The following is a 57671-nucleotide window of genomic DNA, read 5'->3' as shown; positions in this document are numbered from 1 at the left end:
TGTAATTCTGATTGCGATTTCTCCACTTATCAAAAAATTTATGCAGGAAGTAAAGTAGGCGACATTTATCAATTCAAATTTTGCTTAAATTTGTAAAAAATAAAAGAATATGAAAAAAATACTTTTAATAGCTCTCTTTTTTGTTGGAGCATATGCTACACAGGCACAGGAATTAAAGTGGTATACAGACGTAAGAGAAGCCATCACGGTTAGTAATAAAGAAAACAAACCAATGCTGATGTTTTTTACAGGAAGCGATTGGTGCGGATGGTGTATCAGATTGCAGAATGAAGTTCTGAAAACACCTGAATTTACAAAATGGGCAAGTCAGAATGTGATTTTGGTAGAATTGGATTATCCGAGAAGAACTCAGCAAACCGCTGAAATAAAAACTCAGAATAACGAATTGCAACAGGCTTTCGGTATACAGGGATTTCCAACAATCTATTTCACGAGTGCTGAATCTAAGGACGGAAAAGTAAATTTTAAAGGACTTGGTCAGACAGGTTATGTTGCAGGCGGACCATCAGCGTGGTTAGCGGTAGCAGAAGGAATTGTTCATCCGAAAAAATCCTAGAAAAAATATATTAGACATACATTTTTCAAAAAACTCCTTACAGAAATGTAAGGAGTTTTTTTGTTTAGTAGGAAAAGTTATTCATTTGTATTTTGTGAAATTATTATTTTGATATTTATTTATAGCTAAAAAAACATATAGTGTATTTTTTATATTAATAAAACTTGTAAAATTAAAATATTATGTTAATTTCGTCATTACTAATCTAACCAAAAACCTATTTATATGACTAAAAAAATACTTATCCTACTGTTTTTTTTAGGTTCATTTTTTATGCATTCCCAAAATTTAGTCTGGAGAACTAATATGACTGATGCAATTGCTATAAGTAATGAACAAAGAAAACCAATGCTGATTTTGTTTACCGCCTCAGGTGTACCGGAAAATCTGCAGAACGAAATTTTTAAAACTCCCGATTTTGCTGTTTGGTCAAGAGATAATGTGATTCTTGTAAAATTGGATCTTTCAGATATCAATGCTTCTGACGGAGACAAGGAGCAAAACTTAAAATTAAAAAATGCATTTGGCGTTGAAAATTTGCCGGAGGTGTGTTATGCAAGTGCCTCTATAAGAAAAAATAAAACAACTTTTAGCGCTTTGGGAAAAATGACTTATAAGCCCGGAGGAGCACAATCGTGGATCTCTGAGTCTAATGCTATTTTGCATCCAAGTGAATAAAATTTAAGGTAAGTTTCTATTTTAATTTGCAAAATCCCTTTTTGTGTGTTTCACAAAAAGGGATTTTTTTTGAAAAAACGGCAAAATTCAGTTTAGAATTTTAACATTTTAAGAGTAGTTTTTTTTCATTATCTTAAATTTTTATCGCTTTAAAAATATATTTCATTTTAATGAAAAGCTAAAGTGTAATTTGTACACATATTCCTTGTCTGATAAAGATATTGTGTTAATTTAGTTTCATTAACTTAACCAAACCCAATCTACTATGAATAGAAAACTACTTATCCTACTGTTTTTTTTAATTTCATTTTTGGCAAAATCACAAAGTTTAGTCTGGACTACTGACATGACCGATGCGATTGCTATGAGTAACGAAAAAAGAAAACCAATGCTGATTTTTTTCACCTCACCCGGAGCAGCTGAAAATCTCCAGAATGAAGTGTTTAAAAGCCCTGAATTTGAGAAATGGTCACGCAATAATGTGATTTTAGTAAAACTGGATGTTTCTGATGCTTCATCAAACGAAATTAAGGAACAAAACTCCAAATTGAGAACTGCTTTTAATATTGTTGATTTGCCACAAGTATGTTTTGCCAGTGCTACTATCAGAAAAGGCAAAACGATGTTTGATACTCTGGGCAAACTATCTTATATTCCTGGTGGTGCAAAAGCATGGATTACTGAATCTGATGCGATTATAAATCCACAATAAAGCATTTAATCTAATTTAATTTGTAAAATCCCTTTTCGGCCGTCGCATGAAAGGGGATTCTTTTTTTACGGCAACTAGATTTCCAGTATTTCTGAATTGAGTATGAACTTGATGCGTCACAAATTATCTGTTTTGGATGAAGATCTGCTATAACACGATCCAGATTTAATTTTGGCGATTGAGTAAGTATCAAAATATCAGGCCGTGCATTTTTTGGATAAACACTTGAACTATCAATCAAAAGAATTTTTCGGTCATTAAAAAACAATGTATTTTCCAGTTTGTTTATAGATTTTAAGACTCCAAAATTACCGGTCAAATAAACGGTTATGATGTTGTTGCTTGATTCTTTCTTTAATGAATTGTCATTTGTGAAAAGCTGAATATTTTTTCCTTTTCGTTCACTTATAATTGTTTTTTTCTTTTGATTAAAAACAATCAGTTCTTGCTGGTTTTCAGTTTGATTTTTAGTGATAATAAAAGACAGCTGTACTATTACTATGCTGATCAAAAGAAATGCTAATTTTAAAAAAGAAGGTTTTTTTAGCCAAAAAACAGCGGCAATCGTTACCAGATAAAAAGACAGTAAATAGAAAAAATTAAACCCAATATTTCGTATCACAAAAGATTCAAAAGAAGCAACATAATGAATGATTAGATCCAGCAGGTAAATGCTTTTTTCGAAAATTTTAATTATAAATATAGGGCAGCTTCCAAATACGGAAATTATCATAACAATTATTCCGGCAATCATAATAAAAGATAAAACGGGAAGAATCAGAATATTAGTCACAAAAAACAATCCCGGAAATTGATGAAAATAATACAGACAAATAGGAAATGTACCTATTTGGGCGGCAAAAGAAACACTAAGGGCTTCCCAGATATAAAGGGCGATTTTATTTTTGGGTTTCCAGACTTCCTTAAATAATGGCTGTATCCATAATATAGAAAATAATGCAATGTAACTGAGCTGAAACCCAACATCAAATAAAAAATAAGGTTCGAAAAGTAATATCAATAAAACAGAGACTAATAAATTATGATAAATATTGCTGCCTCTTCGCAGATGGTTTCCAATTGCCAAAAAAGAAAACATAACAACAGATCGTAAAACAGGAGGAGAGAGACCGGAAACGATTCCGAAAAGAGCTAAAGAAAGTAAAATAGCAATCAGTTTTATAAAAGAACCTTTGCGGTTATTTGAAATTGGTTTTAAAACGAAAAGGATAAACAACATTATAAAACCAACATGTAATCCTGAAACCGATAAAACATGAGTTGCGCCCGAATATTGATAATCCTGAATAATATCTGAAGAGATTTCCTGCTGCTGCCCTAAAATTAAAGCCATTGCAACATTCATCTCGGTTTTGTTAAAATGTGCTGCCTCAAGATTATGTATTATTCTTGAATTTAATCTTGCTGCATAAAACCAAATATCTTTCCGGATTTTTTGGCTCACTTTTATTTCAGATTTTGAGATATAAATCTGAGCATATATTTGCTTATTGGCGAGATACCTGCCGTAATCAAACTGATTGGGATTTTTTGGCGTATTTACATTTTGTAAAGTTGTTCTTGCCAGTATTGTATTTCCAATTATAAGTGAATTTTTTGTACTGTCCTTTTCGATGTTTACAATAATTCTACCAGTATACTTTTTATCTTCAATATTATTTAAGACTGCTATATATCTATCATTGTAATCGTTACCCTTTAGTTTTTCCCGTAATGTAAACGACATTAAATGCTCTTTTTCAAAAGCCTCATTAAAATGTGTATAATTTGATTGCTGAAGTGAATCTGTATTAAGTAATAAACTCATAATACCCATTTCCAGAGAAATTAAATTAACGCAGATTCCAAAAAATATATTTAATTTTTTATTTTTTTGCGAAAGAAAATAAATGCCTGCCAGTGCAATTAAGGAAAGTAAAAGTGTAAACAGTGCAACCGAAATGGCTGGTCGCCAATAATAAGAAATTAATATACCAATTATAAAGCTAACTGTAATTCTGGCCAAAGGAAAATCTAATACTTTCATGGCTTAAAAGTATTATAAATTTGTAAGAAAAATAATATTTATACAATAAAATTATTCAATTACTCTGTTGATCTGTACAAATGAATTTTGATAATAAGGCTCTTTGGTAGAAGAAATAATAACTCCTTTTGCTGTAGAAGAATGTACAAATTTTATTTCTGCAGAATTGGCTTCGGTGATAAGTCCCACGTGGTTGATCTGTTTGCTTTTATTCGTCTTAAAAAAGATTAAATCACCTTTTTGGGCATCATTAAATTTAATTATTTTGCCGACTTTGGATTGCTCAAATGATGATCGGGGCAATGTAATATTCTCAGATTGAAAAGAACTAAATACCAACCCCGAACAATCGTATCCGCTTTTGTTTGTTCCGCCTGCTTTGTAGCGCACACCAATTTTATCTGTTGCCGTTTCAATTAAGTTTTTCACAACATATTTGTTTTCCCGTTTTGATTCACTTTTGCTTACCGCAGATGAACCGGATTTACAGGAAATAAAAATGGTGGATAAAATAAGTAAAACGACTATTTTTTTCAAAACGAAATTTTTAATGTTTTAAATCGGCAACAATAAGCTTTGCCGTTTTTTTACTGGCTCCAACTCCTCCAAGCTTTTTTTCTAAGATGTCATAATTTTGAAGAAGCTTTTCGCGATAAGCAGGTTCAAGCAGTTTTTGCAATTCTTCTTTGATACGTTTTGTGTTACAGTCACTCTGAATCAATTCGGTAACAACTTCCTGATCCATAATAAGATTGACAAGCGAAATATATTTTAATGTAATAATACGTTTTGCGATCTGGTAGGAAATATTGCTTCCTTTGTAACAAACGACTTCGGGAACCTTAAATAATGCAGTTTCTAAGGTTGCCGTTCCTGATGTTACCAATGCTGCTGTAGACGAGCGAAGTAAATCGTAAGTTTTATTAGAGATAAATTTGATGTTTTTGTTGGTGATAAACTGTTGGTAAAATTCATATTCCTGACTCGGTGCGCCTGCAATAACAAATTCATATTCCTGAAAATCATCAACCACACTAAGCATAACACTCAGCATTTTAGTAATTTCCTGTTGACGGCTTCCTGGTAAAACAGCAATGATAGGCTTTTCGCTTAAATTGTTTTCTATTCTAAAAATGGTTTCATCAAAAGGAGGCTGATTGTGAATAGCATCTATAAGAGGGTGTCCAACAAATTCTACAGGAAAGTGATGTTTATCTTCATAAAAACTTTTTTCAAAAGGAAGAATCACAAACATTTTGTCCACATCATTTTTAATAGCCTTGATCCTGTTTTCTTTCCACGCCCAGATTTGTGGCGAAATATAATAATGTGTCTTATAATTAAGTGCTTTAGCCCATTTGGCAATTCGCATATTAAATCCCGGATAATCTATAAAAACAATCACATCGGGTTTGAATTCTAAAATATCTTTTTTGCAAAAAGTAATATTGCTTAAAATTGTTTTTAAATTAAATATCACTTCAATAAAACCCATAAAAGCCAATTCACGATAGTGTTTTACTAAAGTTCCGCCTGCTTTTTGCATTAAATCACCGCCCCAAAATCTAATTTCTGCCTGAGGATCTTCCTCGTATAATGCTTTCATTAAGTTCGAACCATGTAAGTCTCCAGAGGCTTCACCAGCTATTATATAATATTTCATATTAGTTTTATTTGAGAATGTGTTCCGGTTTTAACCACAACTATTTTTGCAATTGCAAAGATAAGATTTAAATAAATATAGTAGAAATTGCCAAAACAATCACTGCAAGAATAACTCCTCTGGCCATGAATTCTTTATTTCTTTGTAATAAAATAGCAAAAACAGCAAGGTCCAGCATAGTTCCTATTGTTATTATTTTGCCTAAATAGCCATATTCTCTTATGGCTTTAATTCCGGTAGAAAAATCAAATTGAGTAAAAAATGTAATAAACAAATAGCTTCCCAGAAGAGAAGTAAAAATGCCGACAATAAATCCGACGAGTAAATCTTTATAATTATTATTCATTTAGTTTCCAGGTGTTAAGTTGTTGTATAGAATGGTGCGCGGTTAAATCAAATTGTACGGGAACTACCGAAATATAGCCATTTTCAAGAGCCCATTCGTCGGTATCTTCTCCCTTGTCCTGATTAATAAATTCTCCTGAAAGCCAATAGTAATCTTTTCCGAAAGGTGTTTTTCGCTTATCAAATTTTTCGACCCACATTGCTTTCGCCTGACGGCAAACTTTTATTCCTTTAATTTCTTTTTCCTTTAATTTTGGAAAATTGACATTTAGAACCACACCTTTGGGCAGACCATTAGAAATGGTTTCCAGAGTAATTTTTTTGATAAAAGACTTTATCGGTTCAAAATCTGCATTCCAGTCATAATCCAATAAAGAAAAACCAATTGCAGGAATTCCTTCAATCCCGGCTTCTACGGCAGCACTCATTGTGCCTGAGTAAATTACATTTATTGAAGAATTTGACCCGTGGTTAACTCCTGAAACGCATAAATCAGGTTTTCTCTTTAAGATTTCATTAACGGCAAGTTTTACACAATCAACAGGAGTTCCTGAACAGCTGTACTCAGTTATGGCGTCGTTTTCTTTAGAAATTTTATCGAGATATAATGTATTGTTAATTGTAATCGCGTGTCCGGTAGCGCTTTGTGGTTTGTCTGGCGCTACGACAATTACCTCCCCGATAGTCCTCATGACGCTTATTAAAGCCCGGATTCCCGGAGCAAGAATACCATCATCATTGGTAACTAAGATCAGTGGTTTTTCTTTTTTCATAATATGAAATATTTTGGCATTTTGAGAAATAGAGCAAATGTAATGACAGATTTTCGTAGAATAGTCACAAATAAAATAAAATTTGTCAACTAAATAAAACTTGTCTTTTGTAAGTCAAACATTTTTATATCTTTAACAAAAAATTATACCGAACTTGGCTTTATTGCTATAGTTTTGCAGTAACTTAGATTAAAAATTGATGAATGCTATTATTAAATTTATGAAACGAAATTATAAAATACTTATAGCCGTATTATGCTTGTCGCTTACCTTATTTGCTTTTAAAATAAATGCAGATAAGACAATTGATCCGGACCCAAACAGAGATAAAACACTTTTAGAATTACTTGCTTTTGTTATTGAAAAAGGACATTACAGTCCTGCAGAAATAAATGATGAGTTTTCTAAAGGAATTTTCAAAGATTATATTGATGCACTGGATCCGTCAAAAAGATTTTTTATACAATCTGATATTGATGAATTCAGACAATATGAATTGATGCTCGATGATCAGTTTCTGAATAAGGACCTTACGTTTTTCAATCTTACTTATACACGATTGATGAAACGTATGGAAGAAAGCAAAAAACGATATAAAACTATTTTAGCCCAGCCTTTCAACTATAATGTTGATGAGACTTTTAATGCCGATTATGAGCATGCGCCGTATGCAAAAAATGCTGCTGAAATTAATGAAAGATGGAGAAAACAAATCAAACTTTCAACACTTTCTTCTCTTGTTACCAAACAAAAATTAGAAGAAGACAAAAAGAAAACAGATCCTGCATATAAAGCAAAATCTTTTGAAACTTTAGAAAAAGAAACCCGTGAGAGTTCACTAAAATCATTGGACGATAATTTTAGCCTTATTAAGGATTTAAATAAGGAAGATTGGTTTTCAGTATATGTGAATTCAATTATGACACGCTTTGACCCTCATACAAGTTATTTTGCACCTGAGGAAAAAGACCGTTTTGATGTTAATATCAGTGGGAAATTAGAAGGTATTGGAGCAAGGTTAACCAAGAAAAATGATTTCACTCAAATTGATGAGTTGATTTCCGGGGGTCCTGCATGGAAAGGAAAACAGCTTGAGGCAGGTGATCTAATACTAAAAGTTGGACAAGGAAACGACGAGCCTGTAGATGTAGTAGGAATGCGTCTTGATGATGTTGTGAAAAAAATCAAAGGGCATAAAGGAACAGAAGTTAAACTTACAGTTAAAAAAGTTGACGGAAGCATCAAAGTGATTTCGATTATAAGAGACGTTGTTGAAATTGAAGAAACATATGCGAAATCTAGTATTGTTGAAAAAAATGGTTTAAAATATGGTGTAATCTATTTGCCTAAATTTTATATCGATTTTGAAAATAAAGACGGGCGCGATGCCGGAAAAGATATTGCTCTTGAGGTTGAAAGACTTAAAAAAGAAGATATAAGCGGAATTGTACTGGATGTTCGTGATGACGGAGGAGGATCTTTGTCTACTGTAGTTGATATTGCAGGGTTATTTATCCAGGAAGGGCCAATTGTTCAGGTAAAATCTGCCGGAAAAAAGAAAGAAGTTTTATACGATAAAGATAAAAAAATCGAGTGGGATGGTCCATTGGTAATTATGGTAAACAGTTTCTCTGCTTCTGCATCAGAAATTTTAGCTGCTGCAATTCAGGATTACAAACGAGGAATTATCATTGGCAGTAAGCAAACTTACGGAAAAGGAACTGTACAAAATGTACTTGATCTAAACCAATTTGTTCGTAATACAACTTATGGAGATTTGGGAGCATTGAAAATCACAGGTCAGAAATTTTACAGAATCAACGGAGGTTCGACTCAGCTCGAAGGTGTTCATAGTGATGTAGTAATGCCAGATCGTTATGCTTACCTAAAAATGGGTGAACGCGATATTGATAATGCAATGCCTTGGGATAAAATTGATCCGGCTGATTACAGCACGTGGACAGAAAATAAAAAATTCAATCAGGCTATTGCAAACAGTACAACCAGAATTGCACAAAATGCTCAATTTAAATTAATTGAAGAAAATGCAAAATGGATTGATGTTAAGAACAAAGAGAATACTTATAGTTTAAATATTGCAAGCTTCAAAGCAACTCAGGAACAAGTTGAAAACGAGGGTAAAAAATATAAGCCAATTTCAGAATACAAAAACAATTTGGTGTTTAAATCTTTACCATACGAAGAACTTGAAATCAAAAGTGATGCAACTTTAAAAGAAAAAAGAGAAGCATGGCACCAGGCATTATCTAAAGATGTATATGTTGAAGAGGCATTAAATGTGCTTGACGATTTACAGTCAAAAAACAATGTGGTTAAAGGCGGCCCTTCAAAAATGAAAAAAGAGAAATTAGTGAAGTCTTAAATTCTCAGAAATTAATTTGTTACAAAACGCTCCGAAAGTTTATATTTACGGAGCGTTTTTTTATTGTTTTAATAATATGGATATGAATAAATTTGTAGTGATAGGGTGTATAGGTTTGGTGTTTTTTTCGTGTAAAAACGAAGTGGATAGTAAAAATGAATTTACAGAAGACAAGCAGGAAATTATCTCTAATCAAAGCAGTACCGACTCAATTTATACAGTTGCTTATCTGCCTACATCTACTACAAAACAAATTGTAAAACATAAATATTATACCCTTTCTTATAATGAAAAATTTGAACAGGCGGAATGGGTTGCATATGAATTGAAGAAAGAATATCTAAAAAACGGAAATTATAAACGTCCATATTTTATCGAAGACCCGAAAGTAACAACAGGTTCTGCAGACTGGAGAAACTATAAAAAATCAGGATATGACAAAGGACATCTTTGTCCGGCGGGTGATATGGAATTTGATGTTAATGCTTACAATGATACTTTTTACACCTCAAATATTTCTCCCCAAAAGCATGATTTTAATAGCGGAATATGGAATAGGATTGAGCAAAAAACACGTTATTGGGCCGGTAAGTACAATGATATTTATGTTGTAACTGGTGGTGTACTCAAGGATTCAGACAAAAAAATAGGAACAGAAGAAGTTTCTGTCCCTACCTATTTTTATAAAATAATTTTAGCGAAGTCAGGAAATAAAAATAAAGCAATTGCTTTTTTGGTTCCGAATCAAAATAGTGATAATTCGATTTATGATTTTGTAGTTCCTATAGCAACTATCGAAAAAATGACAGGAATTGACTTTTTTCCTAATCTGAAAAATTTAGAAACTAGTAAGGACTTTTAGATCAGCAATAGTTGTTATTGGATTTTCAGCCTTAAAAACAAAACTTCCGGCAACCAAAACATCAGCTCCTGCTTCTACCAGCTGTTTTGCATTTTTGTTGGTTACGCCACCGTCAATTTCAATAAGTGTTGATGCATTTTTGCGAGTAATCAAATCTTTTAGCTTCTTTACTTTAGCATATGTATTTTCGATAAAAGACTGCCCTCCAAAACCGGGATTTACACTCATTATGCAAACCAGGTCAATGTAGTTAATGACGTCTTCTAAAAGATCAATATTAGTATGCGGATTGATTGCTACTCCAGCTTTCATTCCTTCGGCCTTAATGGCCTGCAAGGTTCTGTGCAAATGTGTACAGGCTTCGTAATGTACAGTTAGATTATTAGCACCCAGATCTGCAAAAGTTTTAATATATCGGTCCGGATCAATAATCATTAAGTGTACATCGATTGTTTTTTTGGCATGTTTTGCAATCGCTTCCAGAACAGGCATTCCAAAAGAAATATTAGGAACAAAAACCCCGTCCATGATGTCAATATGAAACCAGTCAGCCTTACTGTTATTAATCATTTCTATATCACGCTGTAGATTTGCAAAATCGGCTGCAAGAACTGAAGGGGCAACAAGTGTATTTTTCATTGTGTAGTTGTGTGTTGTTTTTTTACAAAGTTAAAAAAGTAAAAATAAAAAACTCCGGTAATCAGCCGGAGTTTCAATCATCAATCAAAAAACGAACAGTCAATCAAACTGTTGTTTGCTTTAAAATAGTTTCAAGTTTAGAGTTTCAAGTTACTAAAATAACTTGAAACTCTAAACTTGAAACAAATATTTGTTTATCCTAAATAAGTTTTAAGAATTTTACTTCTGGAAGTGTGTTTCAATCTGCGGATTGCTTTTTCTTTAATCTGACGAACACGCTCACGAGTCAGGTCGAAAGTTTCTCCAATTTCTTCAAGAGTCATTGGGTGCTGATCACCAAGACCAAAATACAAACGAACAACATCTGCCTCTCTTGGAGTTAATGTTTCTAAAGAACGTTCAATTTCAGTACGTAGTGATTCGTGAATTAATTCTCTGTCCGGGTTTGGAGATTCTCCAGAACGTAAAACGTCATAAAGGTTAGAATCTTCACCCTCAACAAGAGGAGCATCCATAGATAAGTGACGGCCAGAGTTTTTCATAGACTCTTTTACATCATTTACAGTCATATCAAGTTCTTTTGCAATTTCCTCAGCAGAAGGCGGACGCTCGTTAGATTGCTCTAATAAAGCATACATTTTGTTGATTTTATTGATAGAACCAATTTTGTTTAATGGTAAACGTACAATACGTGATTGTTCTGCCAAAGCCTGAAGGATCGATTGACGAATCCACCAAACGGCATAAGAGATAAATTTAAATCCACGGGTTTCATCAAAACGTTGAGCTGCTTTAATTAGACCCAGGTTTCCTTCATTAATTAAATCAGGAAGAGTTAAACCTTGATTTTGATATTGTTTAGCCACAGATACTACGAAACGCAGGTTGGCTTTTGTTAATTTTTCTAAAGCTCTTTGATCACCGGCTTTTATTCTTTGTGCTAATTCTACCTCTTCATCAGCGGTAATTAGGTCAACTTTTCCAATTTCTTGTAGATATTTGTCTAACGATGCAGTCTCACGATTGGTTACCTGCTTGGTAATTTTAAGTTGTCTCATGTTGTTGTCTCCCTATTTTTTAAAGTGTACAAATGGTTATACGTAAAGAGTATCAAAAAAGTTACAATCTTTTTCAAAAAAAATGAAAAGAATAATTGGTATCGCTTTTTTTGTAAATTGCGTTAAATATATTTTGATGAAAATACTTCTACTTTCAATTATTTCCTTCCTTTCGTTTACGACTTATTCATTTGGGCAAAAAGCTTTCGATCCTACTCCTGAAGACATCCAGCTGGCAAAATCTCTTAGAGAAAAATATGCAAAAAATGATGTTGCTATATTAGAAAGCAAAGAACTAATCACTTTTGATTTAAATAAAAGTGATGCTAAAGTCATTGTAAATAATTCTGTTAATGAGGTTTTGATGAATATTAATCACAGAGCTGATATTAGTAAATATGAATTTTATGATAGCGAATCTAAAATCGAAACGTTTACTTTGAAATACAGGAACAAAAAAAACGCTGATTTTCCTGTAAAAGACGAGTTTTATAAAGATAAAGATTTGTTTTATAATGATGCCCGTGTCAAATATATCAACGTAGATTTTCCTGTTCAGGGATATACTTATAGTTATGAACTCAAAAAGAAATATAATGATATAAAATATTTTACCTCTTTATATTTTAATGACGAATTTCCGGTTATAAAAAAAGAAATTACTGTCGTTGTACCAGATTGGTTAAACTTAGAATTAAAGGAATTTAATTTTGAAGGGAATGCTGTTTTGAAAACAAAAACAAGAGATGAAAAAAATGGTATTACGACCTATACTTATGTGATGGAAAATGTTGATGCATTTTATAAAGAAAAGAAAACTCCGGGAAGAACCTACGTTTATCCACACATTTTAATTATTGCAAAATCTTTTAAAAATAAGGATAAGGACACGCTGCTTTTTAATTCGACAGCAGATTTATATAACTGGTATAAATCGCTAACAGATTTGATGAAGGATGATACGAGCGTTCTTAAAAATAAGGTAACTGAGCTGACCTCAAAAGCAAAAACAGATGAAGAAAAAATTAAAAATATTTACTACTGGGTTCAGGACAATATAAGGTATATAGCTTTTGAGGATGGAATTGCCGGTTTTAAACCTGACGAATCAAATAACGTTTTTGAAAAAAGATACGGCGATTGCAAAGGAATGGCGAACCTAAGCAAACAAATGCTGAAATTGGCAGGTTTTGACGCAAGACTTACCTGGATTGGCACAAAACATATTAGGTATGATTACACAACGCCGTCATTAGCTGTTGACAATCATATGATATGCACATTATTTCATAATGGTAAAACCTATTATATTGATGGTACAGAAAAATATAATTCCTTAGGAGAAGATGCTGAAAGAATTCAGAATAAAGAGGTTATGATTGAAGATGGGGATAAATTTATTATTAAAAAAGTTCCTGTTGCGCCAAGTGCTTTAAACAAGGAAGTATATAATGCCAATCTTATTATTGATAATGACAAATTAACCGGTGCCTGCTCTAAGCTGTACACAGGAGAAAGCAGAACAGAGTTCCTTAATATTATAAATTCGTTTGAAAGCGATAAAAAAGGCGAGACATTAGAGAAATACCTTTCCAGACATGATAAAAATATTTCGGCAAGTAATATTAAGACTTCTGATTTGACTAACAGAGACCAAAAACTTTCTGTAAATTATGAGATTAATGTTTTGAATAAAGTTTCAAGATTTGACAATGAAATTTATATAGATTTAGAATATATGGATGAATTTAAAAATTTTGAATTCAAGGACAGAAAAACTGATTATGAATTAGATTATAAAACGGACTACGAATCTAATGTAGTTTTGGCTATTCCAGAAGGTTATAAGCTGAGTAAACTTCCGGAAAATCTGACTGTAAAAGAAGAAGATTTCAATATTTTGATTTCTTTTAAGCATGTAGGAAAACAAATTTTTTATAAAAAACAATTTATATTTAAGAATGCCATTGTAAAAGCAGCAGAAATGGATAAGTGGAATGCCTTTAATAAAAATCTTAACACAATTTATAACCAACAAATAATTCTTTCAAAAATATAATTATATGAATAAAATTTTACTCTTTTTTTTTATCACAATTTATTTTTCTTCCTATTCGCAGGACAAAGCTGAAGTTAAGGATTTTTTCTGGGGAAAATCAGATTCTTACAAAACAGTAATTAAAACACCAGATAAATGGAAAAACGAATCGGCTGTTGTTATCTATAAATATGAATATTACAATTATCATAATTCTGGTGCCAAAGTAATATATACTTCTGCATTCAGAAGAAGAATCAAGCTTCAGGATCAGGCAGCTATCAAAGAGTTTTCGGAATTTTCATTTAATGATAAATTTTACTCTTCAAAAGGGTATATGTATAAGGAAGGAACCACATTTTTAGGAATTAAAATTGTTAAGCCAAATGGAGATGAAATTGAAATTGATGTAGATAAAAATGCTAAACAGGCTGATAAAGAAAAAAAGCTGGCCATAAATAGTTTGGAGATTGGTGATGTCTTAGATTATTATTACTATTCTTATGAACCTTTTGCGATTACTTATCTGAGTTTTGAACCAGTTGAGACCACATTAGGCGAGGGATATCCTGTAATGAATAAAAAAATAAAATTTTCTGCAGAAGACGATTTTTATGTGAATTTCAATACATACAATGGAGCTCCGGACTTAAAAGAGGTAGCTTCAGAAAAAAAGCATATAAAACAATACGAACTAGAAGCAAGTGACATTGAGAAAAATGAATTTCCAAGATGGTTTTATCCATTTGCAGAAATGCCTTGTTACAAATTCCAGGTTTATTTTGCCAGAAATGGTGGTTTTACAAACTATAATTATGCCGATGTATTTATTCCGAAAGGTGGTACTTTTCTAAGAAAGGCAGTAGACAAGGATGATATATTTGATTATTATAAGGAAAAATTTCGCCCAGTTTTTGATTTAGATGAAACCTTGAAATTTCTGAAAGGAAAAACTTTTGAAAATGATGAAGAAAAGGTAAAAGCAGTTTATGAATTTGCCAGACATCGATACTACACACAATATATTGAATCGGCTGTAATTAAAGAGGCAGATATATTTTATCCCTATTCATTATTTAAAAATCCCGTTTATATAGGAGACCAGACCCAATTTATTAACTATTTCATGGCGTTTATGAAAGAGTCTAAAATTGATTACAACATAATACTTGCTACCAGTAGATTTAATGGTTCTATTGATGACTTATTAATCCAGAAAAATGTGCAGGCACTGATAAGGGTAAACACTGAAAAACCGTTTTACATAGAGTATTTCAACCCTTTTACAACGCCTGGGAAAATAGATTACAATCTGGAAAACACAAAGGCCTATTCTGTAGATGTAATTAATTACAAACAAATTGCTAATGTAAAAGAAGTGAGTCTGCCAACCTCTACAGCAAAAGATAATGCGACAAAAGTGGTGACAAATGTCTCTTTGGCATCTGATTTTTCGAGCCTTAATATAAAAAGAAATTCGTCATTTTTTGGGCATTTTAAAAATGATGAGCAATTCAGAAAAATGAAATTTTATGATTATCTGGATGAAGATTATCAAAAATATGGAACAGAAAGAATTCTGGATAAAGTAGGAAATAAAAACAAACGTGCACAGTATACCAAAGAATTTGAGGCATTAAAAAACAAATCAAAAGAATTAAAGAAAGAAAACGACAAAAAAGCGATTTCAGAAGAATTTGGATTTGAGATTGAAAACCCAACTTTGAATATTACAAACACTGGGAGATACGGTAGTGAAACTCCTTTTACGTATGATGAAGAGTTTGTTATAAAAAATAATTTCATTAAAAAAGCAGGTGAGAACTATATCATTGAAATTGGAAAAGTGTTAACCAATCAAGTTGAAATAGATAAAAAAGAGACAGATAGAAAAAATAATATTTATATGTCTTTTCCAAGATCATTTGAAAACGAAATTATTTTTGAGATCCCGGCAGGTTATAAAGTTTCCGGAATAGAAAAACTGAATAAAAATGTTCAAAATTCTACTGGAGAGTTTACAAGTAATGCTATTGTGAAAGATAATAAATTGATAATTAAAGTAAAAAAACAATACAATAATTATTATGAGCCTAATGCTAACTGGAGCAAGATGATTTTGTTTCTGGAAGCTGCTTACCAATTTTCGCAAGAAAAGGTTTTACTTAAAAAAGGATAGTTTTTTCTAAACAGACACGATATAAACTAGTCTTAAAAAAGAGTTCCCATTAGATAAAATAAAAGCTCCCGTTTCAGCAGAAACGGGAGCTTTTATTTTTATAAAAAAGATTAATTTACAGAAGAATCTTTTACTTCAATAATTTCTTTTAATGTAACCGGAGTTCCGTTTTTGGTAAAGCCCTCAAGTTTTATTTCAAAACTTCCCGAAAGATCTGATGTATAAAAAGAGTTATTTGACTCGTCATTTAATTTTACATCAGGATTCCAAAATAATTGATTTCTAAAATCCGGAATTCTGGCATTATCCGCAATATTATTATAATCAATCTTGTTATAAAGTTTTTTCGGCTGCGGTCTTAAAATAGTTGGTTTTGCAATTGAAGTTCCACTTTGTGAGCTTTTGAAATCCTTGTCAAATGTTGTAAAACTTATTAAGCCATTAAAAGATTTTGAGCCAACGTAATATCTTCCGACAATAACATCAACTTTATAAACACCTTTCATATTGTATTTAGCCAGTTCGTTTTGGTTTTCTAAATACAAACCATCAACCAACACCAATGCCGGATCTGGCAGTTGAGGAAAAACGCTCGGATCATTGACATGTAAATAAAGTTTGTCTTCTTTTTGTTTTTGATACACCTCGACAACTACTTCTGTGATTGTTTCCTTTAATGTCTTGAATCGTGTAAAATCATCTAAAACATATTCTTTTGCAACTGGAAAATAAAAAGTTTCAAGTGTTTGACTTTTTACAATATTATCTACTTTTTTATGATAATAGGCATTTTCTACCTGACTGGAAATAGATCTGTCTAAAAGACTTTCTTTTATTGAATATGACAGATTTGAGTTTTGCTCAAAAGATAAGTTTGAATACGCTATTTCCGGTGCATTGTTTACAATTAGATTGTAATTATTTGCTTTTTCGTCAATAATCTGGACAACAACTTCCTGAGAATAGTATGTTTTATTTATACTAAAAATAAAATTGCCATTCGCATCTGTTTCTACTACTTTAAAAGCAAATGACTTACCAGGTATTGATAATGCGATTGATATGTCTCCGACCTTATCTGAATTGTTTTTTGCTGAAATTTTTCCGGAAATAATCTCTCCTCTTAGTTCTGGCAAAACTATTTTTTTATTTTGATCTTGTAAATCCAGAATTAACGGATAATTTGTTTTTGCAGCAAAATCCAGGGCTGAAACCTGACTTTTAGAAGGGATGTTGTCTAATTTTCTAACTGACAATGAGTAATTTCCGTTTTGAAAAACTGAATTTGATGATTCAATTATTAAATCCACCAATTCACGATTTGCAAAAGATTTTTTATTGATTTTAAATTTGATGTTCTCATTCAGAATGCTGTTTTCATTTGATGCGACAGCAGTTAAAATGTTTTCAGAAGTAGTTTTTTCTATAGCTTTATACGGATTGATAATATTAATATCTATTTGAAACAATTCAGAAACGGGCTTATTTAACATCCAGTTGGTATAACCGATAAGTTTGTAATTTCCTGTTTTTAAAGTTGTCGGAATAAAATAATCACCTTGTCCGGTTGCGTTTTCAAGAGCAATTTTAGTCTTAAAAACAGATGTTTTATTATTATCTACAAGTTCAACATAAGCAACTTTGCTTATTGTACTAGGTGTTTTATCAGTCGATTTTAAGCACAGCACTTTATATAACAAAGTTTCTCCGGAAACAAATGTTGTTGCATTTGCATGAACAAAAATTGTTTCATCTAAAGTGATGGTTTGTTGTGCGCTGGTGAATTGTGTACTTACTAGTACAAACAATGCAATAAGGTGTTTTATTCTGTCCAAAATGAAGGTATTACGTTAGAAGAAAATGATGTGCAGTCTCCGCATTCGACATCTACTAGTTTATAGCTTTTGCCAGAACCACTAATATATGTCATTAAATTTTTGTTTATATTATAAATCATAGTGTCTCCCTCACAGCCATCACCAATGAAACAAAAATTAAACGGAATGTCTTCGCAAGTGTTGAAATATGGTGCAGGTTTTCCCGGAAAAAAATCATTATAATTAAAAAATATTCTTTGCTCTGATACAGATGCTACCTCAAAAAAACCGAGAACTTTTGTGCCGGGATCACTGATGCATTTAATGTTTCCGGAAAGGAAACCTGGTTGTTTAGGAGATAGAACTCCAGAAGAATTAGATAAATCTTTTAAGGTTTTATGAAAAGTATAAGCCTCTAAGTTCTCAATATATTGTTTGACCAATATGCTGTATCTGTGTCCGATAATGTAATTATTCTCTTCAATAAATCGAATAGGAAAACTTACACGATCTTCAGTTTTGTCATTTGTATTTTCCAAAAGAATTTCTGTTGAATTTTTAGTCGAATAACATGTTCTTGTATTTACATTATTCGTTATAAGTTGTACAGATTCTGGGCCAGTTGCAACAATCTTAACTGCTGACCATTTTGGGGCTATAATTTTATATGTTTCTTCATATTCATAACGATAGTATTTTGATGTCTGGCCAGCATCATAGCTGTTTACATTAATTTGAATACCAGTTTCGTTCTTTTTATTCGTTGTAAGTGAAGGTGTTACACTTTGAATTGGGTTAATGCTGGTTAAGATTTGTGGAATTGATCGATATATTTTTCCATCTTTCGTAGTGATTTCCAAGGTATACTTTCTTTCCGGTACAGCCTGAAATGCAGTTGCTGATTTGTATGTACCTGCATTTTCTGTAAATGGATATTCATTATTATTATCATCTTTTACGACAACTTTCGCTCCTGTTTCAAGCTTAATACCTTCATCTTCAAATTTTGATGTTTTTGAGATTTTTATTTCCTGATTTTTAAGCTCATTTGTTAAAGTTGCTTCAATCACAATAATTTCTTCATAGGTATTACTTAATAAGGGATATGTTTCTGTACAGCCATTTAATAAAACGGACAGTATAGAGAAAAGGATTATATTTTTTATTTTATAAAATTTCATTGCTTTAAAACCTGTTTTTTTTCTAATTTTTAAATGCTTCTTATACTTTATTTTAATCTACCCAAAAAGGTGGTTTTATATTGGATGCAATTTTTGTACAATCTCCACAAGGTGCATTAACCCAATAAATATGAGAGGTGCCTGAACTGTGAAAAGTAATTAGTCCAAATACAAAATCGTCAAGTAAGGGCAACTGATGTGTACATGGTACAGGAACCTCACCTTCACCCCCGTAACAAAATTGATCGCAATCTACAATATAAGGTGGAGGCAATTCATTTGGAAATAAATCATTATGATTAAAATAAATTCTTTCTGATGATACCGAAGCAACATCAAAATAGCCTACTATTTTATTACTTGGATTGTTTACAGACCTTAAGTTACCCAATAAAAGTCCTGGCTGATTTGGTGCTAAAATATTTCCAGAACCTGCCATTTTTTTTAAAGTAGTATTATAACTATACGACGGAAGGCTTATGATGTATTGTTTTACTAAAATACTATATCGGGTTGTTGTAATGTAGTCTTGTTTGTCTATAAAACGAACCATAAAATCAACCCGATCTTCAGTTAAGTTGTTGGTATCAGTTAACAGCAGTTCGGTATTTTTTTTGCTTGCATAGCAAACTATTTTGTCGGTTGAATTTTGGCTAAAAACAAAACGGCCATTCTCATCTAAAGTCACCTTGATTGATGACCATTTCGGAGCTACAACCTTATAAGTTTCCTCATATTCATATTTATAGTATTTTGATTTAGCACTAGCATCAAAACTATTTACTCTAATGGCGATACCTTTTGCTTTATCTTTTGTTTCAACTGCAGTTGTTAAACTTTGTATTGGACTCACAGCTGTTAAGTATTCGGGTGAAGATTCAAAAGATTTACCATCTTTTGTATTAATATGCAGCTGATATTTTCTTTCAGGTACAGCTTGAAATTCGGTTATAGAAACGTATCTGTCAGAGTCTTCTTTGAATTTATACTGATTCCCTGTATCATCTGTTATAAACACTTCAGCCCCGCTTTCAGGCAAATAATTTTCATCCTCAAATCTGGCTGTTTTGGTAATTTTTATTTCCTGATATTTAAGTTCGTTTGTAATTGTTGCTTCGACAACTATTGCTTCTTCATAGGTATTAGTCAACAAAGGATATGTCTCTGTACAGCTAATAAATAATAGGCTTGACAGAGTACAAATAATGATAATATTTAATTTATAAATTTTCATTAAAATTTAAAATTATAAGTAATACTTGGCACAGGAATAGAGAAAATAGATGTTTTGTATCCTTTTACTTTTCCATTTTGATCTGTCACAAAATAAATGGAGTACGGATTATTTCTTCCCAACACATTATAGACAGAAATATTCCAGAAACTATGAGCCAGTTTTTTTATTTTATGATTTCCTTCAATATTAATTCCAATATCTAAACGAATATAATCCGGTATTCTATAGGCATTTCGGTCACTATATAAAGTATATTCAGCATCACCATAATGGAATGTTCCAATAGGATAAGTAATTGGTCTTCCTGTTTGGTATAAAAAGTTGGTTGATAAACTGTAACGTCTTGTAAATTTATAATTTAAAATGGCACTTAGGTCATGTGGCTTATCAAAATTTGCCGGAAAATATTTTCCGCCATTTACGATTTCAGAACTAAACTGACTATCCAGTTTAATTTGAGAACGAGAATAGGTATAACCTATCCAGCCGTTTAATCTTCCTTCGGTTTTCTTTATTAATAATTCAATACCATATGCTTTTCCTTCTCCTTGTAATAATTCAGTTTCAACATTTTTATTTAATGAAACCTGGGCACCAACTTTGTAATCAAGAATGTTTTTAGATTTTTTATAATATCCTTCAAGACTAACTTCATATTCTCCGTCTTTTAAGTTTTTAAAAAGGCCCAAAGAAACTTGCTGCGCACTTTGAGGAGCTACATTAGAATCAGATAATTTCCATGTATCAGTTGGAGATTGCGTAACATTGCTCGATAAAAGATGAACATATTGTCTTGTGAAATCATAACCTGCTTTTACTGAAAAATCCTCTGTAATAAAATAACGGGCTGCTAAACGGGGCTCAAGTCCTCCATATGTTTTTACGACCTCATTATTTTTATAATTTTCAGTTCCAATCACTGTTTCATCGGTTAGAGGCAGACCATCCTGATAAATTCTTACTTCCGAGGGGCCCAAAGAAGCATAATAAGAATATCGTAAACCTAAATCAAGCAGAAGCTTGTCACTGAATTTGAAACTATCGGCAAAATAAACAGCGGATTCAAGTGCTTTTTCTTTTGCAATATCAGTCGCAATTAATGTTGCCTCCGGGTTTGTAGGGTGTTGATAACCAGGAGAAATGTTGTATAATTTACTCGCAACACCATAAGATAAATTATGCTTTGGAGTGAGCTGATAATTGAATTTTAACTGTAATTGTGATTCATTTACTTTATATCCAAATTCGAAAGAGTTTACATCATTTGAATCATAATCAATATTAAATTTATATTCACTATTAGTAAAAATTAAGGCTGCCTTGCTTTTTTTATTAAAAGTATGGTCCCATTTTACAGAAGCAAGCCTGTTACTGTATTTATAAATAGAATCTGAACTAAGACTAAAACGATCATGACTATAATATGCTGTAGCTTCTATAGTATTGTTGCCGTTTATGTTGTAATTGTATTTTAAAATTCCGTCATAAAAACCAGCCTGGCTATTTTTAAGATTTTCATCATCCAATGATTTTAAGATCCAATCAGAATAAGTAGCACGGCCTCCAAAGATAATACTTGATTTATTTTTTATAATTGGAGTACTAATCATAAGATTTGAGGTTATTGGTCCTATAGCACCTTCACCTGAAAATTTTTCAGGATTACCATTTTTTGTTGTAATGTCAAATACAGAAGACAATCGGCCTCCAAAATCGGCGGGGATACTCCCTTTGTAAATATCTGCTTTTTTAGCAGTGTAAGGATTAATAGCAGAGAAAAAGCCTAAAAAATGCTGCGGATTGTATAAAACCGCATTGTCTAATAAAATAAGATTCTGGTCATCTTTTCCACCTCTTACGTTAAAACCTGCAGATCCTTCTCCGGTAGTTTTGATTCCCGGAAATGTTGTTGCAACTTTTAGGATGTCTCTTTCACCTAAAATTAAAGGAACATTTTTGATGCCTTCTATATCAATTGAGACTAGTCCCGAAACAGCAGTTTCGGTTTGTCTTTTTCCTTTTTTATTAATTACAACTTCATCTAACTGATTTGATTTGTCATTAAGATTAATGTCAAAATTACCATCGTCATAAACCATCAAAGTTTTTGTAACATCTTTATGGCTCAAAGATTTTATTTCGATAACATTAATTCCTCTTGGAAGCTGTAAAGTATAATTACCATCAGGATCACTTGAAGTGCTAATGTTTTTATTTCTGACTTTAATATAAATATTGGCTTCAGGTTTTCCTGTTTCTTCATTTTTCACAGAACCCGAAACAGTAAAGTTTTTTTTGGTCAAATCCTTATTTTCTTTTCCAATAAAAACAATAGAGGCTTTTTTTGTAACACTATAGGTATTTAAGGAATCATATTGCTGATAAAAAACCGGGTTATCTGGATTTGCTCCGTTGTTATTATCAATTTCTGCCGGAGCATCCGGAAAATAATTTGCCGGTAAATCATTATGAATAGTACTATTAAGAGTTAGTATTATTTTCTTATTTAGTACTATAAAATTTAAATCGGTCTTGCTTAGAATTTTATCCAGTAAATCATCGATTTTTATATCTGTATAAGAACCGGTGATTAATATTTTGTTTGAATTAAGCCAAATTGGATCAAAATAAAATTTATATGAAGTTGATGCTTCTATAGATTTTATTGCATTTTCTAAAGTTTGATCTGTGAATGTAATCGATACTTTCTCATCTGAATTTTGAGCAAAAGATAATTGAAAGAATAAGATAACTAAGGCGAGTAAAATTTTTTTCATTGTCTTATTTCGTTTGTATTGAAAGAGAATTATTAATGTATTTCATCAAATTTTTCATAAACTGATTCAAATCCGTCTTTCTAAGTTCTCTATTCATCAAATAAAACCCATTGATTTGTTTTTTTTGTTCAGGAAATATTTTAATTATCTCATTTTTACTATTGATCTGATATACTTTGTTTTTTAAACTAAGGAAATAAGAAGTGTTTTCCTTAAAAGTATAAGATAGTATACCTTCAGAAATAACTTTTTGCTGACCTTTATGATGTTTGATATAAAATATAAAATCCGGAGCAATTTTACTTTCCTCATAATATCCAGTAGTAAATTCTGGAACGCCATTATCTTTTTTGTCAATTTTTATAAAATTCCTGTCTTTAATAGAAAAAGATTCTACCTTATTTTGGATAAGATTTATACCAATATTTTCAGATTCAAACGGGTTTAAGACCAAAATATCTCTATAAATGTCATATTTCAGTTTTACATTATAATAAGTTTGACCTTCATAAGTTAGGTTTCCAGATTCGTATTGGTCAATTAAATAAATGTTATTATCACCAACAGTTGCATACGGATTATTATGAGGCGTGCCATTAATAATGTCAAGATTTTCTTTACCAACTGTTTTATCAAACCAGTTATAAGTAGAGACTTCATTATTGATGGATTGACTGTGAATATTTGAAATGCTTAATAATAATCCAAATAAAATAAGGAAAGAAGTTTTATTTTGATAATTTTTCAAAGGATTGTGTGATTTAAGGATTTGTTTTGGCGATTTCAAATATATTAAAAAAATGTTATAGATAATACATAAAACCGTTAAAATGTAATAAAAACACTATTCCTTTTAAGTGAGATACATGATTTCTATTGTGATTTAGGATTTTTGATGAATAAATCTTAATATCTTCGTCCGATTCTACATATAATTAAAAGAAGCATTAATTGCAAAAAACGAAAAACCCCAATTCAAATTTATGAATTGGGGTTTTCTATGAATAAACCTTTAGTAAACTAAGATCTGATTACTCTTTTTTCTCCTCACGTGGAGGTCTTGGAATAAGTGCTTTTCTTGACACTTTTTCTTTTTTAGTTTTAGGATCAACACCTAAGTATTTCACTTCAAAAACATCACCCATGTTAACTACATCAGTAACATTTTCAGTACGCTCCCAGGCAAGTTCAGAAACGTGTAATAAAACCTCATTTCCTGGCGCAGCAGTATATTCTACTACAGCTCCAAAATCCAACATTTTAATTACTTTAACTTCATAAGCTTCTCCCATTTGTGGTTTGAAAGTGATTGACTTAATTTTTGCCAATACTGCTTCAATTCCGGCAGGATCTGTACCTAAAATTTCAATAACACCTTGCTCGTCAACCTCATTGATAACAATAGTAGTTCCTGTAGCTTTTTGTAATTCCTGAATTACTTTTCCACCAGGTCCGATTAATGCTCCAATAAAGTTTCCAGGAATAGTTCTGGTAATGATTTTTGGCGCATGTGCTTTTACGTCACTTCTTGGTGCAGCAATTGTTTCGGTTAATTTACCTAAAATGTGTAAACGTCCGTCACGTGCCTGAGCTAAAGCCTGCTCCATGATATCATAACGTAAACCATCAATTTTAATGTCCATTTGACAAGCAGTAATTCCATCAGCAGTTCCTGTTACCTTAAAGTCCATATCTCCTAAATGATCTTCATCACCTAAAATATCAGACAATACAGCAAATTTTTCTCCATCAGTAATTAATCCCATAGCAATACCAGAAACTGGTTTTACCATTTGAACCCCAGCATCCATCAAAGCCATTGTTCCGGCGCAAACAGTTGCCATAGAAGAAGAACCGTTAGATTCTAATACTTCAGAAACAATACGAATTGTATAAGGACAATCTGCAGGGATCATGTTTTTTAAAGCTCTTTGAGCTAAGTTACCGTGACCAACTTCTCTTCTTGAAGTTCCTCTTAGAGGTTTTGCTTCACCAGTAGAGAAAGGAGGGAAGTTATAATGTAAATAGAATTTCTCTTCACCTTGTTCAGATGGAGAATCGATTTGGTTAGCTTCTCTTGAAGTCCCAAGAGTTACTGTAGCCAAAGCCTGAGTTTCTCCACGTGTAAATAAAGATGAACCGTGAACTCTTGGTAAATAATCAATTTCACACCAGATTGGTCTGATATCTGTAGTTTTTCTTCCGTCTAAACGAACTCCTAATTCTAATACTACATTACGAACAGCTTCTTTGTTTGTTTTGTAGAAATATTTAGAAACTAAATCTCCATCAGCAGCTAATTCTTCTTCTGTAAATAAAGCTTTTACTTCTTCTTTTACTTCAGCAAATGCAGCACCTCTTTCGTGTTTAGCCGAACCAACTTTTGCAATAGCATAAATTTTATCGTAAGCCGCATCTTTTACTTTTTTGTAAATTTCTTCGTTTTCTCTCTCACCTTCGTAAGTACGAATTTCTTTTTTACCAAAAGCAGCTTGTAAACGCAATTGCGCCTGAATTTGAACTTTAATAGCTTCGTGAGCAAATTTAATAGCTTCGATCATTTCAGCCTCTGAAATTTCTTTCATCTCACCTTCAACCATTGCAACAGAATCCATAGAAGCACCAATCATCATATCGATATCTGATTTTTCTAATTCTGTTCTGCTTGGGTTGATAACAAGCTTTCCGTCGATACGTGCAACACGTACTTCAGAAATTAAGTTATAAAACGGAATATCAGAAACTGCTAATGCTGCAGATGCAGCTAAACCAGCTAAAGCGTCTGGCATAACTTCTTCGTCATGAGACATTAATTGAATCATAACCTGAGTTTCAGCATGGTAATCATCTGGGAAAAGCGGACGCAATACACGGTCAACTAATCTCATTGTCAATACCTCGCTGTCGCTTGGACGTGCTTCTCTTTTAAAGAAACCTCCAGGGAAACGACCTGCTGCTGCAAATTTTTCGCGGTAATCTACCGTTAATGGTAAAAAATCAACGCCTGGGTTAGAGGTACGGGCTGAAACTGCTGTTGCAAGTATCATCGTATCTCCCATTCTTACTACTACAGCACCATCAGCTTGTTTTGCTAAACGTCCTGTCTCGATTGTGATGCTTCTGCCATCACCTAAATCGATTTTTTCTACAAATAATTGTGGAATCATAATTTTTTTCCTTTTTGATTATACAATGGGTTCTAGTTGTGTTGTAGTTGTTGTGTGTAGTTGTTGTATTCTAAAACCCAATGAAAAACCAAACTTTTTTTCTTGTAATAGCCTGAAAGACTTATATTTTGTAAAAACAAAAAGAGGCACTCTCGCACCTCTTTTCTATATTGATTATTTTCTGATATTCAATACTTTGATAATCTCACGATATCTGTTGATCTCTTTCTTTTTCAAGTAATCCAACAAAGCTCTTCTTTTACCTACTAATAGTACAAGAGAACGCTCAGTGTTGTAATCGTGACGATTTTTTTTCAAGTGCTCAGTTAAGTGTGAAATTCTGTAAGTGAACAATGCAATCTGACCTTCTGCGCTTCCAGTGTTTGTTGCACCACCGTGTTGTGCGAAAATCTCTTCTTTCTTTTCTTTAGTTAAATACATTCCAATATTATTTAATGATTTTTATGTATGTCATACAACTTTTGTAAGACGGGTGCAAAAATACATCTTTTTTTCTAAAAAATAAATTTAAAGGTTGAAAAATTTAAAGATTACACATTTTAAGCTGAAATAAATATTTTTTTTGTGTTTTAAGAAATGTTTTTTTAGAAAAGTTTAGCAACTTCTTGATTTACAAACTCTAAAAATCTTTCGTCTGCTTCTGTAAATGGGTTAATAACATGACTGTCTATATCAATTTGTCCAATATTTTGTCCATTGACAAATAACGGAACCACGATTTCAGATTTTACTGTAAAACTGCATGCAATATAATTGTCCTGTGCAGCAACATCCGGCACTACAAAATTGGCATTGCTTTCGGCAACCTGACCACAAATCCCTTTTCCAAAAGGAATAACAGTATGATCTGTTTCTGCTCCTACATAGGGTCCTAAATGCAGTGTCTTACTTTCATGATTGGCAAAATAAAACCCAACCCAATTGTAATATTCTACATTTTCATTTAATAATTGGCAGATTGACAACAATTTCTCGTCTCTAACTTTATTGCTATCAGCTACAATAGCGCTTATTTTTGGTTGTAATTCCTGAAATGTCATAATGGAAAATTTTTGTACAAAAGTATTTAATGCTGAATTTAAAAAATACATAAATTTGTTAAAAAATTTCCTTTGAAAAAATATTTGCAACAGTTTAGACCTTTCCTTGTTTTTATAAGCACTTTTTTTGCTGCTTATATCATTTTTACATTGGTTTACAGGCTGTATTTAAACAACTTTGAAACGAATGATATTGATGGAATAACCAATATAGTTGGTCAAAATGTACATCAGCTTATGCAGTTATTTAATTGTGATGTAAAAATTATCAAAAGCATATCAAATCCATCTTTGCAACTTTGGTACAATAATAAATATACATTAAGAATTATAGAAGGCTGTAATGCTGTAAGTGTTATTATTTTATTTGTTTCTTTTATAACAGCTTTTGCAGGAAAATTAAAAACAACAATATATTTTATTCTGTTCGGAGTTTTTTTAATTTATGTTTTGAATATTATACGTATTGCTCTTTTGGCAGTTTTGCTATTTCGCTTTCCTGAAAAAGAACATATTCTTCACGGGGTTCTTTTTCCGCTCATTATATATGGGCTGGTTTTTATCCTTTGGGTTTTTTGGGTAAATAAATTTTCAAAATATGCTAAATAAAATTCAAGAGCATAAATTCAAAATCATAATAGCAATCTTTATTGTGCTTTGCTTTGTTTTGATCAGAAGTTTTGAAAACCAATTGTTTTATGATCCATTGCTTGTTTATTTTGATTCTGATTTTAAAAGTTTGCCTTTTCCTGAAATAGATTTTTTAAAACTTTTTTTTGGACTCTTATTGCGTTATTTTTTAAATTCTGCCTTATCTCTTTTACTTATTTACATTCTTTTTAAGGATATGGAAATTTTCAAGTTTAGCACATTTCTTTACTTGTTTTTTTTTCTTATTCTTTTCGGAATGTTCTTTATAATTCTTAAGTTTTTTCCAGATGGAAACTGGCTCCTTTTTTACGTCAGAAGATTTATTATTCAGCCCATTTTTGTCCTCTTATTTATTCCTGCATTTTATTATCAGATGCAAAATCTTAAAAAATAACATTTCATTACATTTTTTTAAACTCTTTTTGAATAATTTTGCAGTATGAGTTTAAAGAAATGCACAGGATTATTTTTGGCCTTCCTTTTGTTGGTTTCCAACATTGGGTTTGCTTTTGATGTGCATTATTGCGGAGGAAAAATAGCTTCGATATCTTTAAATGCTACAGAAAAGGCTACAGAAAAAAAATGCTGTGGCGCTGTCGAAAAGAAAAATTCATGCTGTAAAGACAAAACAGTTCATTTTGAAAAAAAATCAGATGATGCTACTTTCAAAATTTTCTTTTTTCAAATTGCTTTTCCTGCAGTAATTCAGGAGTTCAATCCTATCACTTTTCTTGCAATTCCAAATTTCAGGGGTAATCAGATTATTTCGTATTATTCAGATGCGAATGCACCCCCCTTATTCAAATTATATAATCAATACATTTTTTATTCCTGATTTTAGTGTTTAGAATCAAGCATTCCTATGCTTGTGTTTTACTGTTTTTTGTTGTTAAACAATTAAAAAACAGCTTCTAAATAACATTAAAATCAATTTTTATGCAAAAAAATATAATGCTTTTTGTTATGTTTTTGCTTTCTGTTTCTATGTTTTCTCAAGAAGACCTGGAGGAAGTAAAAATTACAAAAAAGCAAAAAGGAATAAAAAAATCCTATACTCTTACAGCCAATACCTCTGTCATTACAAGCAAAGAACTTTTAAAGGCGGCTTGTTGTAATCTGGCAGAAAGTTTTGAAACGAATCCGTCAATAGATGTCAATTTTTCTGATGCCTTAACCGGAACAAAACAAATAAAAATGCTCGGATTAACAAGTCCGTACCTAATGATTACCGAAGAGAACATCCCTTCCGTGCGAGGAGCTTCGCAGGCTTATGGGTTGTCTTTTACTCCGGGAACCTGGATCGAAAGTGTACAGATAACAAAAGGAGCAGGAAGTGTCATTAACGGTTACGAAAGTATTTCGGGGCAAATCAATACAGAGCTTTTAAAGCCAATAAACGATATTCCGTTTTTTTTAAATGCCTACGGATCAACTGATTCCCGCTTTGAATTGAATACACATTTCAACAAAAAAATATCTGATAAATGGGCAACCAGTTTGTTTCTTCATGGAAATACACGTGTTGCAAAAAACGACATGAATAACGATGGTTTTCTGGATAATCCGTTAGGAAAGCAAATAAATATCCTCAATAGATATCAGTATTATAACCCCGAAAGTGGTTTGGTAAGTTTTATCAATTTCAGATATATGAATGATAAAAAACAAACCGGAGAAGTAAATTTTGATAAAGACAGAGATAAAGGAACTACAAATTATTGGGGTTCAGAAATCAATACCGAGCGATTTGATGTTTCAACCAAAATAGGCTATGTCTTTCCGGATATGCCTTATCAAAGCATTGGTTTTCAAAACGCTTTTAATAGTCATAATCAGGAATCTTATTTTGGTTTAAATCAATATAATATTAAGCAAAACAGCTATTATTCTAATTTGATTTTTAATTCGATCATCAATAATACAATGCACAAATTTACGACCGGATTAAACTTTGCTTATGATCAGTATCAGGAATTTGTGAATGTAAACAATTACAGCAGAACCGATAATTCTGTTGGAGCTTTCTTTGAATATACGTATGACAATACCGATAATTTTAGCTTGATTTTGGGCGGAAGAGTTGATAATCATAACAGACTTGGCTTTTTTGTGACACCTCGTTTGCATTTGCGTTATAATCCCTGGAAAGACGGAGTGCTTCGTTTCTCTGCCGGAAGAGGAAAACGATCTGCTAATATTTTTGCCGAAAATCAACAGCTTTTTGCCAGTTCTAGAACTTTTTCAATTCTGGATAATAATGGAAAGATTTATGGTTTGAATCCGGAAATTGCGTGGAATTACGGACTGAGTTTTTCTCAGAAATTTAAAATCTTTAATAAAAATGCAGAGGCAGGTTTTGACTTGTATAGAACCGATTTTCAAAATCAGGCAGTAGTAGACGTGATGCAAAGTCCACAGGAAGTTCTGTTTTATAACCTAAAAGGAAATTCGTTTGCAAATAGTTTACAGGTTGAATTTAATTATGAATTAGTGCATAATTTAAATTTGCGAACAGCCTACAAATACTATGACATTCAAACCGATTATTTGAAGGGAACATTTCAGCGTCCGTTGCAGGCCAAACATCGTTTTTTAGGGAATTTGGAGTACGAAACCAATTTTAATAATGATAGGCAATGGAAATTCGATTATACTTTTAACTGGTCGGGAAAACAACAATTGCCTTATACGGCTACAAATCCTGCTGCGGATCAATTTTCTGAATTTTCACCATCATATGCTGTGATGAATGTTCAGGTCACAAGAGTTTTTTCTCCTGTATTTGAGGTTTATGTAGGAGGGGAAAATATTGGAAATTACAAGCAGGAAAAGGCAATATTAGGAGCAGATGATCCGTTTGGACCAAATTTTGATGCTTCAATTGCTTACGCTCCAATTTTTGGACAAATGTATTACGCAGGATTGCGATTTAAAATCAAATAAAATCAAAAACATCAATTTTATAAATACTTAATAACACACAAATGAAAAAAATAATTTTAGTAGCGATAATAACCTTTTTAGGATTTTCAGCACAGGCCCAAACTAAGAAAAATAAAAATTTAAAATATATCACAGAAGTGAATGGTAATTGCGAACAATGCAAAAAACGTATTGAAAAAGCAGCTTTTGGTGTTCCGGGTGTAAAAATGGCTAATTGGGATATTAGTTCTCACCAGCTTACAGTAATTTTGAATGAGGAAAAATGCTCATCAGAAGATTTAAATAAAGCAATAGCAAAAGCAGGACATGATACCAAAGAGGTTAAAGCTACACAGGAGGATTATGATAATTTGCATGCCTGCTGCAAGTACGAAAGACAATAAATAAATTTGAGGGCCCAAGTATAAAGCTTGGGCTTTTTGAATCGTTAATTTATCTTTAAAATACTGCATTTTATTGTGGTTGAATTAAATTATTGTTACTTTCACGAACTTAAATATAACCAACTCATTTATGAATAATTTCGACTGGACTCAACTAATTAATCCTGAATTTTATATAACATTAAGTGTTGGCGGCTTTCAAATTGGGTTATATATTGTTTTGTTTATAGTATTTGCTGAAACAGGACTTTTTGCAGGATTTTTTCTACCCGGAGACAGTTTGCTTTTCTTAGCAGGTATTTACAGCCGTGACTTAGTCGAAAATGTTGTTCATATTCCCGGAGATTTTTTAAATGTCTTTTTACTCTCACTTTTGGTTGCAATAATGGGAGTTTTAGGAAATATGACGGGGTATTGGTTTGGAGCTAAAAGTGGATACTACTTATTTAAAAAAGAAGATTCATTCTGGTTCAAAAAGAAATATCTGTTACAATCAAAAGACTTTTTTGAAAAATACGGTGGTAAAGCAATTATTTATGCTCGTTTCCTTCCGATTTTTAGAACTTTTGCTCCAATAATTGCAGGTATTGTTTCAATGGATAAAAAGAAATTTATGTTCTATAATATCCTAAGTTCATTCCTTTGGTCATTTTTATTGATCTTTTCAGGACATTATTTATATGGTGTGTTTTTAAAAGAAGGAATAGACTTAAAAGAACATATAGAATATATAATTATCATCATCGTTATTATTTCAACATTCCCGGTTTTACTAAAACTTTTAAAGAAAAGACCAAGCGAAAAAATATAACATAAAAAAGTCCGAAGCTTAAAACACTTCGGACTTTTTTTATGTTTATAAATTTGTGGTAATGATAATTTCTCAGTACAACAAATTAAGTATTCAGGTGCAATATAAAAGAGCTATTTCAATAATACTTAATAACTAACTATATTAAATTGGGATTGGAATTTTAACGAATGAATCTTTTAAATTTTCTACCACTCATTTACCTTATTGGCATCCATTTTTAAGAAAATAAACAATAAAATTGTGAATCCCCATAATCCTGAACCCCCATATGAAAAGAATGGTAAGGGAACTCCAATTGTTGGAAAAATTCCGGCCACCATCGCGATGTTTACAAAAAAGTGTATAAATAAAATTGCGGCAACACAATAACCATATACGCGGCTAAATTTTGTTTTCTGCCTTTCTGCTAAATATATAACCCTTAAAAGTAAGCCGACAAAAAGAGAAATAACAACTAATGACCCAGCAAAACCCCATTCCTCACCAACAGTAGTGAAAATATAATCGGTATGTTGTTCCGGAACAAAACCTCCTTTGGTCTGTGTCCCTTCCAGAAAACCTTTACCAATCCATCCACCTGATCCAATTGCAATTTCAGACTGATTGGTGTTGTAACCGATACCTTTCATGTCAACCGTTTTTCCTAATAAAATATTGAAACGATCCCTATGGTGCTGTTTAAAAACATTGTCAAAAACATAATCAACAGAAAAAACAAAACCGGAAATAAGGGCTAACAAAATTGTACTTAAAAGAAGATTCCTGTCAACGGCCCTGCCTTTAAAATGAATAATAATCAATACTCCAAGAGAAATTAATATTACGACATAAGGTTCTAATATAAGCGTTAGTACAAATAATAATATAGCTAAAAAACCTGTCCAGATATACCATGAAGGTAATCCTTCTCTAAATAAAACAATTAGAAAAATACTGTAAATCAAAGCACTTCCCGGGTCAGGTTGAGGTAAGATTAAAAGAACAGGTAAGAAGACAATAGCAAGCGCCTGAATCTGTCTGTTGGTTTCTTTTAAATTAATCTGGCTATCACTTAAATATTTTGCTAATGCTAATGCAGTTGCTGCTTTTGCAAATTCCGATGGCTGTATAGTGAAGCTTCCGATAGCATACCAACATCTCTGGCCGGCAATTGTTTTTCCAAAAAGGAATAAGCCTGCCAATGATAATAAGGCAACGCCAAAAATAATACTGGCATATTTTTCATAGAATTTTCCGTCTACAAAAAGAACAACAAATATTAATGGAATTGTACAGGCTATAAATATTAATTGTTTTTCATAAGTACCATCAGTAGATAATAATGAAGAGGAATAGATGTTTAGCCACCCTAATACAACAAGTACAGAGTAGATAATAACACTTATCCAGTCAATATTTTTTTTTACACTTTGATTTTTCATTTGAAATAATCTTGTTAGTTCTCTTTAATGGTGTCTAATGCTGTTTTTTTAGGTTCTGTTTTTGGAGCCGTTTTTTTGGGAACAACAATCTTGGCTTTTAAAAGAGAATCTTTTGGAGTAGATTCAATTAAACTTGCCGGATTTATGCCACCCACTTTTGCGTATTCGCTAAGTAAGCTTTTATTTAAAACACGAACTTCTAAATCGGTTCTTGAAATTTTCTTTCTAAGGTATTTCTCAACCATCAAACTTGCAATTGGCCCCGCTACATTTGCTCCAAATCCTCCATTTTCAATCATAATTGCGATAGCGATTTTCGGATTATCTTTTGGTGCAAATGCCACAAATATAGAGTGATCTTTTAGCTTTGTTCTTACTCCGTCAATTTTAGCATAATTTTCAGCAGTACCGGTTTTTCCGCAAATATCAATTCCTTCCACTCTTAAGGCATAAGCTGTTCCTTTATTATAAACATCAAACAAACCGCTTATAACCGGAGGAAAATACTTTTTGTCAATTGTAGTTTCATGTCTGGTCGTAAATTTTGCATCTATTTTTTTTCCCTCAATTTTTTTGATAATATGAGGAGTATAATAATATCCCTGATTTGCAACCGTTGCCATCATATTGGCTAGCTGAATTGGAGTCATTAAAACTTCTCCCTGGCCGATAGAGTTTGATACAATAGTGGTACTTCTCCAGCCTCCATTTGGATATATTTTTTTATAGGTTTTAGAGGTTGGAATATTTCCTTTTTTACCTGTTGGCAGATCATAACCCATAAATTGACCCAATCCAAAACTTTTTACGTGATTGCTCCATATATCAACAGCTTTGCCAGGATCATTATATTTGTTAATCGTTAACATGTAAGACTGGGCAAAATAAGTGTTGCAGGAATTATAAATCCCGTTATGTAACTGATGTGGTCCAAAACCGTGACATTTCATGAAGCGGCCTCTACCATAACTGAAACCATGATGGCACATAAAAGTAGTCTGCTCATTAATAACTCCTTCCTGAAGTGCAATCAAACCAGTTAAGATTTTAAACGGAGATCCGGGAGGATATTCGGCCAAAAGTCCCCTGTCGTACAAAGGTTTTGCAATAGAATCGTGATACAAAAGCGTGTAGTTTTTTGATCTTTGTCTTCCAACCAAAATACCTGGGTCATAAGATGGAGCAGTAACCAAGGCAAGAATTTCACCACTTTTAGGTTCAATAGCTACAATTCCACCTCTTTTATTAATCATTAACTCTTCACCATATTTTTGAAGCTCAGCATCAATAGTCAGGTTGATATCCTCTCCGGCTACGGCGATGGTATCATATTTACCTTCTTTATAAGATCCTATTTCTCTGTTGTATTTGTCTTTCTGAATGTATTTTACACCTTTTATTCCGCGTAAAATTTCTTCATAACTTTCTTCAACCCCTTGTTTACCAATCAAATCACCGCTATTGTAATACGGGTTTTTGGCAATTAATCTTTCGTTTACCTGAGTTATGAATCCAAAAATATTTGCGCCATAATCTACCTCGTAATCACGAAGTGATCTTTTTTGGAAATAAAAACCCTCGTATTTTCTGATTTTCTCCTGAAAAGCAGCAAATTCGGCTTTGTTTAATTGTGATAAAAATACAGATGGTAATCTTGGGCTGTAAACCCTGGCCTTGGCAACTCTTTTTTCGTACTCTTCTTTTGTGATGTTTAAAAGAGCGCAGAATTCGTCGACATTAAGATCTTCTTTGATTTCGCGCGGAATAACCATGATATCGTATGATGCCTGGTTTGCTACCAATAATTTACCATTTCTATCGTATATGTATCCTCTTTCAGGATAATCGTATACTTTTTTTATGGCATTATTTTCTGATTTTAATTTGAATGAATCATCAATAATTTGCAAATAAAATATCCTGATCACTAGCAAAGATGCTGCAATAATAATTAAAGAGGGCAGCAGAACTTTTCTCATCTTCTATTGGGCTTAATAATATAAATTATTATGATTGAAATGATTATTGTAAATATTGAGCTAAACAAAGTTCGGAGTAAAATATCCCAAATAAATTTAAATTGAAAAGCTTCAAGAGTAAACAGTATTATATGGTGTAAAATAACAGAAACTAAAATAAATGAAAAACGCTCCGGTGTTAATGATTCATTAAGTTTAATGGTCTGATATTCATAACTCAATCCAAAAGCAAACTTGAAAATATAGGGCCTGTAATAAGCTAAAATAACACATGCAGTAGCATGTATACCGCCTGAATTACAAAACATATCCATAGTAATTCCCAGTAAAAAACTTGAAATAAGTAATCCTGATCTGTTACTGTTTACAGGATAAAGAATAATATATAAAAGGTATGGAAAAGGACTTATATACCCTAAAAAATTCATATTATTGAAAATAACAATCTGAATTGCCAGTAACATAATAAATCGAAAAATATTGACTAACAAGGCGCTATTCATCTTTCTCCTTTTTTTCTAAATTAATAAGTTCCTCTCTGTCTTTGCTTTTGATAATATAAACATGTCCAAGATTGGTCATGTCATTAAACAGTTTTACATTAATAACATAAAAACTTGTTTTGTCTTTTACGTAAATTTTATCTACTGTTCCTATATTAATTCCTTCAGGAAATATTACAGATTGACCTCCGGTAACGATGGTATCTCCTTTTCTGATAGATGCTAACCTTGGAACATCTTCCAGTTGTACAAATCCAGTACTTTTACCATTCCAGGTTAAGGAGCCAAAATGATTAGATTTTTTGATTTTTGCATTTATCTGCGATTTCATATTCAGAATGCTCACTACTGTAGAATAATTTTTGGATGTATTATCTACAACACCAATAATACCCAAACTATTGATTACTCCCATATCCTGCTTAACTCCTTCTTTTGATCCGGAATTTAAGGTAATGTAGTTCTCATGTGTACTGTATGAATTATGAATTACTTTTGAAACAATAATATCAGCAGGCTTTACACCCTTTATACTATCCGCCAAAGGTATTTTGGTTGTGTCTTCTTTATTAAACAAAAGACTTTTTAATCTTGCGTTTTCAAGTACCAATTCGTCATTTTCGGTTTTTAAGCTCAAATATTCGTTCACTCGATTAATTCTTTCATAAACACCTCCGCTTAAAAAATTAGCCGAACTGATTACTCTGCTTTTATGGTACGAATGAGATTGAATTGTGAGAACCAACGAAATACCTAAAAGCAGCAAAAACAGCAATCGATTACTGTTTCTTATAATGAAATTAAAAATTTGCTGCATTTCTTGTTCGGTTATTTTGTTTCAGGATATGCTTTTGGGTTTCAAATTTTACAAGAGTCGAATGATTCAATTCGACTCTTGTAAAGATATATTTTGATTTGATATTTTGAATCTTATTTTATTAAGATACTTTTGAATTTTGCAATATTTTTAAGCGCCATTCCTGTACCACGAACAACTGCTCGTAAAGGATCTTCGGCAATGTAAACAGGTAAATCTGTTTTTTGTGAAATACGTTTGTCTAGACCTCTTAGCATAGATCCACCACCAGCCAGATAGATACCAGTATTATAGATGTCTGCTGCTAATTCCGGAGGAGTCTGAGATAAAGTTTCCATTACCGCATCTTCAATACGCTGAATAGATTTATCCAAAGCCTTTGCAATTTCACGGTAAGAAACATCTACTTGTTTTGGTTTTCCGGTAAGTAAATCTCTACCCTGAACAGACATATCTTCTGGAGGACCATCTAAATCTTCGATAGCAGCTCCAATCTGAATTTTTATTTTTTCAGCAGTACTTTCACCAACAAAAAGGTTATGCTGAGTACGCATATAATATACAATATCATTCGTGAAAACGTCACCCGCAATTTTTACAGATTTGTCGCATACAATACCGCCTAATGCAATAACAGCAATTTCAGTTGTACCACCACCAATATCAACAATCATGTTTCCTTTTGGCTGCATGATATCGATACCAATACCAATTGCTGCTGCCATTGGCTCATGAATCAGGTAAACTTCTTTACCATTTACTCTTTCACAAGATTCTTTTACCGCACGCATCTCAACCTCAGTAATTCCCGAAGGAATACATACTACCATTCTCAAGGCTGGGGTAAACATCCTTTTCTTTAATGCCGGAATACTTTTAATGAACATATTGATCATTTTTTCCGATGCATCAAAATCAGCAATTACACCATCCTTCAAGGGCCTTATGGTCTTGATGTTTTCATGCGTTTTACCTTGCATCATGTTGGCTTCTTTACCAACAGCAATGATTTTGCCTGATATTCTGTCGCGTGCAACGATAGAAGGGCTATCAATAACAACTTTATCATTATGTATGATTAAAGTGTTTGCGGTACCAAGGTCTATCGCAATATCCTCGGTCATGAAATCAAAAAATCCCATAAGTTTTTTAGGGGTTTAAAATGTTATAATTAATTTATCGAACAAAGTTAAACAAATTAATGTTTAAAATGACGTGTTCCTGTAAATACCATTGCAAGATTATTTTCATTGCAATAATTTATGCTTAATTCATCTTTTATTGATCCTCCCGGCTGAATTACTGCCGTTATTCCTGCTTTTTTGGCTAATTCTACACAATCCGGAAATGGGAAAAATGCATCGCTTGCCATAGAAGCTCCTGTTAAATCAAATCCGAAAGCTTTGGCCTTATCAACAGCCTGCATTAATGCATCAACTCTTGAGGTCTGACCAGTTCCTGATGAAATTAATGTTCCGTTTTTAGCAAAAACAATGGTATTTGATTTTGTGTTTTTGCAAATTTTTGAAGCAAATATTAAATCTTCTACTTCTTGAGCAGTCGGTTCTGTAATAGTAACGGTTTTTAAATGCTCTTTAGTATCTGTAATATTATTTCTTTCCTGAATTAACAAACCATTAAGACAAGTTCTCACTTGCTTAGAAGGTAACTCAACTTCTTTCTGAATTAATATAATTCTGTTTTTCTTTTCTTCTAAAATTGTAATCGCTTCATCATCATAACTTGGCGCAATTACAACTTCGCAGAATAATTTGTTGATTTCCTGAGCTGTAGTGACATCAATTTTGGTGTTTGAAATCAAAACCCCACCAAAAGCAGATGTAGGATCGCAAGCCAAAGCAGCCAAATAAGCTTCACTAATTGTTTTTCTTGAAGCTAAACCACAAGCATTATTATGTTTTAAAATTGCAAATGTTGGTCCGTCAGTTCTAAACTCATTTATTAAATTTACTGCTGCGTCAACATCAAGCAGGTTATTGTAAGATAACTCTTTTCCGTGAATTTTGCTAAACATTGCATCAAAATCTCCAAAAAAGAATCCTTTTTGATGTGGGTTTTCTCCATAACGCAAAACCTGACCATTATCAATACTTTCTTTATAGATTGTTTCGTCAGTATTGAAATAGTTGAAAATTGCTCCATCATAATGAGATGAAACGTGAAATGCTTTTGTAGCAAACAATCTTCTGTTTTCAAGAGTTGTTGCTCCGTTTTGTTCTGTAATCAAATCTAAAAGTAAGCTGTATTCGTTTACCGAAGCAACAATTACAGTGTCCTTAAAGTTTTTGGCACCGGCACGGATCAAAGAAATTCCGCCAATGTCAATTTTTTCAATAATATCTTGTTCGCTTGCACCAGAAGCAACTGTTTTTTCAAAAGGATACAAATCAACAATCACTAAATCAATCTGAGGAATATCAAATTCCTTCATTTGTTCTACATCACTTTCATTATCCTGACGATTCAAAATTCCTCCAAATATTTTTGGGTGTAATGTTTTAACTCTTCCTCCAAGAATTTCAGGAAAAGAGGTTATATCTTCAACAGGAACTACAGGAATTCCAAGGTTTTTAATAAAATCTTCGGTTCCTCCGGTTGAGTAAATTGTTACATTTTGTTCGTGTAATTTTCTTACGATAGGCTCTAGTCCATCTTTGGAAAAAACAGATATTAAAGCTGATTGTATTTTTTTAGTTGTGCTCATTGTGTAGTTATGATTTTCAGACTGCAAAAGTAGTTTTTTTAAATATTATTTTAAAGGATTTAATGTAACATTATAAGAAAAAAATCTACTGATGAGTATGTTAAGTTTTACTAGGTTTTTGTTTTTAAATTATTGAATTTTACTTTATTGAAAAATACAGAAATATGATTGTTTATTTAAGGTTGTTAAAAGAAAGCTTAAGCTTTGCCATAAATGCTTTACGAAATAATAAATTGCGTACACTATTGTCATTATTAGGTGTTACAATTGGTATTTTTTCAATTATTGCTGTACTTGCTGCAGTTGATTCTTTAGATCGAAAAATTTCTAAAGACCTGAGCAGCTTAGATAAAAATACAATTTATTTAATGAAATTCAGCTTTGGGCCATCTGAAATTCCACAATGGAAGAGAGAGCAATTCCCGAATGTAAAATATGATGAATATATTGGACTGAAAAATTCTCTTAATAACACTGACCAGGTTGGTTATCAGCTTTTCGTAAACAGAGAAACTTTAAAATACGATTCAAAAACGGTTGCCGATGTAAACATGATTCCTTCCTCTTTTGAGATGGTTGATATTGACGGATTAAGTTTTGATAAGGGAAGATTTTACAATGAGTCAGAATCAAATTCAGGAACACCTGTGATTGTTTTGGGATATGATATTGCCAATGGTCTTTTTGAAAATAGTGACCCCATCGGGAAAAGCATTCGTTTATACGGACAGCGTTTTACCGTTATTGGTGTAATGAAAAAACAAGGAGCCGGATTTTTTGGTGATAGTAATGATACTTCCGTTTACTTTCCCGCTAATTTTTTGCGCCGAATGTATGGAGACAGCGATGCTATGACACCTGTAATAGTTCTAAAACCTGTAAAAGGCATTGATATGGATGCTTACAAGGCTGAAGTTGCACAGAAGCTTAGAGCTATTCGCGGAATGAAAGCAGGGGAGATAGATAACTTCTTTATCAACGTGCTTTCTGGTTTTACTGATTTTATTGATCAAATTTTAGGTCAGATGAATTTTGTGGGATGGATTATCAGCGGATTTTCTCTCTTAGTTGGTGGTTTTGGAATTGCCAATATTATGTTTGTTTCTGTAAAAGAAAGAACAAATCTTATAGGAATTCAAAAATCATTAGGAGCAAAAAATAAGTTTATATTATTCCAGTTTTTGTTTGAGGCAATTATACTGTCGGTAATCGGAGGGATAATAGGTTTGTTGATGGTTTGGGGAATCTCAGTGTTATTGACAAAATTGCTCGATTTTGAATTTGTATTGAGTTTAGGAAATGTAATTCTGGGAACATCTCTCGCTGCTTTTATCGGATTAATTTCTGGAATCCTGCCTGCCATTTCTGCTGCAAAATTAGATCCGGTAGAAGCTATTCGAACAGGTATGTAAAAAGTTTATCTTTGTTATTGGTTGTGAATTTTTGAGACCATTTTTAGAATGTGCATTTTTAATTCAAAATGAGAACAAATGAGCTTTATTTTAAAACCTGTTGACACTGTTGATTCTATTACCAGAGAAGAATTCAAAAAAAACTATTTAGATAAAAGAAAGCCTTTAATTATAAAAGGATTAACAAAGGACTGGCCAGCAAGAACAAAGTGGTCTGTTGATTATTTTAAGGAAATTGCCGGAGATATTGAAGTAAAATTAGTAGATAATTCAAAAGCAGATCCAGCCAAAATAATCAATGCTTCAATTACGAGCATGAAGTTTGGTGATTACCTCGATTTGATAAAAAGGGAACCTACAGATTTGCGAATTTTTTTCTTCAATCTCTTTAAGCACAGACCTGATTTAATTCATGACGTTAAAGTTCCCAAAGAGTTAATGGGAGGTTTTATAGAAAGTATGCCTGCAATGTTTTTTGGAGGTTCAAAAGCAATTACATTTTTGCATTATGATATCGATTTGCCTCATCTTTTTCATAGTCATTTTGGCGGTAAAAAACACATTATATTGTTTGATAATAAATGGAAGAAAAGACTTTATTGTGTTCCCAATACTACTTATGCATTAGAAGATTATGATGTTGCCAATCCTGATTTTGAGAAATTTCCGGCTCTGAAAGGAGTAGAAGGTTACGAAGTTTTTCTGGAACATGGCGACACCTTGTTTATGCCAACCGGAATGTGGCACTGGATGCGTTACATTGATGGCTCTTTTTCTTTGACACTTCGTGCATGGGATCGCTCTGCAGCCAGAAAAATGTCAAGTATTTGGAGTCTGTTTATGCATGGAGCAGTAGATAGTGCCATAAAAATAGTTTTTAGAGAACGGTATGCAAAATGGCGTGAAAAACTAGTTTTTAAAATTGCTGAAAAGGAATTGAAAAAGGATTTGGAAAAAAGCTGAATAATTGAGAACTATCATTTCCGGATAAAATCAAAAAATCCCAAGAATTGTTTCTTGGGATTTTATATTTAGAAAGTAAAAAAAACTATCTAATATCATTATTCTGAATCAAATCAAGATATAAATTGATTTTATCTTTTAATTCTTTTCTTGGGGTAATAAAGTCAAGGAAACCATGCTCTAAAAGGAACTCAGCAGTCTGGAAACCTTCTGGTAAATCTTTTCCTGTAGTATCACGTACAACACGAGGTCCTGCAAAACCAATCAAAGCACCTGGCTCAGAGATATTGATATCTCCTAACATGGCATAAGATGCAGTAGTACCACCTGTAGTTGGATCAGTACAAAGAGAGATATAAGGTAATCCGGCTTCTGCAAGCTGTGCCAGTTTTACAGATGTTTTAGCTAATTGCATTAAAGAATAAGCGGCCTCCATCATACGGGCACCACCAGACTTAGAAATCATAAGAAAAGGTAATTTGTTTTTGATCGCGTGGTCAATACCTCTGGCAATTTTTTCTCCAACAACAGCTCCCATAGATCCTCCAATAAAGGCAAAATCCATACAGCAAATTACAAGCTCTTTCCCTTTAGATTTACCCACTCCGGTACGAACAGCGTCCTTAAGATGTGTTTTTTCCATTACATCTTTCAATCTTTCTGCATATTTTTTTGTATCCACAAAATGCAGAGGATCTTTAGAAGTCATGTTTTTATCTAATTCAACAAATTCGTTGTTGTCGAATAAAATCTCAAAATAGGTTGCGCTTCCAATTCTAACGTGAAAATCATCTTCCGGACTTACGAATAAGTTTCTGGCTAATTCGTCAGCGTCAATAATTTTTCCGGTTGGAGATTTGTACCACAATCCTTTCGGAACGTCCATCTTATCTTCTGTAGCTGTCGTAATCCCTTTTTCCTGTCTTTTAAACCAAGCCATTTTTTTAGATTTTAGATTTTAGACTGTAGATTTTAGATTTTAGACTCCAGGAATCTAAAATCTAAAATCTGAAATCTAAAATTTATAGTGTATTAACATTGTTTAAGTCTGCAAAAGCTTGTTCAAGTCTTGCGTTGAATGTTACTTCGCTTTCACGAACCCATCTTCTTGGGTCATAATATTTTTTGTTAGGAACATCAGCACCTTCCGGGTTACCGATTTGAGATTTCAAATAGTCAATGTTTTTAACCATGTAATCACGAATTCCTTCAGTATATGCAAATTGTAAATCTGTATCAATGTTCATTTTGATAACTCCGTAGCTAATTCCTTCTCTGATTTCTTCAAGTGTAGAACCTGAACCTCCGTGGAAAACGAAATCTACCGGGTTATGACCAGTGTTGAATTTGTTTTGAACGAAATCCTGAGAGTTTTTTAAGATTTTTGGAGTTAATTTTACGTTTCCTGGTTTGTAAACACCGTGAACGTTTCCAAAAGCTGCAGCGATAGTAAATTTAGGGCTTACTTTAGATAATTCTTCGTAAGCATAAGCTACTTCTTCTGGCTGAGTATATAATTTAGAACTGTCAACATCAGAGTTGTCAACACCATCTTCTTCACCACCTGTAATACCAAGTTCGATTTCTAATGTCATTCCCATTTTGCTCATTCTTGCCAAATACTCTTTGCAGATCTCAATGTTTTCTTCGATTGGCTCCTCAGACAAATCGATCATGTGAGAACTGAATAATGGTTTTCCTGTTTCTGCAAAATGTTTTTCAGAAGCATCTAATAAACCATCAATCCAAGGCAATAGTTTTTTTGCACAGTGGTCAGTATGCAAAATTACAGTTGCACCATAAGCTTCTGCCAACGTATGTATATGTTTTGCTCCGGCGATTCCACCAGCGATTGCTGCTTTTTCACCTGCATTAGATAATCCTTTTCCAGCGTTAAATTGTGCTCCTCCGTTTGAAAATTGAATAATAACTGGCGCGTTTAGTTTTGCTGCAGTTTCAAGAACTCCATTAATTGTGCTTGATCCAGTAACATTTACTGCTGGTAATGCAAATCCTTTTTCTTTCGCATAATTAAAAATCTCCTGAACCTGATCTCCTGTAGCTACTCCTGGTTTAATATTGTGTGCCATTGTAATTTTTTTTATAGTTGTTTTTAGTTTTTAGGTTGCAAAAATAAGAATTAATTAGCATTAGAACGGATAATTTATTCCAAAATTTAAAACAGAGTGCCCAAAATTATATTCTTTAAACCATCTGTCTCCCTTCTCATGCGCCGGATTATAGGTCTTGAAGCCTAAATCTAAACGAACAACAAAAAAACTTAAATCGTAACGTAAACCAAATCCTGAACCCAAAGCAATTTCATCTAAATCGTTTAAGTTGTCAAATCTTGCTTTAGGATCTACAACATTATCGAGCACATTCCAGATGTTTCCGGCATCTGCAAAGATCGCTCCTTTGACATCCCCGAAAATTTTAAATCTGAATTCACCACTAAGGGCAATTTTCATATTAGCCTCGTTAAAATCATTTGAAGCATTTGTACTTCCGGGACCTAATGCATACGGTTGCCATGCACGGTTATCATTAGAACCTCCCGAGTAATAACTTCGTGAAAACGGAATATAATTGGAATTCCCAAACGGAATAGCAATTCCAAAAAAGCTTCTTACTGCCAGTACTTTTTCTTTTCCAAAATCCCAGTGCTTGATATAATCAAATTCGGTTTTTATATATTCAGAATAGGGAAGGTTAAAAATCACGTATTGCCCATTTGAGTTTTTTGGCAAACTAGATACATTAGAAATTGCAGATAATACACTTCCCGCAGATTCTATTTTAGTTCTAAATTGATAAAAATTATTATCAGGCAGGTCTTTTTTGGTTGTTTTAGTAAATGTATAACTTGTGGCCAGAATAAAATCATTTTCTGTCAATCGTAATCTTCTTTCTTCTATACTTTCAACATCCTGATATTCCTGACTGTCTGGAGTTAAAGCAGTTTTACCGCTTAAGACATCATTTGTAAAACCAGTAGTTCCTGTTGGAACAACTAAGTTCCCGTCTTCCATATTAGATTCCGTTACGTTATAAACACCGGCAATATTATTAAGTTCGTTATATGAAGAACTGTAAACATTAAAATAATTGTCAGGATTTAGATTACGTACAAACTGTGCATTTAGCAATTCTAACTTTGCGGTATTGTTTCTCTTTGGATTCCAGTTGTACGATAGACCTCCCGTAAAGTTTTCTTTGTCAAGACCAATATTTGTTTGTTTAGAAAAACCAGCAGAAATACTTGTAGACGGAATCATTCTTTTCGGAATAATTTTTTCGGTTCCGAAAGGCAATAATATTCTAGGGAAATTTAATTTCATATCAAGACCATATTCCGATACATTAAAGAAATTATCATTCGGATTGGCCATGTCTTTTGATGAACCAATATTTACACGAGCCGATATCTCTAAAGTTTCAGCCCTGTTGAAAACATTTCGAATAGTTTCAGAAATACTTGCTCCAATACCAAAATCCTGAATATTGGAGTGGGTTAAATCTAAACTGGCACCAAAACTGTATTTTTTTCTTGGAGTAAGAAAAACATTTGCGATCAGCGATTCTCCATTTGGGTCGCGTTTATCAACTTCATATTGTATGGATGGATAATTGAAAATTTTCAAATTATTTAAATATCGTGATGAAAGTGTAGTTCTGGTATCAGAAAAAGTACTTCCTTTCGAAATAAAAATAGCATCGGTAATAGCGCGGGGCTTATATTTTAGTTTTTTATAACTGTACAGGTTAAAGTTGTTGTAAGTTGTACTGTCTTTTATCTGGCTTTTTGAGTTTGCAGGAGAATAATCGGTATAAATGTTTACATCGCTTATTTTGTACAATTTAAAAGGTTCTGTACGGCTTGAATCTTTTTCCTGAATGTTATTATTGTTGATGATTAGATTTACGTCGGCCTTATTTTTTTTGCCAATAGTATCAATATCATAAGTTACATACGTAGGTTGAAAAAAGTAAGCACCGTGATTTCTAAAATATGTCGTAACACGATTCTTTTCTTCCTCAAAATCTGCAGTTTTAAATTGATTTCCTGATTTTAAAACAGAAGGCTCTTTATTGGTCTTGTATAATGAATCAAGAGCCGGAGTTTTTATTGTAGTTTTTATAGAATCTAAGAGATACGCAGGACCTGTAGTGATATTATAATTAATTTTGGCTTTTTTATATCCAACACTATCAATATCATAATCTGTTTTTACGTTAAAATATCCATTATTAAAATAATAATATTTTAGACGTAATAACGATTTCTTTGCTTTAGAAGTATCAATAATTACAGGAGGTTCACCTGTGTTTTTCAAAAACTCATGAATTCCTTTATATAAAAAAGACTGTCCCAGACGATCTACTTGCTTTGCAGATAATATTTTGGACTGGCGTTCATATAAACCCGGATTTTTTTTGAATTTTGCCTGATAAGTAGAATCAGGATTTAAATTAGCTAAGTTGTATAGATTAAGGCGCAGTTTGTATCCTAATAAAGTCCCGTTTGGTTTTTGGTACATTTGGTTTGCTGCCGTTTCATCATTTGTAGACTTTCCGTTTACAAGAATATTGTTTTTTATAAGCAGGCTTTTTCCTTCGGGAACTCTTTTTACAGCATTACAGGCGCAAATAAGTATTGCTATTAGAATAAATGCTGTTATTTTTGTGGAATTCTTTTTCAAGTGTTATTAAATATTTAATTCAAAAGTACATTATTTTATGGTTAGTAAAAACCAAATAAAGCTTATATCAGGTTTACATCAAAAAAAGCAGCGTTTTGCAAATCAATTATTTTTTGCCGAAGGAGTAAAAGTAATTCAGGAACTTTTACAGTCTAACCTTGAATTAGAACATTTATACACTACGCAAAATGATTTTGAAACAGTTAAGTCTTCAAAACGTACAATCATTAATGAACAGGAACTTAAAAAAATAAGTGCTTTAACAACTCCAAATTCGTGCCTTGCGGTTTTCAGGATTCCAGCCGAAAACAAAATAACCAATTCCGGTTTAATTCTGGCTCTGGACGACATTCGTGATCCGGGAAATCTTGGAACAATCTTACGTCTTTGTGACTGGTTTGGGATCAAACAAATTATTTGTTCTAAGGAAACCGTTGACATTTACAATCCAAAAGTAGTACAGGCTACAATGGGTTCGATTACCAGAGTAAATGTAAATTATATTGATCTCAAAACTTTTATTTCACAAACAGAGTTGCCTGTCTTTGGAACATTTATGGACGGAGATAATATTTATCAGTCAAATCTGCCTCAGGACGGCATCATTATTATGGGTAATGAAGCCAATGGTATTTCTGAAGAGATTGAACAAATGGTTACCAGCCGAATCACAATTCCAAGGTTTGGCGAACTACAAAAAACCGAAAGTTTAAACGTAGCTACCGCAACAGCAATTATTTTAAGTGAATTTAAACGAAATAGTTGAGAAATTGTTTTAATGAAAAGTGAAATTTATTAAAATCGCTCTGGATTTCATAGAATCGATATTATCTGTCCATGGACTAGCACCATTAACCGCATTATCACGAATTAATTCATCAGATATACCAAACATTCCTCTTACAGAAGGTGAGAAAATAAAATACTCAGTAAAAAAATCAACACCAAAACCGAGTTCATAAGCAGCTGTCCATTGTTTTACCCTGAATTTTTGCTGGAAATTATCATCTTTTGATTTTGAGTTGCTTGATAAATTCAAAGTGGTTGACATTCCGCCAACTAAATATGGGCGAATATTGCCCGTACGCAAAGCCGAGAATTTTAATAATAAAGGAAAATGAATATAAGTACTGTTTACTTCTCTTAAATAATCTTTTTCTAATTCACCTACACCCGGAAAATATAAATCACGTTTTGTATAATACAAACCTGGTTCAAAACGCAGGTTAATGTATTCCTGTAAACGCAAATCGGCTACAACTCCAACATTAAAACCAGTTGTTTTTTTTACCTGAATATCCTGTTCAACGACATTTTTGTAATCAAATTTAAAGTCAAAACTATTAAAACCTAAATAATAACCGAAATACAGGCGTTGCTTTTGCCAGTTTTCGAGATTAATAATAGGGTCTTTGCTAAACATACTTTTAGCAAATTGAGAATATCCCTTTGTCGTTAAGACTAATAAAATTAAGATTACTGTTTTTTTCATACTATTTTTTAGAAGCAGAATAAATTGTTGCAACTCCAAAAGTTTGAGGCATAGCCACAACATCTATAAACCCAATTTTTCTCAAAATATTGTTCAATGCTTCTCCATAAGGAAAAGCAGCTGCAGATTCAGACAAATATCCATACGCTGAATTATCTTTCGAAAATAATTTACCTATGAGCGGAAGTATATTTTTAGTGTAAAAATTGTATCCCTGTTTGTAAGGTGTTTTGTCCGGAACTGAAGTTTCTAAAATAACAAAAACGCCATTTGGTTTTAAAACTCTTAAGATTTCAGCAAAACCTTTTTCCAGGTTTTCAAAATTTCTAACACCAAAACTAACAGTAATAGCGTCAAAATAATTATCTTCAAAAGGAATATTTTCAGAATCTCCCAAAACTAACTCAATAATATTAGAAAGTTTTTTTTCTTCTACTTTCTTTTTTCCAACTTCCAGCATTCCGGCAGAAATGTCTAAACCAATTATTTTTTCTGCATTTGTTTTTGCCATCAAAATAGCCAAATCGCCAGTTCCTGTTGCTATATCAAGAATGTTTTTTGGTTTCTTATCAGATACTATTTTCAATACCTTTTTTCTCCACTTAACATCAATTCCAAATGATATTACGCGGTTTAAGTTATCATAGTTTCCAGAGATGGTATCAAACATTTGGGCAACTTGTTCTTTTTTGCCTAATGTTGAATTTTTATACGGAGTTATTTTTTTAGACATTTTTTTTATTTACGCAAATATAATACAAATCTTTAACTGTAATTCAGTTTTTTAATTTGTAAAATTAATTGAACAAGAAGTATTTTTTATCTGAAGAAGGAGGGATGTTTATGCTCACCTAAAACAGGTATATTAAAAAAATCACGGAAAGTGGGTATTGTGCGCGTAAGAAATTATAGTCAATTTTGTCCTGTAAAAAATATTAAATGATTTCCTGATTTTAGTGACTTAAATCAAATGAATGCTTTTGCGCTGGTTGTTTGTTTGTTCAGGAAGTAGTTTTGAAAATATTGCTCTTAAATGCAATATTCTTTTTAAAGTGCTAATACGTTCTTAGGATTAAATTTGTTTTTGGAAATTTTAATTTTCTTGTCTTTAATACCTTCGTGGTATTTGGTATTAAGGACTTTTTTGAGACTTGTCTCAAGAAATATCAAATGTTATAAATCATGTCAGGTGATTTTTATTTATCAAATTCTATTCCTGAAGAGTGCTAAGCTGGAAATCATTTTTATTAAAAACATCCTCTTTTGAGGGTGTTTTTATTTTTTACTTCCTAATGTAAGTTTCATAAGTATAATCATAAAGATGTTTTTCATCTTTAATATTTGTTTCTGCCTCTACTAATAACCATTCACTTTTACTGATTTTAGGAAAAAAAGCATCAGCTTCAAACGTATGATGTACTTTGGTGATTTCTATAATATCGGCATAAGGCAGCGCAAGATTATAGATTTCTCCCCCTCCAATTACATAAGAATCTTCATTCTCAGGACATACCGCGATTGCTTTTTCAATACTATCCACCACAATACAGCCTTCCGGATTATAATCTTTTTGGCGGGTTATTATCACATGGGTTCTATTTGGTAATGGTTTCGGAAAACTTTCAAAAGTTTTTCTTCCCATAATAATATAGTGGTTTGTTGTAAGTGCTTTAAATCTTTTAAAATCATTTGGTAAATGCCAAACCAATTCATTATTTTTTCCTAGAGCATTGTTTTCGGCAACAGCCGCTATCATTATAATCATGGTATGCTAACTAAATTTTATTTTCGGTATTCTCGTTTATTTTTGATTCTAATTGACTGATTCTTTTTTGCTGCAAACCAACAAGCCTGTCAATTTGTTCTCTTTCCCAGTTTTTATTCATAAACCTGTCTGTAATATAGACTTTTATAAAATGAAGAATAAAAATAAAAAGCCATATAGTTATTACCCAGATACACCAGTTTTGGTTGGTATTATCTATATTTACACCAAGCCCAAAGAATCTATTTGCAATAAATAAAAACAAACTGCCTAAAAGGAAAAGTACAAAATGAAAATATAATATTTTCTTTTGTCTTAGTCTTCTTCTGGCATACTCGTATTGTTCGTGCACTTCCTTTTCCATAAGATAAAAAATAATGAGATTATAAAGTTAGAATTTATTTTTAAAACACAATATTTCGATTGCAGAATATTTGCCTTAAAATGATCTGAGAATTTTAAATTCAAAATTTAAGTACTCATTAATTATGAATTGAATGAAATTAATATTGCCTTTTTGCTATTATCATAATTCGATTATCTAAGTATTGAATCTTAATCGAAATGATGTAATTTAGATGTATTAATCTAAAAATTAAATAGTTATGGCTTTAAAGAAACAATTTGTAAAAACAAAACCAGTTTGTAAAGTTACATTTTCAATTGATGCTAAAGATGCTGGTACAGCTGCTGTAGTGGGAGATTTTAACAATTGGAATGCAAGTGAAGGAGCTTTGAGTAAATTAAAAAATGGGACTTTTAAAGCGACTTATGATTTGGTTAAAGATGCAATTTATGAGTTTAAATATGTCATCGACGGAATTTATGTTAATGAACCCGAAGCAGACTCCTATAGATGGAATGATTATGCAGGCAGCGAAAATAGTGTGTTAGTTCTATAAAAAAAATCCGCTTTTGAGCGGATTTTATATTTTATACAGCGACACTGCCTTTTATGCCGGCGTGTGGTTCATAATCTACAAGTGTAAAATCATTATAATCAAAATCAAAAATGTTTTTGATTTCAGGATTTAAAATCATTTTTGGCAACGGTTTTGGTTCGCGCGTCAATTGTAATTCTAATTGCTCAAAGTGATTGTTGTAAATGTGCGCATCTCCAAAAGTGTGAATAAACTCTCCTGGTTCTAAATCGCAAACTTGTGCAATCATCATGGTCAATAATGCATAAGAAGCAATATTAAAAGGAACTCCTAAAAAAATGTCGGCACTACGCTGATATAATTGGCAGGATAATTTTCCTTTTCTTTCTCCTTTTTCTGCATCTGGGCTTGCTACATAAAATTGAAAGAAAGCATGACAAGGAGGCAAAGCTGCTTTGTTATTCGCAACATTTTCTTCAAATGATTTTTTTGTATCCGGCAGGACAGAAGGATTCCATGCAGAAACTAACATTCTTCTGCTATTGGGATTTGTTTTTAATTCAGTAATTAATTCAGAAATCTGATCAATTTCCTCACTATTCCAATTACGCCACTGATGTCCGTATACAGGCCCTAAATCTCCGTTTGAGTCTGCCCAGGCATCCCATATTTTTACTCCGTTTTCCTGAAGATATTGAATATTGGTGTCACCTTTTAAAAACCAAAGCAGTTCGTATATAATAGATTTTAAGTGTAATTTTTTGGTTGTTACCATCGGAAAACCTTCACTCAAATCAAAACGCATCTGGTAGCCAAAAACACTTTTTGTTCCCGTTCCGGTTCGGTCTCCTTTTTGGTTCCCGTTTTCTAAAACATGTTTTACTAAATCTAAATATTGTTTCATTTTGAAAAATCTAAAAATAAATAATCTGATCTAAAGTCTAAAATCTACTACTGAAGTTATCTTTTCGAAATTTCATCTCTGATTTTTGCTGCTTTCTCATAATCTTCCTGAGAAACGGCCTGGTCCAAAAGTTCGTTTAACTCCTGCAGACTATGTTTAGCATAAACATCTCCAGATTGATTGCTTTCTTCTTCGTGACCAAAAGTTTCAGGATTAGAAAGTACATCGTCGATTTCCTGAGAACCCTGGTCGGTGTCTGCAGTATTTGATTTTAAATAAATTCCGGCTTTATCCAAAATATTTTTATAAGTAAAAATCGGAGCATTAAATCGTAATGCCAACGCAATTGCATCAGAAGTCCTTGCATCGATGATCTCTTCGATTTTATCTCTTTCGCAAATTAAACTTGAATAGAAGACACCGTCAACAAGTTTGTGTATAATAACCTGTTTAACCACAATGTCAAATCTTTCTGCGAAATTTTTGAACAAATCATGTGTCAAAGGACGTGGAGGTTTTATTTCTTTTTCTAATGCAATAGCAATCGATTGGGCTTCAAAAGCACCAATAACAATTGGAAGTTTTCTTTCGCCATCAACTTCATTCAAAATAAGAGCATAAGCACCATTTTGAGTTTGACTGTATGAAATTCCTTTTATGGATAATTTTACTAGACTCATATATGTGGGTAAAAAAGGGCAAATCAATGCCTATTTTAATACTTTTTTCATTAAAAAATAAAGGTGCAATTTTAATCAAAAATTATGGAACAAAAAAGCCACCTAAAGCAAAGATACGATTATCTTATTTTTAGGCAGCTATATTTTTATAGAGAATTTTAATTCTAAGAGTGTTGAGCTTTAAATGCTTTTAATTTCTCAGTTAATTTTGGTACAATTTCAAAAGCATCTCCAACAATGCCATAATCTGCTACTTTAAAGAAAGGAGCTTCAGGATCACTATTGATTACTACTTTTACTTTTGATGAGTTAATACCTGCAATATGCTGGATAGCTCCAGAGATTCCAACTGCTATGTACAGATTTGTTGCAACAGGTTTTCCTGTTTGTCCAACGTGTTCACTGTGAGGTCTCCATCCTAAGTCTGAAACAGGTTTAGAACATGCTGTAGCAGCGCCTAAGGCACTAGCCAAATCCTCTATTAATCCCCAGTTTTCAGGGCCTTTTAGTCCGCGTCCGCCAGAAACTACAACATCAGCGTCTGCGATAGAAACTTTTCCTGTAACTTTTTCTACAGATTCTACTTTTACGCCAAAGTCATTTTCTCCAATAGTTGGGTTGAAATCTTCTTCAGCTCCTGCTCCTGCATTTTCAAAAATGCCATAAGAGTTTTTAGCTAAACCAAGGACTTTTACATCTGTACTGATTTCAGTAATATTAAAGGCTTTGTTTGAGAAAGCATTTCTTTTTACCTGAAAAGGAGAAGTGCTCACCGGCAATCCCACAACATTTGAAGCAAAACCAGCATTTAAAGATACTGCTATTAATGATGAAAGATAAATACTGTCTGTAGTTGAAGAAAGTAAAACTAATTTTGTACCTTCTTTTTCAGCAGCCTGTTTGATAACATCAGCATAAGCCTTAGCTGTAAAACCTGCTAATTTATCGTTGCTTACTTTTAATATTTTGTCAACTCCGTACTTTTTTAATTCGCTTACATCGCTGATATTTACAGTCAAAGCTGTTACGGTTGTTCCTAATGATTCGGCTACTTTTTTAGCATACGAAGCTAATTCAAAAGCAACTTTTTTAAATTTTCCTTCTGCAGATTCTGCATATATTAATATTGACATAATGTTTTTGTTTAAAGGTTGTTAGTTTCAGGTTTCAGGTTTCAAGTTGTAGGCTGAAGGCTGAAAACCGAGACTGAAAACGGTTACTAGATTACTTTAGCCTCGTTGTGTAATAAATTGATTAACTCATCTAAATTGTCAGGAGAAATTAATTTCACTGCTGATTTAGGAGCTGGTTTTTCAAATTTCACTGCTTTTGTATTCACAGGAGCATCAACTGGTTCAAGAATTGTCAAGGCTTTTGTTCTTGCCGTCATAATTCCTCTCATGTTCGGGATACGAAGATCTTTTTCTTCAACCAGACCTTTTTGTCCACCAATAATTAGAGGTAGAGTAGTGCTTACAGTTTCTTTTCCTCCGTCAATCTCTCGCACTGCTTTTACATTATTGCCATCAACAGTTAAGCTTGTACAAGAGTTTAAGAAATTAGAACCTAAAATTCCTGCAATCATTCCCGGAACCATTCCTCCATTATAATCCAAAGATTCTTTTCCTGCAATTACCAAATCATATCCGCCAGTTTTAATTACTTCAGCCAATTGTTTAGCAACAAAAAAACCATCAGTTGGATTTGCATTCACACGAATAGCTTCGTTAGCACCAATTGCCAGTGCTTTACGCAAAGTTGGTTCAGTATCAGGACCTCCAACATTTACAACAGTAACTGTAGCGCCTTGTTGCTCCTGAAACCAGATAGCACGTGTTAAACCAAACTCATCATTAGGGTTAATTACATATTGTACACCATTGGTATCAAACTCTGAGTCACCATTGGAGAAGTTGATTTTTGAAGTAGTATCAGGCACATGGCTGATGCAAACTAGTATTTTCATAAGTATATATTTTGAATTTATAATATGCTTTTACAAATTTAGAATTTAATTTGGAATAATTATACTATGCATGCATAATATTTTTTAAAACTATTACGATTTCGAAGATTTTTTAGTTTTGGATTGTTTTCATCTGGATTTAAAATTAAAAAAGCATTCATTTCGACTGATTGTTAGAGATTTTGTAAGGATCAGATATATTTTTGAAAATTAATTTTGTAATAAAAATACTAATTTTTTAATTTTGCCGTTTTGATGAATGAATTTTGAGGATAAAAGAATTAAACAAATAATCTAAAGTTTGTCTAAAAAAAAAGTTTTTACTGCATTAAATGTGTTTTATACGTTATTATAACGATTTCGTAAATATCACAATTAACATTAAAAAGTTAAAACCTTGAGGGACGACGAACTTGATGTGATTTTAAATTCAATTTATGCTTTTAAGTTATTTAAAATATTTATTTTTGCTCTTCAGAAAATTCAACATACAATATAAATATGAGAACAATACAATTTAGAGAGGCCATTTGTGAAGCGATGAGCGAAGAAATGCGTCACGATGAATCCATATATTTAATGGGCGAAGAAGTTGCAGAATATAATGGAGCCTACAAAGCTTCAAAAGGAATGCTTGCTGAGTTTGGTGAAAAAAGAGTAATTGATACTCCAATCGCTGAATTAGGTTTTACAGGAATCGCAGTAGGTTCTGCAATGAACGGAAACCGACCAATCGTAGAATACATGACCTTCAACTTCTGTTTAGTTGGTATTGATCAAATTATAAATAACGCTGCTAAAATGCGTCAAATGACAGGAGGGCAATTTAATGTGCCTATCGTTTTCCGCGGACCAACTGCTTCTGCAGGTCAATTAGGAGCAACTCACTCCCAGGCTTTAGAAAACTGGTTTGCTAATACACCAGGTCTAAAAGTTGTTGTGCCTTCAACTCCTTACGATGCAAAAGGACTTTTAAAATCTGCAATTCGTGATAATGATCCTGTAATTTTTATGGAATCTGAGCAAATGTATGGTGACAAAGGTGAAGTGCCAGACGGAGAATATACAATTCCATTGGGAGTTGCAGATATTAAACGTGAAGGAAAAGACGTTACTATCGTTTCTTTCGGAAAAATTATTAAAGAAGCTTTTATTGCTGCTGATGAATTAGCTAAAGAAGGAATCTCTTGTGAAATTATCGATTTGAGAACTGTTCGTCCAATGGATAAAGACGCGATCTTAACTTCTGTTAAAAAAACAAACCGTTTAGTAATCTTAGAAGAAGCCTGGCCATTTGCAAGTATTTCTTCTGAAATTACTTATATCGTGCAAGAGCAGGCTTTTGATTTTCTTGATGCACCAATACAACGTATAACAACAGCAGATACTCCTGCACCTTACTCTCCTGTTTTACTAAAAGACTGGTTGCCAAATGCAGCTGATGTAGTAAAAGCAGTAAAGAAAGTAATGTACAAATAGTTCAATAAACAATACTTATAAAACTTCATCAGTCATATTAATTGATGAAGTTTTTTTTTGCCAGATTATGAAAAGAATACTTTTTCTCTGCCTATTTTTTGTATTTGCGCTTGCAAATATTGCTACTGCACAAACGAAAGTGAGTGGAATTGTTTTGGACAAATCAAATCAGCCGATTCCTTTTGCCAATGTAGTTTTTAAAGGATCAAATACGGGAATAGTTTCTAATGAAGACGGGCGTTTTTATCTGGAATCACCAAATGATTATACTGCTTTAATTGTAAGTTCTGCTGGTTTTTCAGATAAAGAAATTACGTTGGAAAAAGCTGTAAATTACGACTTTAAAATTGTTTTAGGCGAAGCCGAAGCACTAAATGAAGTTGTGATTTTTACAGGAAAAACTTCAAAGAAAAATAATCCGGCATTGGATATTTTGAGGAAAATCTGGGAAAGAAAACGTAAAAACGGTTTATACCAATTCAATCAATATCAGATGCAAAAGTATGAGAAAGTCGAGTTCGACATGAACACGATTGACAGTGCTTTTATGAAAAATAAACTCTTTAAAGGAATGGAGTTTGTTTTTAATCATGTTGATACATCAGATGTTACCGGAAAAACCTATTTGCCGATTTTTATAAACGAATCTGTTTATGACGTTTATGGAGATAATAAATTAAAGAAAGTAAAAGAAAATATTACGGGAAATAAAATGTCAGGTTTCAACGGAAACCAGCAAATTTTATCTTTTGTAAAAGATCTTTATTCCGATTATAATATTTACGACAATCACCTTAAATTTTTTGATAAAAGTTTTACAAGTCCGCTTTCCAGAACAGGAATTGATGTTTACAATTATGTATTGAAAGACAGTGCTTATATAGATAAAAAATGGTGCTTTAATATTGTTTTTTATCCGAGGCGTAAAAACGAATTGACCTTTAAAGGTGATTTTTGGGTAAACGATTCGACTTTTGCGATTAAGAAAATTAATATGGGCGTTACTAAAAGTGCCAATATTAACTGGGTAAAAGATATTTATATCGAGCAGGAATTTGAGGTTCAAAACGATTCTGTTTTCCTGTTGACACGCGATTATATGATGTCTGATTTTGCTTTGAATAAAAAAGAAAAATCGAAAGGTGTGTATGGAAAACGTACCACATTGTACCGAAATCATAAATTCAATATTCAAAAACCGGAGAAGTTTTATAAAGAAGAAGTCAATTTTATAGACAATGCGGTTTATGACCGCCCCCCCGAATTCTGGGAAGAAAATCGTTTTGAAAAATTGAATAAAGACGAAGCAGGAATATATAAGATGCTCGACACTCTCCAAACCGTCAAGCGATTTAAACAACTGTATAATCTTGTCTCGATTTTAGGAAGCGGTTATGTTGAGTTCAAAAACTTTGATTTTGGGCCAATATTCTCCACTTTTGGCTATAATGAAGTCGAGGGTCTGCGAATAAGAGCAGGGGGAAGAACCTATTTTGGGCCAAATGATCCATGGCGTATACAAGCTTATACAGCTTATGGTTTTGATGATCAGAAATTCAAATACGGCGTTTCAGGAAAATGGATGGTCGACAAAAAAAAGAGGGTTATTATTTCTGGTGGAAACAGGCGTGATATTGAACAAATCGGAGCCAGTTTAACCACAACAAACGATATTTTAGGGCGAAGCTTTGCCTCATCTGCATTATTCACTACGGGAAGCAACGGAAAATTAACCAATATTAATTTGAGTAATATTTCGGTTGAAATGGAACCGATGAAAAATTTTGTTGTTCAGGCTGGACTTTCATATAGAACATTAGAATCAGCTTCACCTACTTTCAGTTTAGATTATTACAGTACTTTGCCAACCGCAGCAAATCCTGCCGGAGTTATACAAAGCGGCGTAACACAATCGGAAGCCAATATCCAGTTTGAGTTTATGCCAAACCGCAAAACAATTGGTTTTGGAGTAGAACGTGATCTTGTTGATAGCCCG

General features: G+C 32.5%; 52 protein-coding genes (2 of these 52 running past the window's edge). 20 read left to right on the top strand and 32 right to left on the bottom strand.

Going from position 1 to position 57671, the window contains the following annotated elements; genetic code table 11:
• From JOD96_RS14615 to JOD96_RS14600, 4 genes are all read left to right on the top strand, one after another.
• Positions 1-58, top strand: the 3' portion of a protein-coding gene (locus JOD96_RS14615) for a peptide MFS transporter (RefSeq protein WP_209564988.1). It extends 1427 nt beyond the left edge of the window; only the last 58 of its 1485 coding nucleotides appear in the window; its start codon lies off the left edge, out of view; its stop codon occupies positions 56-58.
• A gap of 51 nt (positions 59-109) precedes the next feature.
• Entirely contained in the window at positions 110-577 is a 468-nt protein-coding gene (locus JOD96_RS14610) for a thioredoxin family protein (protein WP_209564973.1), read from the top strand.
• 225 nt (positions 578-802) lie between these two features.
• Positions 803-1255: a thioredoxin family protein gene (locus JOD96_RS14605; protein ID WP_209564972.1), complete on the top strand. Its 453-nt coding sequence runs from the start codon at positions 803-805 to the stop codon at positions 1253-1255.
• A 265-nt stretch (positions 1256-1520) separates the two neighbouring features.
• Positions 1521-1967: a thioredoxin family protein gene (locus JOD96_RS14600; protein ID WP_209564971.1), complete on the top strand. Its 447-nt coding sequence runs from the start codon at positions 1521-1523 to the stop codon at positions 1965-1967.
• Between the two features lie 10 nt (positions 1968-1977).
• Here the strand turns inward: JOD96_RS14600 and JOD96_RS14595 are convergent, their stop codons facing one another.
• The 5 genes from JOD96_RS14595 to surE form a co-directional block, all read right to left on the bottom strand.
• A complete protein-coding gene (locus JOD96_RS14595) occupies positions 1978-4014 on the bottom strand; it encodes a ComEC/Rec2 family competence protein (protein ID WP_209564970.1) in 2037 nt (678 codons plus the stop codon).
• A gap of 51 nt (positions 4015-4065) precedes the next feature.
• Entirely contained in the window at positions 4066-4551 is a 486-nt protein-coding gene (locus JOD96_RS14590; RefSeq protein ID WP_209564969.1) for a C40 family peptidase, read from the bottom strand.
• A gap of 10 nt (positions 4552-4561) precedes the next feature.
• Positions 4562-5677: a lipid-A-disaccharide synthase gene (gene lpxB, locus JOD96_RS14585; protein WP_209564968.1), complete on the bottom strand. Its 1116-nt coding sequence runs from the start codon at positions 5675-5677 to the stop codon at positions 4562-4564.
• A 67-nt stretch (positions 5678-5744) separates the two neighbouring features.
• A complete protein-coding gene (locus JOD96_RS14580) occupies positions 5745-6023 on the bottom strand; it encodes a hypothetical protein (RefSeq protein ID WP_209564967.1) in 279 nt (92 codons plus the stop codon).
• Positions 6016-6795, bottom strand: coding sequence for a 5'/3'-nucleotidase SurE (gene surE, locus JOD96_RS14575; RefSeq protein ID WP_209564966.1), 780 nt, complete (start codon positions 6793-6795; stop codon positions 6016-6018). The genes JOD96_RS14580 and surE overlap by 8 nt, the downstream gene beginning before the upstream one ends.
• A gap of 199 nt (positions 6796-6994) precedes the next feature.
• On the opposite strand from surE, the gene JOD96_RS14570 reads away from it, so the two are divergent.
• Positions 6995-9178, top strand: coding sequence for a carboxy terminal-processing peptidase (locus JOD96_RS14570; RefSeq protein ID WP_209564965.1), 2184 nt, complete (start codon positions 6995-6997; stop codon positions 9176-9178).
• Positions 9179-9254: 76 nt separating this feature from the next.
• Positions 9255-10040, top strand: coding sequence for a DNA/RNA non-specific endonuclease (locus JOD96_RS14565; RefSeq protein WP_410744290.1), 786 nt, complete (start codon positions 9255-9257; stop codon positions 10038-10040).
• Here JOD96_RS14565 and rpe read toward each other — a convergent pair.
• Positions 10017-10679 carry a ribulose-phosphate 3-epimerase gene (rpe, locus tag JOD96_RS14560; RefSeq protein ID WP_209564963.1) on the bottom strand — a complete coding sequence of 221 codons (663 nt, stop codon included), beginning with the start codon at positions 10677-10679 and terminating at the stop codon, positions 10017-10019. The genes JOD96_RS14565 and rpe overlap by 24 nt on opposite strands.
• Positions 10680-10873: 194 nt before the next feature.
• A complete protein-coding gene (locus tag JOD96_RS14555) occupies positions 10874-11737 on the bottom strand; it encodes an RNA polymerase sigma factor RpoD/SigA (protein ID WP_007804760.1) in 864 nt (287 codons plus the stop codon).
• Positions 11738-11873: 136 nt separating this feature from the next.
• Here JOD96_RS14555 and JOD96_RS14550 point away from each other — a divergent pair, with 136 nt between their 5' ends.
• Both JOD96_RS14550 and JOD96_RS14545 read left to right on the top strand, forming a co-directional pair.
• Positions 11874-13796, top strand: coding sequence for a transglutaminase-like domain-containing protein (locus JOD96_RS14550; RefSeq protein WP_209564962.1), 1923 nt, complete (start codon positions 11874-11876; stop codon positions 13794-13796).
• 4 nt (positions 13797-13800) lie between these two features.
• Positions 13801-15954, top strand: a complete 2154-nt coding sequence (locus tag JOD96_RS14545) for a hypothetical protein (protein WP_209564961.1) — start codon at positions 13801-13803, stop codon at positions 15952-15954.
• A gap of 110 nt (positions 15955-16064) precedes the next feature.
• Here JOD96_RS14545 and JOD96_RS14540 read toward each other — a convergent pair whose 3' ends face one another.
• The 8 genes from JOD96_RS14540 to JOD96_RS14505 all read right to left on the bottom strand — a co-directional run bounded on the left by JOD96_RS14540 (position 16065) and on the right by JOD96_RS14505 (position 27194).
• Positions 16065-17789, bottom strand: a complete 1725-nt coding sequence (locus JOD96_RS14540) for a hypothetical protein (RefSeq protein ID WP_209564960.1) — start codon at positions 17787-17789, stop codon at positions 16065-16067.
• Positions 17777-18952: a DUF4249 domain-containing protein gene (locus JOD96_RS14535; protein WP_209564959.1), complete on the bottom strand. Its 1176-nt coding sequence runs from the start codon at positions 18950-18952 to the stop codon at positions 17777-17779. The genes JOD96_RS14540 and JOD96_RS14535 overlap by 13 nt, the downstream gene beginning before the upstream one ends.
• 52 nt (positions 18953-19004) lie before the next feature.
• Positions 19005-20186 carry a DUF4249 domain-containing protein gene (locus JOD96_RS14530; RefSeq protein ID WP_209564958.1) on the bottom strand — a complete coding sequence of 394 codons (1182 nt, stop codon included), beginning with the start codon at positions 20184-20186 and terminating at the stop codon, positions 19005-19007.
• A complete protein-coding gene (locus JOD96_RS14525) occupies positions 20186-22966 on the bottom strand; it encodes a TonB-dependent receptor domain-containing protein (RefSeq protein WP_209564957.1) in 2781 nt (926 codons plus the stop codon). The genes JOD96_RS14530 and JOD96_RS14525 overlap by 1 nt, the downstream gene beginning before the upstream one ends.
• A gap of 4 nt (positions 22967-22970) precedes the next feature.
• Positions 22971-23714, bottom strand: coding sequence for a hypothetical protein (locus tag JOD96_RS14520; RefSeq protein ID WP_209564956.1), 744 nt, complete (start codon positions 23712-23714; stop codon positions 22971-22973).
• A 283-nt stretch (positions 23715-23997) separates the two neighbouring features.
• Positions 23998-26133 (bottom strand): polyribonucleotide nucleotidyltransferase, encoded by a 2136-nt coding sequence (locus JOD96_RS14515; protein ID WP_209564955.1) that lies wholly within the window; start codon positions 26131-26133, stop codon positions 23998-24000.
• Positions 26134-26307: 174 nt separating this feature from the next.
• The gene (rpsO, locus tag JOD96_RS14510) at positions 26308-26574 is read right to left on the bottom strand and encodes a 30S ribosomal protein S15 (protein ID WP_007804772.1); all 267 of its coding nucleotides are present in this window, start codon (positions 26572-26574) and stop codon (positions 26308-26310) included.
• 164 nt (positions 26575-26738) lie between these two features.
• Complete coding sequence (locus JOD96_RS14505; RefSeq protein WP_209564954.1) at positions 26739-27194, bottom strand: GAF domain-containing protein; 456 nt, start codon at positions 27192-27194, stop codon at positions 26739-26741.
• A gap of 72 nt (positions 27195-27266) precedes the next feature.
• On the opposite strand from JOD96_RS14505, the gene xrtF reads away from it, so the two are divergent.
• The 6 genes from xrtF to JOD96_RS14475 all read left to right on the top strand — a co-directional run bounded on the left by xrtF (position 27267) and on the right by JOD96_RS14475 (position 31982).
• The gene (xrtF, locus tag JOD96_RS14500; RefSeq protein WP_209564953.1) at positions 27267-27803 is read left to right on the top strand and encodes an exosortase family protein XrtF; all 537 of its coding nucleotides are present in this window, start codon (positions 27267-27269) and stop codon (positions 27801-27803) included.
• Complete coding sequence (locus JOD96_RS14495; protein ID WP_209564952.1) at positions 27793-28239, top strand: exosortase F system-associated membrane protein; 447 nt, start codon at positions 27793-27795, stop codon at positions 28237-28239. Before xrtF ends, JOD96_RS14495 begins: the two co-directional genes overlap by 11 nt.
• A 45-nt stretch (positions 28240-28284) precedes the next feature.
• Positions 28285-28680, top strand: a complete 396-nt coding sequence (locus JOD96_RS14490; RefSeq protein WP_209564951.1) for an HYC_CC_PP family protein — start codon at positions 28285-28287, stop codon at positions 28678-28680.
• A gap of 101 nt (positions 28681-28781) precedes the next feature.
• Positions 28782-30788 carry a TonB-dependent receptor plug domain-containing protein gene (locus tag JOD96_RS14485; protein WP_209564950.1) on the top strand — a complete coding sequence of 669 codons (2007 nt, stop codon included), beginning with the start codon at positions 28782-28784 and terminating at the stop codon, positions 30786-30788.
• Positions 30789-30829: 41 nt separating this feature from the next.
• Positions 30830-31171, top strand: a complete 342-nt coding sequence (locus JOD96_RS14480) for a heavy-metal-associated domain-containing protein (RefSeq protein ID WP_209564949.1) — start codon at positions 30830-30832, stop codon at positions 31169-31171.
• A gap of 130 nt (positions 31172-31301) precedes the next feature.
• Positions 31302-31982: a DedA family protein gene (locus tag JOD96_RS14475; RefSeq protein ID WP_209564948.1), complete on the top strand. Its 681-nt coding sequence runs from the start codon at positions 31302-31304 to the stop codon at positions 31980-31982.
• Positions 31983-32170: 188 nt separating this feature from the next.
• On the opposite strand, the gene rodA is transcribed toward JOD96_RS14475, so the two are convergent.
• The 6 genes from rodA to purH all read right to left on the bottom strand — a co-directional run bounded on the left by rodA (position 32171) and on the right by purH (position 39430).
• Entirely contained in the window at positions 32171-33406 is a 1236-nt protein-coding gene (gene rodA, locus JOD96_RS14470; RefSeq protein WP_209564947.1) for a rod shape-determining protein RodA, read from the bottom strand.
• A 14-nt stretch (positions 33407-33420) separates the two neighbouring features.
• Positions 33421-35385, bottom strand: a complete 1965-nt coding sequence (gene mrdA, locus JOD96_RS14465; RefSeq protein WP_209564946.1) for a penicillin-binding protein 2 — start codon at positions 35383-35385, stop codon at positions 33421-33423.
• Positions 35382-35888 (bottom strand): rod shape-determining protein MreD, encoded by a 507-nt coding sequence (locus JOD96_RS14460; RefSeq protein WP_209564945.1) that lies wholly within the window; start codon positions 35886-35888, stop codon positions 35382-35384. The genes mrdA and JOD96_RS14460 overlap by 4 nt, the downstream gene beginning before the upstream one ends.
• Positions 35881-36705 (bottom strand): rod shape-determining protein MreC, encoded by an 825-nt coding sequence (gene mreC, locus JOD96_RS14455; protein WP_209564944.1) that lies wholly within the window; start codon positions 36703-36705, stop codon positions 35881-35883. The genes JOD96_RS14460 and mreC overlap by 8 nt, the downstream gene beginning before the upstream one ends.
• A gap of 113 nt (positions 36706-36818) precedes the next feature.
• On the bottom strand, positions 36819-37847 hold the full coding sequence (locus tag JOD96_RS14450) for a rod shape-determining protein (RefSeq protein ID WP_007804822.1): 1029 nt from the start codon (positions 37845-37847) through the stop codon (positions 36819-36821).
• 56 nt (positions 37848-37903) lie between these two features.
• Positions 37904-39430, bottom strand: a complete 1527-nt coding sequence (gene purH / locus JOD96_RS14445; RefSeq protein ID WP_209564943.1) for a bifunctional phosphoribosylaminoimidazolecarboxamide formyltransferase/IMP cyclohydrolase — start codon at positions 39428-39430, stop codon at positions 37904-37906.
• A gap of 164 nt (positions 39431-39594) precedes the next feature.
• Here purH and JOD96_RS14440 point away from each other — a divergent pair, with 164 nt between their 5' ends.
• Positions 39595-40842, top strand: a complete 1248-nt coding sequence (locus tag JOD96_RS14440) for an ABC transporter permease (protein ID WP_209564942.1) — start codon at positions 39595-39597, stop codon at positions 40840-40842.
• A gap of 78 nt (positions 40843-40920) precedes the next feature.
• Positions 40921-41805 (top strand): cupin-like domain-containing protein, encoded by an 885-nt coding sequence (locus tag JOD96_RS14435; protein ID WP_209564941.1) that lies wholly within the window; start codon positions 40921-40923, stop codon positions 41803-41805.
• 85 nt (positions 41806-41890) lie between these two features.
• Here JOD96_RS14435 and accD read toward each other — a convergent pair whose 3' ends face one another.
• From accD to JOD96_RS14420, 3 genes are all read right to left on the bottom strand, one after another.
• Positions 41891-42745: an acetyl-CoA carboxylase, carboxyltransferase subunit beta gene (accD, locus tag JOD96_RS14430; RefSeq protein ID WP_209564940.1), complete on the bottom strand. Its 855-nt coding sequence runs from the start codon at positions 42743-42745 to the stop codon at positions 41891-41893.
• 82 nt (positions 42746-42827) lie between these two features.
• On the bottom strand, positions 42828-43895 hold the full coding sequence (gene fbaA, locus JOD96_RS14425) for a class II fructose-bisphosphate aldolase (RefSeq protein ID WP_209564939.1): 1068 nt from the start codon (positions 43893-43895) through the stop codon (positions 42828-42830).
• A gap of 60 nt (positions 43896-43955) precedes the next feature.
• Positions 43956-46508, bottom strand: coding sequence for a BamA/TamA family outer membrane protein (locus JOD96_RS14420; RefSeq protein WP_209564938.1), 2553 nt, complete (start codon positions 46506-46508; stop codon positions 43956-43958).
• A 37-nt stretch (positions 46509-46545) separates the two neighbouring features.
• On the opposite strand from JOD96_RS14420, the gene JOD96_RS14415 reads away from it, so the two are divergent.
• The gene (locus tag JOD96_RS14415; RefSeq protein WP_209564937.1) at positions 46546-47274 is read left to right on the top strand and encodes a TrmH family RNA methyltransferase; all 729 of its coding nucleotides are present in this window, start codon (positions 46546-46548) and stop codon (positions 47272-47274) included.
• A 9-nt stretch (positions 47275-47283) separates the two neighbouring features.
• Here the strand turns inward: JOD96_RS14415 and JOD96_RS14410 are convergent, their stop codons facing one another.
• The 4 genes from JOD96_RS14410 to JOD96_RS14395 all read right to left on the bottom strand — a co-directional run bounded on the left by JOD96_RS14410 (position 47284) and on the right by JOD96_RS14395 (position 50129).
• Positions 47284-48000: a porin family protein gene (locus JOD96_RS14410; RefSeq protein ID WP_209564936.1), complete on the bottom strand. Its 717-nt coding sequence runs from the start codon at positions 47998-48000 to the stop codon at positions 47284-47286.
• 1 nt (position 48001) lies between these two features.
• Positions 48002-48733: a bifunctional demethylmenaquinone methyltransferase/2-methoxy-6-polyprenyl-1,4-benzoquinol methylase UbiE gene (gene ubiE, locus JOD96_RS14405; RefSeq protein WP_209564935.1), complete on the bottom strand. Its 732-nt coding sequence runs from the start codon at positions 48731-48733 to the stop codon at positions 48002-48004.
• 549 nt (positions 48734-49282) lie between these two features.
• On the bottom strand, positions 49283-49765 hold the full coding sequence (locus JOD96_RS14400) for a dihydrofolate reductase (protein WP_209564934.1): 483 nt from the start codon (positions 49763-49765) through the stop codon (positions 49283-49285).
• A gap of 10 nt (positions 49766-49775) precedes the next feature.
• Positions 49776-50129, bottom strand: a complete 354-nt coding sequence (locus JOD96_RS14395; protein ID WP_209564933.1) for a 2TM domain-containing protein — start codon at positions 50127-50129, stop codon at positions 49776-49778.
• A 241-nt stretch (positions 50130-50370) separates the two neighbouring features.
• Between JOD96_RS14395 and JOD96_RS14390 the strand changes: the two genes are divergently transcribed.
• Positions 50371-50667: an isoamylase early set domain-containing protein gene (locus JOD96_RS14390; protein WP_209564932.1), complete on the top strand. Its 297-nt coding sequence runs from the start codon at positions 50371-50373 to the stop codon at positions 50665-50667.
• A gap of 31 nt (positions 50668-50698) precedes the next feature.
• On the opposite strand, the gene JOD96_RS14385 is transcribed toward JOD96_RS14390, so the two are convergent.
• The 4 genes from JOD96_RS14385 to JOD96_RS14370 form a co-directional block, all read right to left on the bottom strand.
• The gene (locus JOD96_RS14385; RefSeq protein ID WP_209564931.1) at positions 50699-51550 is read right to left on the bottom strand and encodes a thymidylate synthase; all 852 of its coding nucleotides are present in this window, start codon (positions 51548-51550) and stop codon (positions 50699-50701) included.
• Between the two features lie 56 nt (positions 51551-51606).
• Positions 51607-52230, bottom strand: a complete 624-nt coding sequence (locus JOD96_RS14380) for a bifunctional nuclease family protein (RefSeq protein ID WP_129023077.1) — start codon at positions 52228-52230, stop codon at positions 51607-51609.
• 164 nt (positions 52231-52394) lie between these two features.
• On the bottom strand, positions 52395-53363 hold the full coding sequence (locus JOD96_RS14375; protein ID WP_209564930.1) for an electron transfer flavoprotein subunit alpha/FixB family protein: 969 nt from the start codon (positions 53361-53363) through the stop codon (positions 52395-52397).
• Positions 53364-53449: 86 nt separating this feature from the next.
• Complete coding sequence (locus JOD96_RS14370) at positions 53450-54196, bottom strand: electron transfer flavoprotein subunit beta/FixA family protein (protein WP_209564929.1); 747 nt, start codon at positions 54194-54196, stop codon at positions 53450-53452.
• A gap of 501 nt (positions 54197-54697) precedes the next feature.
• On the opposite strand from JOD96_RS14370, the gene JOD96_RS14365 reads away from it, so the two are divergent.
• Together JOD96_RS14365 and JOD96_RS14360 are read left to right on the top strand one after the other, a co-directional pair.
• Positions 54698-55675, top strand: a complete 978-nt coding sequence (locus JOD96_RS14365; protein ID WP_035686119.1) for a pyruvate dehydrogenase complex E1 component subunit beta — start codon at positions 54698-54700, stop codon at positions 55673-55675.
• 67 nt (positions 55676-55742) lie between these two features.
• Positions 55743-57671, top strand: partial view of a DUF5686 and carboxypeptidase-like regulatory domain-containing protein gene (locus tag JOD96_RS14360; protein WP_209564928.1) — the 5' portion only. The gene runs 573 nt beyond the window's last position; only the first 1929 of its 2502 coding nucleotides appear in the window; it begins with the start codon at positions 55743-55745; its stop codon lies off the right edge, out of view.

It is taken from the genome of Flavobacterium sp. 1355 (assembly GCF_017833415.1).
Classification (GTDB): Bacteria; Bacteroidota; Bacteroidia; order Flavobacteriales; family Flavobacteriaceae; genus Flavobacterium.
This window is presented reverse-complemented; position numbering and strand designations above follow the sequence as displayed.

What these genes read in the sequence shown, in the direction of transcription:
- JOD96_RS14610 (WP_209564973.1), top strand. Translation starts at nt 110, where the DNA reads ATGAAAAAAATACTTTTAATAGCTCTCTTTTTTGTTGGAGCATATGCT.
- JOD96_RS14605 (WP_209564972.1), top strand. Translation starts at nt 803, where the DNA reads ATGACTAAAAAAATACTTATCCTACTGTTTTTTTTAGGTTCATTTTTT.
- JOD96_RS14600 (WP_209564971.1), top strand. Translation starts at nt 1,521, where the DNA reads ATGAATAGAAAACTACTTATCCTACTGTTTTTTTTAATTTCATTTTTG.
- JOD96_RS14595 (WP_209564970.1), bottom strand. Translation starts at nt 4,014, where the DNA reads ATGAAAGTATTAGATTTTCCTTTGGCCAGAATTACAGTTAGCTTTATA.
- lpxB (WP_209564968.1), bottom strand. Translation starts at nt 5,677, where the DNA reads ATGAAATATTATATAATAGCTGGTGAAGCCTCTGGAGACTTACATGGT.
- JOD96_RS14580 (WP_209564967.1), bottom strand. Translation starts at nt 6,023, where the DNA reads ATGAATAATAATTATAAAGATTTACTCGTCGGATTTATTGTCGGCATT.
- surE (WP_209564966.1), bottom strand. Translation starts at nt 6,795, where the DNA reads ATGAAAAAAGAAAAACCACTGATCTTAGTTACCAATGATGATGGTATT.
- JOD96_RS14570 (WP_209564965.1), top strand. Translation starts at nt 6,995, where the DNA reads ATGAATGCTATTATTAAATTTATGAAACGAAATTATAAAATACTTATA.
- JOD96_RS14565 (WP_410744290.1), top strand. Translation starts at nt 9,255, where the DNA reads ATGGATATGAATAAATTTGTAGTGATAGGGTGTATAGGTTTGGTGTTT.
- rpe (WP_209564963.1), bottom strand. Translation starts at nt 10,679, where the DNA reads ATGAAAAATACACTTGTTGCCCCTTCAGTTCTTGCAGCCGATTTTGCA.
- JOD96_RS14555 (WP_007804760.1), bottom strand. Translation starts at nt 11,737, where the DNA reads ATGAGACAACTTAAAATTACCAAGCAGGTAACCAATCGTGAGACTGCA.
- JOD96_RS14550 (WP_209564962.1), top strand. Translation starts at nt 11,874, where the DNA reads ATGAAAATACTTCTACTTTCAATTATTTCCTTCCTTTCGTTTACGACT.
- JOD96_RS14545 (WP_209564961.1), top strand. Translation starts at nt 13,801, where the DNA reads ATGAATAAAATTTTACTCTTTTTTTTTATCACAATTTATTTTTCTTCC.
- JOD96_RS14535 (WP_209564959.1), bottom strand. Translation starts at nt 18,952, where the DNA reads ATGAAATTTTATAAAATAAAAAATATAATCCTTTTCTCTATACTGTCC.
- JOD96_RS14530 (WP_209564958.1), bottom strand. Translation starts at nt 20,186, where the DNA reads ATGAAAATTTATAAATTAAATATTATCATTATTTGTACTCTGTCAAGC.
- JOD96_RS14525 (WP_209564957.1), bottom strand. Translation starts at nt 22,966, where the DNA reads ATGAAAAAAATTTTACTCGCCTTAGTTATCTTATTCTTTCAATTATCT.
- JOD96_RS14515 (WP_209564955.1), bottom strand. Translation starts at nt 26,133, where the DNA reads ATGATTCCACAATTATTTGTAGAAAAAATCGATTTAGGTGATGGCAGA.
- rpsO (WP_007804772.1), bottom strand. Translation starts at nt 26,574, where the DNA reads ATGTATTTAACTAAAGAAAAGAAAGAAGAGATTTTCGCACAACACGGT.
- JOD96_RS14505 (WP_209564954.1), bottom strand. Translation starts at nt 27,194, where the DNA reads ATGACATTTCAGGAATTACAACCAAAAATAAGCGCTATTGTAGCTGAT.
- JOD96_RS14495 (WP_209564952.1), top strand. Translation starts at nt 27,793, where the DNA reads ATGCTAAATAAAATTCAAGAGCATAAATTCAAAATCATAATAGCAATC.
- JOD96_RS14490 (WP_209564951.1), top strand. Translation starts at nt 28,285, where the DNA reads ATGAGTTTAAAGAAATGCACAGGATTATTTTTGGCCTTCCTTTTGTTG.
- JOD96_RS14485 (WP_209564950.1), top strand. Translation starts at nt 28,782, where the DNA reads ATGCAAAAAAATATAATGCTTTTTGTTATGTTTTTGCTTTCTGTTTCT.
- JOD96_RS14480 (WP_209564949.1), top strand. Translation starts at nt 30,830, where the DNA reads ATGAAAAAAATAATTTTAGTAGCGATAATAACCTTTTTAGGATTTTCA.
- JOD96_RS14475 (WP_209564948.1), top strand. Translation starts at nt 31,302, where the DNA reads ATGAATAATTTCGACTGGACTCAACTAATTAATCCTGAATTTTATATA.
- rodA (WP_209564947.1), bottom strand. Translation starts at nt 33,406, where the DNA reads ATGAAAAATCAAAGTGTAAAAAAAAATATTGACTGGATAAGTGTTATT.
- mrdA (WP_209564946.1), bottom strand. Translation starts at nt 35,385, where the DNA reads ATGAGAAAAGTTCTGCTGCCCTCTTTAATTATTATTGCAGCATCTTTG.
- JOD96_RS14460 (WP_209564945.1), bottom strand. Translation starts at nt 35,888, where the DNA reads ATGAATAGCGCCTTGTTAGTCAATATTTTTCGATTTATTATGTTACTG.
- mreC (WP_209564944.1), bottom strand. Translation starts at nt 36,705, where the DNA reads ATGCAGCAAATTTTTAATTTCATTATAAGAAACAGTAATCGATTGCTG.
- JOD96_RS14450 (WP_007804822.1), bottom strand. Translation starts at nt 37,847, where the DNA reads ATGGGATTTTTTGATTTCATGACCGAGGATATTGCGATAGACCTTGGT.
- purH (WP_209564943.1), bottom strand. Translation starts at nt 39,430, where the DNA reads ATGAGCACAACTAAAAAAATACAATCAGCTTTAATATCTGTTTTTTCC.
- JOD96_RS14440 (WP_209564942.1), top strand. Translation starts at nt 39,595, where the DNA reads ATGATTGTTTATTTAAGGTTGTTAAAAGAAAGCTTAAGCTTTGCCATA.
- JOD96_RS14435 (WP_209564941.1), top strand. Translation starts at nt 40,921, where the DNA reads ATGAGCTTTATTTTAAAACCTGTTGACACTGTTGATTCTATTACCAGA.
- accD (WP_209564940.1), bottom strand. Translation starts at nt 42,745, where the DNA reads ATGGCTTGGTTTAAAAGACAGGAAAAAGGGATTACGACAGCTACAGAA.
- fbaA (WP_209564939.1), bottom strand. Translation starts at nt 43,895, where the DNA reads ATGGCACACAATATTAAACCAGGAGTAGCTACAGGAGATCAGGTTCAG.
- JOD96_RS14415 (WP_209564937.1), top strand. Translation starts at nt 46,546, where the DNA reads ATGGTTAGTAAAAACCAAATAAAGCTTATATCAGGTTTACATCAAAAA.
- JOD96_RS14410 (WP_209564936.1), bottom strand. Translation starts at nt 48,000, where the DNA reads ATGAAAAAAACAGTAATCTTAATTTTATTAGTCTTAACGACAAAGGGA.
- ubiE (WP_209564935.1), bottom strand. Translation starts at nt 48,733, where the DNA reads ATGTCTAAAAAAATAACTCCGTATAAAAATTCAACATTAGGCAAAAAA.
- JOD96_RS14400 (WP_209564934.1), bottom strand. Translation starts at nt 49,765, where the DNA reads ATGATTATAATGATAGCGGCTGTTGCCGAAAACAATGCTCTAGGAAAA.
- JOD96_RS14395 (WP_209564933.1), bottom strand. Translation starts at nt 50,129, where the DNA reads ATGGAAAAGGAAGTGCACGAACAATACGAGTATGCCAGAAGAAGACTA.
- JOD96_RS14390 (WP_209564932.1), top strand. Translation starts at nt 50,371, where the DNA reads ATGGCTTTAAAGAAACAATTTGTAAAAACAAAACCAGTTTGTAAAGTT.
- JOD96_RS14385 (WP_209564931.1), bottom strand. Translation starts at nt 51,550, where the DNA reads ATGAAACAATATTTAGATTTAGTAAAACATGTTTTAGAAAACGGGAAC.
- JOD96_RS14380 (WP_129023077.1), bottom strand. Translation starts at nt 52,230, where the DNA reads ATGAGTCTAGTAAAATTATCCATAAAAGGAATTTCATACAGTCAAACT.
- JOD96_RS14375 (WP_209564930.1), bottom strand. Translation starts at nt 53,363, where the DNA reads ATGTCAATATTAATATATGCAGAATCTGCAGAAGGAAAATTTAAAAAA.
- JOD96_RS14370 (WP_209564929.1), bottom strand. Translation starts at nt 54,196, where the DNA reads ATGAAAATACTAGTTTGCATCAGCCATGTGCCTGATACTACTTCAAAA.
- JOD96_RS14365 (WP_035686119.1), top strand. Translation starts at nt 54,698, where the DNA reads ATGAGAACAATACAATTTAGAGAGGCCATTTGTGAAGCGATGAGCGAA.